At 71.3% G+C, this 56984-nt stretch carries 53 protein-coding genes; 24 read left to right on the top strand and 29 right to left on the bottom strand.

Annotated elements, in window-relative coordinates:
* The first annotated feature begins 73 nt into the window (after window positions 1–73).
* A complete protein-coding gene (gene disA, locus ACZ6C1_RS34700) occupies window positions 74–1198 on the top strand; it encodes a DNA integrity scanning diadenylate cyclase DisA (protein ID WP_073757015.1) in 1125 nt (374 codons plus the stop codon).
* A 17-nt stretch (window positions 1199–1215) separates the two neighbouring features.
* On the opposite strand, the gene ACZ6C1_RS34695 is transcribed toward disA, so the two are convergent.
* Window positions 1216–2070 (bottom strand): hypothetical protein, encoded by an 855-nt coding sequence (locus tag ACZ6C1_RS34695; protein ID WP_469246790.1) that lies wholly within the window; start codon window positions 2068–2070, stop codon window positions 1216–1218.
* A 136-nt stretch (window positions 2071–2206) separates the two neighbouring features.
* On the opposite strand from ACZ6C1_RS34695, the gene ACZ6C1_RS34690 reads away from it, so the two are divergent.
* The 6 genes from ACZ6C1_RS34690 (at window position 2207) to cseC (ending at window position 7344) form a co-directional block, all read left to right on the top strand.
* A complete protein-coding gene (locus ACZ6C1_RS34690) occupies window positions 2207–2860 on the top strand; it encodes a phosphatase PAP2 family protein (protein ID WP_469246788.1) in 654 nt (217 codons plus the stop codon).
* Between the two features lie 25 nt (window positions 2861–2885).
* Window positions 2886–3809: an HhH-GPD family protein gene (locus ACZ6C1_RS34685; protein WP_469246787.1), complete on the top strand. Its 924-nt coding sequence runs from the start codon at window positions 2886–2888 to the stop codon at window positions 3807–3809.
* A 184-nt stretch (window positions 3810–3993) separates the two neighbouring features.
* Window positions 3994–4572 carry a SigE family RNA polymerase sigma factor gene (locus tag ACZ6C1_RS34680; RefSeq protein ID WP_469246785.1) on the top strand — a complete coding sequence of 193 codons (579 nt, stop codon included), beginning with the start codon at window positions 3994–3996 and terminating at the stop codon, window positions 4570–4572.
* Complete coding sequence (locus ACZ6C1_RS34675) at window positions 4560–5267, top strand: hypothetical protein (protein WP_469246783.1); 708 nt, start codon at window positions 4560–4562, stop codon at window positions 5265–5267. Before ACZ6C1_RS34680 ends, ACZ6C1_RS34675 begins: the two co-directional genes overlap by 13 nt.
* Before the next feature lie 44 nt (window positions 5268–5311).
* The gene (gene cseB, locus ACZ6C1_RS34670; RefSeq protein WP_469246782.1) at window positions 5312–6025 is read left to right on the top strand and encodes a two-component system response regulator CseB; all 714 of its coding nucleotides are present in this window, start codon (window positions 5312–5314) and stop codon (window positions 6023–6025) included.
* On the top strand, window positions 6022–7344 hold the full coding sequence (gene cseC, locus ACZ6C1_RS34665; RefSeq protein WP_469246780.1) for a two-component system sensor histidine kinase CseC: 1323 nt from the start codon (window positions 6022–6024) through the stop codon (window positions 7342–7344). Before cseB ends, cseC begins: the two co-directional genes overlap by 4 nt.
* 85 nt (window positions 7345–7429) lie before the next feature.
* On the opposite strand, the gene ACZ6C1_RS34660 is transcribed toward cseC, so the two are convergent.
* On the bottom strand, window positions 7430–9010 hold the full coding sequence (locus ACZ6C1_RS34660; protein ID WP_469246778.1) for an MDR family MFS transporter: 1581 nt from the start codon (window positions 9008–9010) through the stop codon (window positions 7430–7432).
* 103 nt (window positions 9011–9113) lie between these two features.
* Here ACZ6C1_RS34660 and ACZ6C1_RS34655 point away from each other — a divergent pair, with 103 nt between their 5' ends.
* Window positions 9114–9680 carry a TetR/AcrR family transcriptional regulator gene (locus ACZ6C1_RS34655; protein ID WP_469246776.1) on the top strand — a complete coding sequence of 189 codons (567 nt, stop codon included), beginning with the start codon at window positions 9114–9116 and terminating at the stop codon, window positions 9678–9680.
* 3 nt (window positions 9681–9683) lie between these two features.
* Here ACZ6C1_RS34655 and ACZ6C1_RS34650 read toward each other — a convergent pair whose 3' ends face one another.
* Window positions 9684–10424, bottom strand: a complete 741-nt coding sequence (locus ACZ6C1_RS34650) for a M23 family metallopeptidase (protein WP_469246774.1) — start codon at window positions 10422–10424, stop codon at window positions 9684–9686.
* A gap of 471 nt (window positions 10425–10895) precedes the next feature.
* Here ACZ6C1_RS34650 and ACZ6C1_RS34645 point away from each other — a divergent pair, with 471 nt between their 5' ends.
* From ACZ6C1_RS34645 to ACZ6C1_RS34635, 3 genes are read left to right on the top strand one after another with little or no spacing between them, the layout of a single operon-like run.
* On the top strand, window positions 10896–13730 hold the full coding sequence (locus ACZ6C1_RS34645; protein WP_469246772.1) for an NACHT domain-containing protein: 2835 nt from the start codon (window positions 10896–10898) through the stop codon (window positions 13728–13730).
* A 41-nt stretch (window positions 13731–13771) separates the two neighbouring features.
* The gene (locus ACZ6C1_RS34640) at window positions 13772–14116 is read left to right on the top strand and encodes a trypco2 family protein (protein ID WP_469246771.1); all 345 of its coding nucleotides are present in this window, start codon (window positions 13772–13774) and stop codon (window positions 14114–14116) included.
* Window positions 14113–17007, top strand: coding sequence for an NACHT domain-containing protein (locus ACZ6C1_RS34635; protein ID WP_469246769.1), 2895 nt, complete (start codon window positions 14113–14115; stop codon window positions 17005–17007). Before ACZ6C1_RS34640 ends, ACZ6C1_RS34635 begins: the two co-directional genes overlap by 4 nt.
* Window positions 17008–17094: 87 nt before the next feature.
* On the opposite strand, the gene ACZ6C1_RS34630 is transcribed toward ACZ6C1_RS34635, so the two are convergent.
* The gene (locus ACZ6C1_RS34630; RefSeq protein WP_084898041.1) at window positions 17095–19620 is read right to left on the bottom strand and encodes an ATP-dependent Clp protease ATP-binding subunit; all 2526 of its coding nucleotides are present in this window, start codon (window positions 19618–19620) and stop codon (window positions 17095–17097) included.
* A gap of 429 nt (window positions 19621–20049) precedes the next feature.
* On the opposite strand from ACZ6C1_RS34630, the gene ACZ6C1_RS34625 reads away from it, so the two are divergent.
* The gene (locus ACZ6C1_RS34625) at window positions 20050–20625 is read left to right on the top strand and encodes an SCO3374 family protein (protein WP_469246743.1); all 576 of its coding nucleotides are present in this window, start codon (window positions 20050–20052) and stop codon (window positions 20623–20625) included.
* On the opposite strand, the gene ACZ6C1_RS34620 is transcribed toward ACZ6C1_RS34625, so the two are convergent.
* The 11 genes from ACZ6C1_RS34620 to ACZ6C1_RS34570 form a co-directional block, all read right to left on the bottom strand.
* Complete coding sequence (locus ACZ6C1_RS34620) at window positions 20604–20939, bottom strand: histone-like nucleoid-structuring protein Lsr2 (protein ID WP_073757004.1); 336 nt, start codon at window positions 20937–20939, stop codon at window positions 20604–20606. The genes ACZ6C1_RS34625 and ACZ6C1_RS34620 overlap by 22 nt on opposite strands.
* A gap of 148 nt (window positions 20940–21087) precedes the next feature.
* Window positions 21088–21642: an amino-acid N-acetyltransferase gene (locus ACZ6C1_RS34615; protein WP_469246742.1), complete on the bottom strand. Its 555-nt coding sequence runs from the start codon at window positions 21640–21642 to the stop codon at window positions 21088–21090.
* Window positions 21643–21651: 9 nt separating this feature from the next.
* Entirely contained in the window at window positions 21652–22095 is a 444-nt protein-coding gene (locus tag ACZ6C1_RS34610) for a BlaI/MecI/CopY family transcriptional regulator (RefSeq protein WP_469246741.1), read from the bottom strand.
* A gap of 109 nt (window positions 22096–22204) precedes the next feature.
* A complete protein-coding gene (locus ACZ6C1_RS34605; protein WP_469246740.1) occupies window positions 22205–22384 on the bottom strand; it encodes a hypothetical protein in 180 nt (59 codons plus the stop codon).
* Between the two features lie 13 nt (window positions 22385–22397).
* Window positions 22398–22967: a hypothetical protein gene (locus ACZ6C1_RS34600; protein WP_469246818.1), complete on the bottom strand. Its 570-nt coding sequence runs from the start codon at window positions 22965–22967 to the stop codon at window positions 22398–22400.
* Window positions 22968–23217: 250 nt separating this feature from the next.
* Window positions 23218–24024: a type III pantothenate kinase gene (locus ACZ6C1_RS34595; protein WP_469246739.1), complete on the bottom strand. Its 807-nt coding sequence runs from the start codon at window positions 24022–24024 to the stop codon at window positions 23218–23220.
* Window positions 24024–25046, bottom strand: a complete 1023-nt coding sequence (nadC, locus tag ACZ6C1_RS34590; protein WP_469246737.1) for a carboxylating nicotinate-nucleotide diphosphorylase — start codon at window positions 25044–25046, stop codon at window positions 24024–24026. The genes ACZ6C1_RS34595 and nadC overlap by 1 nt, the downstream gene beginning before the upstream one ends.
* Before the next feature lie 2 nt (window positions 25047–25048).
* Window positions 25049–26743 (bottom strand): L-aspartate oxidase, encoded by a 1695-nt coding sequence (locus ACZ6C1_RS34585; RefSeq protein WP_469246736.1) that lies wholly within the window; start codon window positions 26741–26743, stop codon window positions 25049–25051.
* Complete coding sequence (gene panC / locus ACZ6C1_RS34580) at window positions 26740–27753, bottom strand: pantoate--beta-alanine ligase (protein ID WP_469246735.1); 1014 nt, start codon at window positions 27751–27753, stop codon at window positions 26740–26742. The genes ACZ6C1_RS34585 and panC overlap by 4 nt, the downstream gene beginning before the upstream one ends.
* Complete coding sequence (locus tag ACZ6C1_RS34575) at window positions 27750–28706, bottom strand: Rossmann-like and DUF2520 domain-containing protein (RefSeq protein WP_469246722.1); 957 nt, start codon at window positions 28704–28706, stop codon at window positions 27750–27752. Before ACZ6C1_RS34575 ends, panC begins: the two co-directional genes overlap by 4 nt.
* Before the next feature lie 82 nt (window positions 28707–28788).
* Window positions 28789–28956: a hypothetical protein gene (locus tag ACZ6C1_RS34570; protein WP_469246720.1), complete on the bottom strand. Its 168-nt coding sequence runs from the start codon at window positions 28954–28956 to the stop codon at window positions 28789–28791.
* A 105-nt stretch (window positions 28957–29061) separates the two neighbouring features.
* Here ACZ6C1_RS34570 and ACZ6C1_RS34565 point away from each other — a divergent pair, with 105 nt between their 5' ends.
* Window positions 29062–30168: a DUF5937 family protein gene (locus tag ACZ6C1_RS34565; RefSeq protein ID WP_469246816.1), complete on the top strand. Its 1107-nt coding sequence runs from the start codon at window positions 29062–29064 to the stop codon at window positions 30166–30168.
* A 23-nt stretch (window positions 30169–30191) separates the two neighbouring features.
* Here ACZ6C1_RS34565 and ACZ6C1_RS34560 read toward each other — a convergent pair whose 3' ends face one another.
* Together ACZ6C1_RS34560 and ACZ6C1_RS34555 are read right to left on the bottom strand one after the other, a co-directional pair.
* Window positions 30192–30866 carry a response regulator gene (locus tag ACZ6C1_RS34560; RefSeq protein ID WP_469246656.1) on the bottom strand — a complete coding sequence of 225 codons (675 nt, stop codon included), beginning with the start codon at window positions 30864–30866 and terminating at the stop codon, window positions 30192–30194.
* Between the two features lie 21 nt (window positions 30867–30887).
* Entirely contained in the window at window positions 30888–32090 is a 1203-nt protein-coding gene (locus ACZ6C1_RS34555) for a sensor histidine kinase (protein WP_469246655.1), read from the bottom strand.
* A gap of 96 nt (window positions 32091–32186) precedes the next feature.
* Here ACZ6C1_RS34555 and ACZ6C1_RS34550 point away from each other — a divergent pair, with 96 nt between their 5' ends.
* Entirely contained in the window at window positions 32187–33227 is a 1041-nt protein-coding gene (locus tag ACZ6C1_RS34550; RefSeq protein ID WP_469246654.1) for an SAM-dependent methyltransferase, read from the top strand.
* A complete protein-coding gene (locus tag ACZ6C1_RS34545) occupies window positions 33224–34366 on the top strand; it encodes an NADH-quinone oxidoreductase subunit D (protein ID WP_469246651.1) in 1143 nt (380 codons plus the stop codon). Before ACZ6C1_RS34550 ends, ACZ6C1_RS34545 begins: the two co-directional genes overlap by 4 nt.
* A gap of 51 nt (window positions 34367–34417) precedes the next feature.
* On the opposite strand, the gene ACZ6C1_RS34540 is transcribed toward ACZ6C1_RS34545, so the two are convergent.
* From ACZ6C1_RS34540 to ACZ6C1_RS34525, 4 genes are all read right to left on the bottom strand, one after another.
* Window positions 34418–35449 (bottom strand): hypothetical protein, encoded by a 1032-nt coding sequence (locus ACZ6C1_RS34540; RefSeq protein WP_469246649.1) that lies wholly within the window; start codon window positions 35447–35449, stop codon window positions 34418–34420.
* Between the two features lie 107 nt (window positions 35450–35556).
* The gene (locus ACZ6C1_RS34535) at window positions 35557–36537 is read right to left on the bottom strand and encodes an ABC transporter substrate-binding protein (protein ID WP_469246647.1); all 981 of its coding nucleotides are present in this window, start codon (window positions 36535–36537) and stop codon (window positions 35557–35559) included.
* Window positions 36538–36580: 43 nt separating this feature from the next.
* Entirely contained in the window at window positions 36581–37258 is a 678-nt protein-coding gene (locus tag ACZ6C1_RS34530) for an ABC transporter permease (protein WP_469246645.1), read from the bottom strand.
* Window positions 37259–37261: 3 nt separating this feature from the next.
* Entirely contained in the window at window positions 37262–37975 is a 714-nt protein-coding gene (locus ACZ6C1_RS34525; protein ID WP_469246814.1) for an ABC transporter permease, read from the bottom strand.
* Between the two features lie 170 nt (window positions 37976–38145).
* On the opposite strand from ACZ6C1_RS34525, the gene ACZ6C1_RS34520 reads away from it, so the two are divergent.
* Entirely contained in the window at window positions 38146–39288 is a 1143-nt protein-coding gene (locus tag ACZ6C1_RS34520; RefSeq protein WP_469246643.1) for an ABC transporter ATP-binding protein, read from the top strand.
* Here ACZ6C1_RS34520 and ACZ6C1_RS34515 read toward each other — a convergent pair whose 3' ends face one another.
* A complete protein-coding gene (locus ACZ6C1_RS34515; RefSeq protein WP_469246640.1) occupies window positions 39289–40401 on the bottom strand; it encodes an alpha/beta hydrolase in 1113 nt (370 codons plus the stop codon). It abuts the gene before it with no gap.
* 153 nt (window positions 40402–40554) lie between these two features.
* On the opposite strand from ACZ6C1_RS34515, the gene ACZ6C1_RS34510 reads away from it, so the two are divergent.
* From ACZ6C1_RS34510 to ACZ6C1_RS34485, 6 genes are all read left to right on the top strand, one after another.
* Complete coding sequence (locus tag ACZ6C1_RS34510) at window positions 40555–42387, top strand: phosphatidylglycerol lysyltransferase domain-containing protein (RefSeq protein ID WP_469246638.1); 1833 nt, start codon at window positions 40555–40557, stop codon at window positions 42385–42387.
* A gap of 236 nt (window positions 42388–42623) precedes the next feature.
* Window positions 42624–43484 carry a dihydropteroate synthase gene (folP, locus tag ACZ6C1_RS34505; RefSeq protein ID WP_469246636.1) on the top strand — a complete coding sequence of 287 codons (861 nt, stop codon included), beginning with the start codon at window positions 42624–42626 and terminating at the stop codon, window positions 43482–43484.
* Window positions 43481–43945, top strand: coding sequence for a nuclear transport factor 2 family protein (locus tag ACZ6C1_RS34500; protein ID WP_469246633.1), 465 nt, complete (start codon window positions 43481–43483; stop codon window positions 43943–43945). The genes folP and ACZ6C1_RS34500 overlap by 4 nt, the downstream gene beginning before the upstream one ends.
* Window positions 43946–44078: 133 nt before the next feature.
* The gene (gene folB, locus ACZ6C1_RS34495) at window positions 44079–44438 is read left to right on the top strand and encodes a dihydroneopterin aldolase (RefSeq protein WP_351823581.1); all 360 of its coding nucleotides are present in this window, start codon (window positions 44079–44081) and stop codon (window positions 44436–44438) included.
* The gene (gene folK / locus ACZ6C1_RS34490) at window positions 44435–45034 is read left to right on the top strand and encodes a 2-amino-4-hydroxy-6-hydroxymethyldihydropteridine diphosphokinase (RefSeq protein ID WP_469246630.1); all 600 of its coding nucleotides are present in this window, start codon (window positions 44435–44437) and stop codon (window positions 45032–45034) included. The genes folB and folK overlap by 4 nt, the downstream gene beginning before the upstream one ends.
* A 58-nt stretch (window positions 45035–45092) precedes the next feature.
* Window positions 45093–45569 carry a DUF3180 domain-containing protein gene (locus tag ACZ6C1_RS34485; RefSeq protein ID WP_469246628.1) on the top strand — a complete coding sequence of 159 codons (477 nt, stop codon included), beginning with the start codon at window positions 45093–45095 and terminating at the stop codon, window positions 45567–45569.
* Window positions 45570–45605: 36 nt separating this feature from the next.
* Here the strand turns inward: ACZ6C1_RS34485 and ACZ6C1_RS34480 are convergent, their stop codons facing one another.
* The 7 genes from ACZ6C1_RS34480 to dacB form a co-directional block, all read right to left on the bottom strand.
* A complete protein-coding gene (locus tag ACZ6C1_RS34480) occupies window positions 45606–46616 on the bottom strand; it encodes an aldo/keto reductase (protein WP_469246625.1) in 1011 nt (336 codons plus the stop codon).
* Window positions 46617–46693: 77 nt separating this feature from the next.
* Window positions 46694–47299, bottom strand: a complete 606-nt coding sequence (gene folE, locus ACZ6C1_RS34475; protein ID WP_469246622.1) for a GTP cyclohydrolase I FolE — start codon at window positions 47297–47299, stop codon at window positions 46694–46696.
* A gap of 128 nt (window positions 47300–47427) precedes the next feature.
* The gene (ftsH, locus tag ACZ6C1_RS34470) at window positions 47428–49476 is read right to left on the bottom strand and encodes an ATP-dependent zinc metalloprotease FtsH (protein ID WP_469246621.1); all 2049 of its coding nucleotides are present in this window, start codon (window positions 49474–49476) and stop codon (window positions 47428–47430) included.
* Between the two features lie 170 nt (window positions 49477–49646).
* On the bottom strand, window positions 49647–50186 hold the full coding sequence (gene hpt, locus ACZ6C1_RS34465; protein WP_064067358.1) for a hypoxanthine phosphoribosyltransferase: 540 nt from the start codon (window positions 50184–50186) through the stop codon (window positions 49647–49649).
* 41 nt (window positions 50187–50227) lie between these two features.
* Window positions 50228–51274, bottom strand: coding sequence for a tRNA lysidine(34) synthetase TilS (gene tilS / locus ACZ6C1_RS34460; protein WP_469246620.1), 1047 nt, complete (start codon window positions 51272–51274; stop codon window positions 50228–50230).
* Between the two features lie 201 nt (window positions 51275–51475).
* Complete coding sequence (locus ACZ6C1_RS34455) at window positions 51476–52603, bottom strand: zinc-dependent metalloprotease (RefSeq protein WP_469246619.1); 1128 nt, start codon at window positions 52601–52603, stop codon at window positions 51476–51478.
* A gap of 55 nt (window positions 52604–52658) precedes the next feature.
* A complete protein-coding gene (gene dacB / locus ACZ6C1_RS34450; RefSeq protein ID WP_469246618.1) occupies window positions 52659–54089 on the bottom strand; it encodes a D-alanyl-D-alanine carboxypeptidase/D-alanyl-D-alanine endopeptidase in 1431 nt (476 codons plus the stop codon).
* Between the two features lie 156 nt (window positions 54090–54245).
* Between dacB and ACZ6C1_RS34445 the strand changes: the two genes are divergently transcribed.
* Together ACZ6C1_RS34445 and ACZ6C1_RS34440 are read left to right on the top strand one after the other, a co-directional pair.
* On the top strand, window positions 54246–54740 hold the full coding sequence (locus ACZ6C1_RS34445; protein WP_064067354.1) for an inorganic diphosphatase: 495 nt from the start codon (window positions 54246–54248) through the stop codon (window positions 54738–54740).
* Window positions 54741–54967: 227 nt separating this feature from the next.
* On the top strand, window positions 54968–56629 hold the full coding sequence (locus tag ACZ6C1_RS34440; RefSeq protein ID WP_469246812.1) for a threonine/serine exporter family protein: 1662 nt from the start codon (window positions 54968–54970) through the stop codon (window positions 56627–56629).
* The last annotated feature ends 355 nt before the right edge of the window (window positions 56630–56984 follow it).

Below are 56984 nucleotides of genomic sequence, written 5' to 3'. Positions count from 1 at the left end.
CGGGGACCGGCGGCGAGCGGGGTCGCTAGACTTTGCCCAGGTCTCGCCCATCCGTACGAGCCGGAGGAGTGCAGTGGCAGCCAAGGACGGGGCAGCAGCTCCCGGAAAGTCCGGCGCGGGCTCCGGCAACGAGGCGCTCATGCGCGCCTCGCTCAGCGCCGTCGCCCCGGGTACGTCCCTGCGCGACGGACTGGAGCGCATCCTCCGCGGGAACACCGGTGGTCTCATCGTCCTCGGCATGGACAAGACCGTCGAGTCGATGTGCACCGGCGGGTTCGTGCTGGACGTGGAGTTCACCGCCACCCGGCTGCGCGAGCTGTGCAAGCTCGACGGCGCGCTCATCCTCGACAAGGACATCACCAAGATCCTCCGGGCCGGCGTCCAGCTCGTCCCGGACGCGTCCATCCCCACGGAGGAGACCGGCACCCGCCACCGCACCGCCGACCGGGTCAGCAAGCAGTGCGGCTTCCCCGTCGTCTCCGTGTCGCAGTCGATGCGTCTGATCGCCCTCTACGTCGACGGCGAGCGCCGCGTTCTCGAAGAGTCGGCGGCGATCCTGTCCCGCGCCAACCAGGCCCTCGCCACTCTGGAGCGGTACAAGCTCCGCCTCGACGAGGTCGCCGGCACGCTGTCGGCGCTGGAGATCGAGGACCTGGTGACCGTCCGGGACGTCACCGCCGTCGCCCAGCGGCTGGAGATGGTGCGCCGGATCGCGACCGAGATCGCCGAGTACGTCGTCGAGCTCGGCACCGACGGACGGCTGCTCGCCCTCCAGCTCGACGAGCTGATCGCGGGCGTCGAGCCGGAGCGGGAGCTCGTGGTCCGCGACTACGTACCCGAGCCGACCGCCAAGCGGTCCCGCACGGTCGCCGAGGCCCTCACCGAGCTGGACGCGCTGAGCCACGCCGAGCTGCTGGAGCTGCCGATCGTGGCCCGGGCCCTGGGTTACACCGGGTCGCCGGAGGCCCTCGACTCGGCGGTGTCGCCGCGCGGCTACCGGCTGCTGGCGAAGGTGCCGCGGCTTCCCGGCGCCATCATCGAGCGGCTCGTGGAGCACTTCGGCGGCCTGCAGAAGCTGCTCGCGGCGAGCGTCGACGACCTCCAGACCGTCGACGGGGTCGGCGAGGCGCGTGCCCGCAGCGTCCGCGAGGGCCTGTCGCGGCTCGCCGAGTCGTCGATCCTCGAGCGGTACGTCTGAGGCGTGAGCCCGGGACGTCAGTCCTTGCTGAGCGTGAACGACGCCGGCATCACCTTCACGCCCGGCACCGCCGCCTCGACCAGGTAGGTGCCCGGACCGGCGGCCGGCGCTGACGGCGTCGCGCAGCGCGGGGCGCTGGCGCGGCGGTCCCACTCGACGGTGTGCGTGACGCTGCCGCCCGCCGGGACGCGCAGCAGGAGGGTGCCGGAGCCGCGCGGGCAGTCCTTCGACGACCAGACCTGGTCGGCCTCGGCGTTCTTGATGGTCAGCACGGCGGTCTTCGGCCCGAGGTCGGCCTTGCAGGTGGTGGTGGAGGTGTTGCGGGCGACCAGCTGGAACCGGGGCTTCTCGCCGGGCGCGTAACTCACCTCGACGCTGCGCAGCGTCAACCGCAGTGATCCGGGGGCGCAGTCGGGGAGCGGGGAGTTCGCCGGGACCTGCTGGGTGGAGCCGATGCCGCCCGTACCCGTACCGGCGTCGCCACCACTGCCCGCGCCGGAGCCGGACCCCGTACCGTCCGCGCCGGAGCCGACACCGGCGTCCGTGCCTGTACCGGTTCCGCCGTCCCCGGCGCCCGGTGACGACGTGTCACCGTTCTTCCCGCCGTCGTCGCCCTCACCGGGTGCCGACTCGTCGCGTCCGCCCGGCTGTTCGCTGATCGCCGCTCCCGGGCGGGACGGTCCGGGGGTGATGGAGGTCGCGGGAGCGGCCCCGTTGGCGCCTTCGCCGCCCTTCTTCCCGTCGTCGCCACCGGAACTGACGAACCATGCGATCAGCAGCGCGATGAGCGCGACCAGGCTCGCCGCGACTGCCCTCCGTCGCCAGTAGATGGAGGAGGGAAGCGGCCCGACCGGATTGCGCAGAGATCCCACGGCCCAAACTGTACGAGAGATCGGCGCCAACTCCCGCCCCACCCGCCGCCTGTGCACCAAGTTTTGCCGATGATCACACTCGAACGACCGGGCTCGGGTCGGAGTGGGCTCCGGGCGCCAGGTACCGTCCGTAACCATGAGCCAGGACCTCTATCGCGACATCACCGACCTCGCCCACGACAGCCCGGGCTGGTTGCAGCTCGTCGCCGAGCTGTGGACGGAGGCCGGCCTGCTGCTGTTCGGCGTGCTGTTCCTCGTCGGCTGGTGGCGGGCCCGCCCCGCCGACTCCCGCGCCATGGCGCTCGCGGTCCTCGCGCCGCTGGGCACGGCGTTCGGGTACGTGGTCAGCGAGCTGCTGAAGTCGGTGGTGGACGAGGAGCGCCCGTGCCGCGCGGTCGCCGGGGCCGCGGCCTCCATCGTGGAGTGCCCGCCGCACGGCGACTGGTCCTTCCCCAGCAACCATTCGGCCATCGCGGGTGCCGCCGCCGTCGCCCTGGCCCTGGCGTGGCGCGGGATCGTCTGGCTGACCGTGCCGATGGCGCTGCTCATGGCCTTCTCGCGGGTCTTCGTCGGCGTCCACTACCCGCATGACGTGGCGGCCGGCCTGGTGCTGGGCGCGCTGGCCGCGGTCCTGTTCGTCACGCTGCTGACCGGGCCGGTCCGGGCGCTGACCGACACGATGCGGATGAGCAGGTCAGCCGCCGCGGGCTGGCTGGCCGGGGCCGGGCCCGCCGTCCCGGACCACGCGGTGTCCCGGCGGCGCAGGGAGCCGATGCACCGTCGCGTGTGAGGAACGTGCCAGGATCGGGGGTGCCATGACTGCGATCCCCTCCACCCCCGAGACCAGGCCCGGCTCCGGGCCCGACGCCACCGGACTGCACGCGCCCGTGCTCGCCTGGTTCGAGCAGAACGCCCGCGACCTCCCCTGGCGCCGCCCCGAGGCGGGCGCCTGGGGAGTGATGGTCAGCGAGTTCATGCTGCAGCAGACACCGGTCAGCCGGGTGCTCCCGGTGTACGAGCAGTGGCTGGCCCGTTGGCCCCGCCCCGCGGACCTGGCCGCGGACGCCCCCGGTGAGGCCGTGCGCGCCTGGGGCCGGCTCGGTTACCCGCGCCGGGCTCTGCGGCTCCACGGTGCGGCGGTCGCGATAACGGAACGGCACGGTGGTGACGTACCGAGCGATCATGCGAAGTTGCTCGCCCTGCCGGGTATCGGCGAGTACACGGCCGCGGCGGTGGCGTCGTTCGCGTACGGGCAGCGCCACGCGGTGCTGGACACGAACGTGCGGCGGGTGTTCGCCCGGTCGGTGACGGGTGCTCAGTACCCGCCGAACGCCACCACCGCCGCCGAACGGAAGCTGGCGCGGGCGCTGTTGCCGGACGACGAGCGGACGGCGGCCCGCTGGGCGGCGGCGTCCATGGAGCTGGGCGCCCTGGTGTGCACCGCGCGCAACGAGGACTGTGCGCGGTGCCCGATCGCCCCGCAGTGCGCCTGGCGGCTGGCGGGCAAGCCCGCACACGACGGCCCGGCGCGGCGCGGCCAGACGTACGCGGGTACGGACCGCCAGGTACGCGGCCGGCTGCTGGCCGTCCTCCGTGATGCAGTGGACCCGGTGGAGCAGGCCGCGCTGGACGCGGTCTGGCACGACCCGGTACAGCGGGCCCGCGCCTTGGACGGCCTGGTCGCGGACGGCTTGGTCGAGCCGCTGGACGGCGGCCGGTACCGGCTTCCGACGGGGTGAGCCCCGGGGGCGGGGCTTCCGCGGGCCCGCCCTCCTCCCCTGTGTAACACCATCGCTGTTACACAACCGATGGCCAGCCGTGCGTCCGCCGACGGTCTGTGCGGACAACCCCGTGACAACCGCTCCGTAGCGTCTGTGGACGTAAGCAACACACGGGGATCACGGGGATCGGAGGCGGTTCGGGATGTCGCACGGCGAGGTGCTCGAATTCGAGGAGTACGTACGCACACGGCAGGACGCTCTGCTGCGCAGCGCCCGGCGCCTCGTCCCCGATCCGGTCGACGCGCAGGATCTGCTGCAGACCGCGCTGGCCCGTACGTACGGCCGCTGGGACGGCATAGCCGACAAGACCCTCGCCGACGCGTATCTCCGCCGGGTGATGATCAATACGCGGACGGAGTGGTGGCGCGCCCGCAAGCTGGAGGAGGTGCCCACCGAGCAGCTTCCCGACGCGTCCGTCGACGACGCCACGGAGCAGCACGCCGACCGGGCCCTGCTGATGGACATCCTGAAGGTGCTGGCGCCCAAGCAGCGCAGCGTCGTGGTGCTGCGGCACTGGGAGCAGATGAGCACCGAGGAGACGGCCGCCGCGCTGGGCATGTCGACCGGTACGGTGAAGTCCACGCTTCACCGGGCGCTCGCCCGCCTCCGTCAGGAGCTGGAGAGCCGGGACATCGACGCCCGCGCCCTGGAGCGTGACGACCGTGCGGAGCGCGCGGCCGGACGTGGCCACGAACGGGGGCGGGAGCGGTGCGCGGCCTGAGCGCCAGAGACAGCGGCGGCAACGCGAGCGGCACCGGCGGGATCCGGGCGGCGGGTACCACGGCGATGGCGGTGGCCGCCGCCATCGGCCTGCTCACGGTCGGTTGCTCCACCGGTGGCACGGGCACCCGCGACGAGGGAGCGGCCCGGGCCGACCAGGGCACGCCGTCGAGCGCGCCTGCCCCCGCGTCGTCGTCCTCGCCCGTGAAGAAGGTGAACGCGGTCCGGCTGATCATGAACGATCCGAAGGTCAGCGACCGGGTCAAGGAAGACCTCAAGCCGTGCGTGGAGGACGCCTACCCGGTGGACACCTCGTACGGGACCCTCACCGACTCCGGCACGCCGGACGTCGTGGTGAACGTGCTGACGTGCGGGGACGCCGTGGGCGTGGGGACGTACGTGTACCGTCTCGGCGCCGCGAAGGACGATGCCAAGGGCACGGCGTACGAGAATGTGTTCTCCCTGGAGGAACCGGCCGTCTACTCGGCTATCGACCGGGGGGACCTGGTCGTGACCAAGCAGGTGTACGCGGAGGGCGACCCGGTGTCGTACCCCTCCGGCGAGGACGTCATCACCTACCGGTGGACGGGGAACAAGTTCACCGAGCACGACCGGGTGCACAACGAGTACAGCAAGACGGTCGGCGACGGAGGCATCGACGGCCCCGGCGAGCCGACGCCGGCACCCAAGAACTGACGTCGGCGACCCAAGTACTGACGGAGCACGGAGAGAAGACGGCGATGGCCGAGACCCATGTCCTGTTCGTGGAGGACGACGACGTCATCCGTGAGGCCACGCAGCTCGCCCTGGAGCGCGACGGTTTCGCGGTGACCGCGATGCCGGACGGGCTGTCCGGTCTGGAGTCCTTCCGGCAGCGGCAGCCGGACATCGCCCTGCTGGACGTGATGCTGCCGGGCATGGACGGGGTGAGCCTGTGCCGGCGCATCCGCGACGAGTCGACCGTTCCGGTGATCATGCTCTCGGCCCGTGCCGACTCGATCGACGTGGTGCTGGGCCTGGAGGCCGGCGCCGACGACTACGTCACCAAGCCGTTCGACGGCGCGGTGCTGGTCGCCCGGATCCGTGCCGTGCTGCGCCGCTTCGGGCACGCGGGCGGTCCGGCGGGCGGGTCCGGCGGTGACGGGGACCGGCCCGGGCAGGACCAGGGCGGGGTGCTGGTCTTCGGTGACCTGGAGGTCGACACCGACGGCATGGAGGTGCGCAGGGGCGGCGCCCCGGTGGCCCTGACGCCGACGGAGATGCGGCTGCTGCTGGAGTTCTCGTCGGCGCCGGGCACGGTCCTGTCGCGCGACAAGCTGCTGGAGCGGGTCTGGGACTACGGCTGGGGCGGTGACACGCGTGTCGTGGACGTCCATGTCCAGCGGCTGCGCACCAAGATCGGCCAGGACCGGATCGAGACGGTCCGCGGCTTCGGCTACAAGCTCAAGGGATGAAGACGCCCGCACTGCGCACCGGTGTGCGGTGGAAGATCTCGATCGCCATCGCCGCCGTGGGCGCCCTGGTCGCGGTGGCGCTCAGCCTCGTCGTCCACAACGCGGCCCGGGTCTCGATGCTCGGCAACGCGCGCGACGTACAGATGGAGCGGCTGATGTTCGCGCAGCGGATGTACGAGTCGGCGAAGCCGAAGGGGGACCCCAAGTTCGGGGCGAAGCTCAACGATCCGGCGCTGCCGCCGGAGCTGGACGAGCTGATGCGGGAGCGGCGGCGCGGGACGTACGTGCAGGAGCACGAGGACGGTCCGCCGGACGTGTGGGCCGCCGTGCCGCTGGGCAGCGGGGACGTGCTGTCGCTGCACAGCCCGTTCGCCAGCCGCAGCACCACGATCATGAAGGATCTGGACGAGGCGCTGATGGTCGGTTCGGTGTCGGTGGTGTTCGGCGGGTGCGCGCTGGGTGTGCTGATCGGCGGCCAGCTCTCGCGCCGGCTGCGCAAGGCGGCCACCGCGGCCGGGAAGGTCGCCCAGGGCAATACGGAGGTCCGGGTCCGGGACGCCATCGGCGGTGTCGTACGCGATGAGACGGACGAGCTCGCGCGGGCGGTGGACGCCCTGACGGACGCGCTGAACGAACGGATCGAGGCCGAGCGGCGGGTGACCGCGGACATCGCGCACGAGCTGCGGACGCCGGTGACCGGGCTGCTCACGGCGGCCGAGCTGCTGCCGCCGGGCCGGCCGACGGAGCTGGTGCGGGACCGGGCGCAGGCGATGCGCACGCTGGTGGAGGACGTGCTGGAGGTGGCCCGGCTGGACAGTGCCTCGGAGCGGGCCGAGCTCCAGGAGATCGCGCTCGGTGAGTTCGTCGAGCGCCGGGTGGTGGCGCTGTACCCGGACGCGGTGGTGCGGGTGGTGCACGAGTCGTGGGTGAACACCGATCCGCGTCGGCTGGAGCGGATCCTGGGCAACCTGCTGGCCAATGCCGCCAAGCACGGCGAAGGGCCGATCGAGGTCACGGTCGAGGGCCGGGTGGTACGGGTACGGGATCACGGGCCGGGCTTCCCGGAGGCGCTGCTGCGCGAGGGCCCGAGCCGGTTCCGCACGGGCGCCAGCGACCGGGCCGGTCACGGTCACGGCCTGGGGCTGACGATCGCCGCGGGCCAGGCCCGGGTCCTGGGCGCCCGGCTCACCTTCCGCAACGCGGCGCCCATCGGCACCGCGCCGGGGGCGGGGGGCGCGATCGCGGTGCTGTGGCTGCCGGAGCACGCCCCGACGGCGACGGGCAGCTTCCCGATACTGCAGCTCCCCGGCACGCCGTAACCCCCGGGCTCCACCGGCCCGGGGGCCGTCCTGCACCGCGTACCGGCACGCGGGCATCGCGTACCCGCACGCTCGGGACGAGCGGTCAGGCCGCCGTGTCCGCGAGCTGCTGCTCCGCGCGGTCCGCCTTCGGCGGCTCGTCCTTCGGTCCCGCGCCCTTCAGCGGGACCTCCTTGACGAAGAAGGCCGCCACGAAGCCGAGGACGGCGACCGCCGCGCCCACCAGGAACGCGATGTGGATGCCGGAGGACACGGCGAACTGGTACGCCTCACGCAGCGGTTCCGGCAGCTTCGCCAGCCTCGCCGCGTCGAGCTGCGCCGACTGCTGCGTGGCCGCGCCCACGCCCCGGGCCGCCATCTCGTCCTGCACCCGGCCGGTGAACAGGGCGCCCATGATGGCGACGCCGAAGGACGAGCCGAGCGTACGGAACAAGGTGGTGGAGGACGAAGCGACGCCCATGTCCTTCATCTCGACGCTGTTCTGCGCGACGAGCATGGTGATCTGCATCAGGAAGCCCATGCCGGCGCCGAGGACCGCCATGTAGACGCCCGAGGTGAACCGGGACGTGCCGGTGTCCATCTGGGCGAGCAGGAAGAGCCCGATGACCATCAGGGCGCCACCGGCGATGGGGAAGATCTTGTACTTGCCGGTGTTGGTGGTGACGCGTCCGGCGATCAGCGAGACGACCATCATCGACAGCAGCATCGGCAGGAGCAGCAGGCCCGAGTTGGTGGCGGACGCGCCCTGCACGGACTGCTGGTACAGCGGCAGGAAGAGTATGGCGCCGAACATCACGAAGCCGGTGAGGAAGCCGATCACCGACATGAGGGTGAAGTTGCGGCTGCGGAAGATGTGCAGCGGCATGATCGGTTCGGCCGCGCGGGTCTCGACGAGGAGGAACCCGGCGAGCGTGGCGACGCCGAGGGCGCTCAGGCCCACGATGACCGGGGAGCCCCAGGCGTACTCCGTACCTCCCCACGTGGTGACCAGCACGATCGCGGTGATGCCGACGGTGAGGAGTGCGGCGCCGAGGTAGTCGATGCGGGGCCGGCGGTCGCGGTCCCGTTTCGGCAGGTGCAGAACGGCGGTGACCATGGCGAGGGCGACCGCGCCGAGGGGGAGGTTGATGTAGAAGGACCAGCGCCAGCCCCAGTGGTCGGTGATGGTGCCGCCGACCAGCGGTCCGCCGATCATGGCGAGGGCCATGACGCCGGCCATCATGCCCTGGTACTTGCCGCGCTCGCGCGGCGGTATCAAGTCGCCGATGATCGCCATGACGCCGACCATCAGGCCGCCCGCGCCCAGTCCCTGCACGGCCCGGAACCCGATCAGCTGCCCCATGTCCTGGGCCATGCCGCTGAGCGCGGAGCCGATGAGGAAGACGACGATCGAGGTGAGGAAGGTGCTCTTGCGGCCGTAGAGGTCGCCGAGCTTGCCCCAGATCGGGGTGGAGGCGGCGGTGGCCAGGGTGTACGCGGTGACGACCCAGGAGAGGTGGGCGAGGCCGCCCAGCTCACCGACGATCGTCGGCATCGCCGTACCGATGATCATGTTGTCCAGCATGGCCAGCAACATCGCGATCATGAGCGCCAACAGCACGACGCGTACGCTGCGCGGCGCTCTGGGCTCCGTGGCCGTCGCTGCTTTCTCCAAGGGCTCCGACATGATCCCCACTCCCGTTACTTACTTGCCGCCCGGCTAGTTACTACACTGGGGACGGTAGACCCGTCACTAGCCGGGCGTCAAGTAAGTTTCGTGGGAGCGGACCATGGCCAGAGGCAACACCCGTCAGCGCATCCAGGACGTGGCCCTCGAACTCTTCGCCGAGCAGGGCTACGAGAAGACCTCACTCCGGGAGATCGCCGAGCGCCTGGAGGTCACCAAGGCAGCGCTGTACTACCACTTCAAGACCAAGGAAGACATCGTCATCAGCCTCTTCCGGGATCTGACGCGGCCGATCGACGAACTGATCACCTGGGCCGAGGGGCAGCCGCGCACGCTGGAGACCAAGCAGGAGATCCTGCGCCGGTACCACGCGGCGGTCATGGGCGCGGCCCCCCTCTTCCGCTTCATGCAGGAGAACCAGGCGACCGTGCGCGACCTGAGCATCGGCGAGACCTTCAAGAGGCGCATCCTCGCCCTGACCCGGCTGGTCGTGGAGCCGGACTTCAGCATGGCGGACCGGATGCGGTGCATCAGCGCGCTGTTCACCATGCACGCCGGGATGTTCTTCATGCAGCACGTCGACGGCGACCCCGAGGAGAAGCGTGAAGCCGTCCTCGAGGTCGCCGTCGAACTGGTGACCAGGGCCCACCAGGGGCCGGAGCTCGGGTGAGCGTCAGATGACGACACCCTCGGCACGCAGGAACTTCGCCGGGTTGAGCGCGGAACCGTAGTTCGGGGTCGTACGGATCTCGAAGTGCAGGTGCGGGCCGGAGGAGTTACCGGTGTTGCCGGACCGGGCGATGGTCTCGCCGGTCTTCACGGTCTCGCCGATGTGGACGTTGATCTTCGACAGGTGCGCGTACTGGGTGTACGTGCCGTTGCCGTGCTTGATCACGATGGCGTTGCCGTACGCGGAGCCGTCGCCGCCGCCGTTCGGGCCGGCCTTCACGACGACGCCGGTGTGGGCGGCCTTGACCACGGTGCCGACCGGCACGGCGAAGTCCTGGCCGGAGTGCTTGTGGGACCACATGGCGCCGCCCTGGTTGAAGCTGGCGGTCAGGGTGTAGCGGCTGACCGGCTTGACCCAGGACGTGGCCTTCTTGGCGGCGGCCTTCTTCTTCGCGAGGGCGGCCTTCTTGGCGGCGTTGGCCGCGGCGGCCTTCTTCGCGAGGGCTGCCTTCTTCGCGGCGGCGGCCTTGGCGGCCTTCGCCTGCTGGGCGGCCTTGGCGAGCGCCGCCTGGGCGTCGGCCTGCGCGGCGACGGCGGCGGCGGGGCCCGAGAGGGGGGCCGTCTGGGTGGTCTTGCTGTCGGCGGCGACGGCGGCACCGCCTCCGAACACCATCGACGCTCCCATGCCGACGGCGGCGAGGGCGACGACGGCGTTACGGGTGGGGTGCTTGACGCGCTTCGACATACGGGGAAGTCCTCCGGACAAGAACGGACCCGACGCGGTTGGCGCGCCGGGCGGCTGGCTCATCCTTGGTAACCCGGCGACCCATCTCGCCTCAAACCGCCCATCTACGGCATCTGGTCGTAGACGGTCCGGTGTGACCTGCACTCTTGACGCGCCGCTCCAGCGCAGGGAAAGAGCCCGAAATATCCTTAGAAAGGAAGGTTTATCCCACTGACGGGCCCCGCCACCTCCCGCTTTCCGCCCTACCCACTCCCCCCTCCAGGGGCTTACCTCCCTGGAACCCGCCTCGGAGGGCCCGAAACCGCCTCTCTTGCCCGGCCGTATGCACTATTCCACCTAGTACCGCCCAAATCGCCTGTGCGCCTTGTCACGGCCAACGGCCCGGAACTCCCCCTTTCCACCGACCGGGGACCCGGAACCGGGCTAGCCTCGACGGGTCGACGATCACGCCGTTGCTCCGGGGGGACGCACGTGGACCCAGCACTCATCGGCACCCGCCTCGCGTCGAGCGCGATCACGCCCCTGATCAAGAAACTCCTCGTCCAGGACGGCCCCGGCGCCGGGCTCGTCGACAAGCCGGTGCGCCTGTCGGCATACGTTTCCTTCGCCGGAGAAAAGAAGCTGGTGAAGGAGGGAGACGTCCGGAAGATCGCGGCTGAGCTGGTCGGTCGGGCGTTACGAGCGGGCGAGCGCCCCATACCCGCCTCCGAGGAGCAGGCGGTCGTGGACGCTCTCACCAGGACCTTGTGCAGCCTCGGCGACCTCAGCCTCACGGACGCTCAGGCGGTTGGACTCGGCCCGGAAGCACTCGCCCGAGAACTACGCAGGGCTTCCGACTCCCCTCAACGTCACCTGTCCTCCGACGCCACCCACTTCTACGAGCGCCTGCTCGACTCAGCCTGCCTGCACATCCTGCACTTCCTGACCACGCGCTCCACGTTCGTGGCCCGCACCCTCGTCGAACAGACCCGTGCTCAGACCGAACTGGTCAAGAAGATCGACGAGCTGATCGCCCGGACCCCACGCCCTGATGCCCGCGACGTCCCCTTCGAGCGTCGCTACCGCGACTACCTGGTCGAAAAGCACGGGCACCTGACTATCTACGGCGTCGATCTGCTGAACCAGGTCGACGCGTGGCCACTGGATGTGGCATACCTCAGTCTGGCAGCGACGGCGCACACCGCCGACCCCTCTCCCGAATCCCGCCCGGCCCACGGCCTCCGCTCGGCGGACCAGGCGCTGGCCACATGGGATCGCGTCCTGCTGCGCGGTGACGCCGGATCCGGCAAGACCACGCTGGTCCAATGGCTCGCCGTCACCGCCGCTCGGCAGAGCCCGGGAAACAGGTCACCCCACCTCCACGACGTCATCCCCTTCGTCCTCCCGCTGCGCAGCCTGACGCGCCATGGCGAACGGCTGCCCGGACCGGACCAGTTCCTGTCCGTCGTCGGATGCCCGCTCGCGGGCCGCCAGCCCGACGGATGGGCCGACCGGGTCCTGAGCGGCGGACGCGCCATGGTCCTGGTCGACGGCTTGGACGAGGTGCCCTCGGCCGAACGCGACGAAACTCGGCTGTGGCTCCGTGACCTGCTCGCCGTGTATGACACCAGTCGCTGGTTGGTGACGTCGCGTCCCAGTGCGATTCGGGAGGACTGGCTGAGCAGGGAGGGGTTCACCGAACTGTCCCTCTCCCCCATGAGCCACAGCGAGGTGAAGACTTTCATTCACCGCTGGCACAGCGCCGCCGATGCCACCGAAGAACTGCGCGACACGCTGCTCATGGCCGTTCGCACGCGGCCCGACCTGGGCCGCCTCGCCGTGAATCCGCTCATGTGCGGGCTGATCTGTGCCCTGCACCGGGAGCGGCGCGGCTTTCTTCCCAGGGGCCGCAAGGCCCTGTACGACGCTGCCCTGTCGTTGCTTCTCGAACGCCGTGACCGCGAGCGGAGCCTGAGGAGCCCCACGGGGGTGGTCTTGGGAGAGGACTCGCAGATACAGCTCTTGCAACGCCTTGCCCACTGGCTTACCCGCAACGGCAGGACGGCGATGGACCGTTCCCACGCCGAGTCTCTGCTTTCGACAGCCATGAGAGCCGTTCCGGAAGCGGCGGACGCCGGCCGGCCGACCGATGTCTTCAACCACCTCATCCAGCGGAGCGGGCTACTGCGGGAGCCCGCTCCCGGGACCGTCGACTTCGTGCACCGAACCTTCCAGGACTACCTGGCGGCCCGCGCCATGGTGGAGGAGTGGGACATCGGCCTACTCGTCAACAACGCTGCGGACGACCAGTGGGAGGACGTACTGCGGATGGCGGTCGCCCACGCCCGTCCCCGTGAGCGCGCCGAGATCCTGCAGGCCCTACTCACCCGAGCGGACCAGACCCAGGACAGCCGCACCCGGACCCGGCTGACAGTGGTCGCCGCCGCCGCACTCGAACAAGCTACGGAGATCGATCCAGCGCTGCGAGAGCGTGTCACACAGCGCGTCTCCGCGCTGGTTCCTCCGGGGTCACGCGCGGAGGCACTGGAATTGGCCGCCGCGGGCCCCTTGATCCTCGATCTTCTCCCGGGCCCGGAGGCGCTTCCCGATGACGAACACGCCCTCGCCATTACCATCGTCGCCTCCCGGGTCGGCACAGAGGCTGCCATTCCAGTGCTCGCACGGTATCGGAAGCACCCTTCGCAGGCGGTGCGCGGCCAACTCGCCTGGACATGGCACCGTTTCGACACGGAGTCGTACGGTGCCGACGTCGTCTCCGAGCTGCCCTACGAGGACCTCTACCTGGTAGCGAAGTCCACCGCCGAACTCAACGCGATCCGCGGCATGGGCGGCAGGCCCTGGATGCAGGTGGAGGGAGACTTCTCGGAAGAGGAGCTGTGCGAGAACCTGGATCCGCAGCGGCTGACGCGGCTCGATCTACGCGGCAACAGGAAGCTGGCCGGTGTGTCGTTCCTCCACCGCTTCACACGCCTGCAGCACCTCTGTCTCAGTGACTGCCCGGCCGTGGATACCCTGGCGCCCCTTGCCTCACTGTCCCGTCTGGAACACCTCGGCATTGACGCCGGACTGGCCAGAAGGGCGGCAGCCCAGGATGCGCACCGGCACCTCCCACTACTCGAGGTGTACGGCGTCGACCACACCATCCAGATGGAGAGCCTGCCTGCGGCCTTCCCCGGACTGGCCCACCTCGACCTGTTCGGCTCCCCCGGAGCGGACGAGGACCGCTTGCTCGGCTACGCACGACAACTGTTTCCGGATGCGTGCGTCAACGTCGTCCCCCACGGGAACGGTGCCCGGTTCCGCTGAACGCCCGTCGTCGGGCACTCCTGCTCGGTACGGTCCGGGCCATGACCGACATTGACGCTGACATCGAACTTGCCGACGCCATCCAGTCGGTGCGCGACCAGTTGATCGACGCCGCCACTCGTTCCACCGGCCGGCCCTTGGCCTTCGAGGTGGGCGACATCGAGATGGAGTTCGCCATCGAACTCCGCCGGGAGGTCAAGGGCGGAACCAAGGTCAAGGCCTGGGTCGCCGAAGCCGGCGCCGACGGGACACGTACGACGGGGCGGACGCACCGCGTGTCCTTCATCCTCAAGCCACAGGACGCCGTGACCGGCGCGTCGTGGAAGGTCGGCAGCGGGGACTCCGTGGACGTCTCCGACTTCGGTGCGGCACGGGAGTCGCGTTGACCGCACGGGGAGCGGTGGCCGTCCTCTCGGCGAAGCAGCAGGGCAGCGGGGTGTTACTCACCCAGGACACCGTGCTCACCTGTGCCCATGTCCTCGCCGGCAGCCGCAGCGTCCGGGTCGCGGTGCCAGGCCGCACCGGCCTGGTCGTCGGCACCGCGCTATGGTCGGACGACCGCCTCGACGCCGCCCTGCTGCACCTCGCCAACCGGACCGACGCCGCACCCCTACGTGCACGGCTGAGCGCGCTGGACACCCAGCGCCCTGTGCCGCACTGCGAGATCGTCGGGTTCCCGCGCATCCAGCGATACGACGCGGGCCGCAGGCCCGACCTGGACCAGTACAGCGGGACCGTCCTGCCCATGGCGGGGCTCATCCAGCGCACCCTGGTGTTCGAGTTCGACCGCCCGCCCGCCGCAGAGCCGCCTGCCGGGCCATCTGCCCTCGCCGGTCTGTCAGGCGCCCCCGTATTCGTAGGTGACGGCCTCATCGGCATCGTGAAAGAAGTGCCGCAGGGCCGCAATCATCACCGCGTCGAGTGTGTGCCCCTCCGGTCGATCGCCGAGAACGGCCGCTTCCGCGAGGCATTCACCGTCGTCACTCGCCTGCGGGTCCCCGATCACCTGACCAAAGTCACCGGGGCGCATCCTGAGGACGTGGCCTACGCGGAGGAATATGCCGAGGCCATCTCCGCCGCCTACCGGCGTACCAGGATCTTCGGCTTGGACGATCTCGGCAATCGAGCCTCGCAGTGGGACCTGGACACGGCGTATTTGTCGTTGGAGGCTGCCTCGCGGGGTCCGGACACGGCCGCCCCTGTACCGCACCGCATCGACGACCTGCTCGCTTCCCGGCCGCGAGTCCTGCTGCGGGGCGATGCGGGCGCCGGCAAGACAACCCTCGTGTGGTGGCTAGCGGCCCACGCGGCGGCCGGAACGCTCGGTCCACAGCTCGCCGAGCTGAACGGGCTCGTGCCGTTCGTGGTCCCCCTGCGCACCCTTCGCGCCCATGGCGGGATGCTTCCCTCGCCGCTCGGCCTTCCCAAAGCCGCCCGTCTGATGATCGATGAGCCCCCGGCCGGCTGGGCCGGGCGGGTCCTCAAGAACGGTCGCGCGCTACTGCTCGTGGACGGACTCGACGAGGTACCCCAGGAAGACCGAGAGGCTGCCCACACGTGGCTCTCCAACCTGCTCGCCCGTTTCCCCGAGACGCGTTGCCTGGCCACCGTACGCCCGCTCGCGGTCGAACCGGCATGGCTGAGATCGGAGGGGTTCGAGGAACTCACCCTGCTGCCCATGCGGGACGAGGACATCCAGGCCTTCGTCACCGCCTGGCACGCTGCGGCCCGCCTCGACCAGGACGATGACGAGAACCTGAACGACCTGGAACGCGACCTCGCCCAGCAATTCGAGCAGAACCCGACCCTGAGCGACCTGGCCCGCACGCCTCTGCTCTGTGCCGTCATTTGCGCCCTGCACCGGCTGCGCCAGGGCTTCCTGCCCGAAACACGGTGGGCCCTGTACGAGTCAGCCCTGCAGATGCTTCTCGGCGACCGAGACAAGCGACGCAAGATCGGCGCTCCCGAGGGCATCACGATGTCGGTGGAGGAACACCAGCAGCTCCTCCAACGGATCGCCGCGTGGCTGGTGCGCAATGGCCAGACGGAGTTCACCCGTCACCAGGCCCTTCACCAACTCCAGCGCGTCCTGCCCGGCATGCCCGGCGTCCGCGGCCAGGGCTCTCCCGACGACGTAATGAACCACGTGCTCAACCGCAGCGGCCTCCTCCTGGAGAGGGCCGTCGGAACCTTCCAGTTCGCCCACCGCACCTTCCAGGACTTCCTGGCAGCGAAGGAATTCGTCGAGGACGACAACCTGAAGGAGATGCTCCAGCACACCCACGACCAGGAGTGGCACGACGTCCTCCTGCTCGCAGCCGGCCACTGCTCCCGCCGCCAGCTGCCGGAGCTGGTCAACGGCCTACTGAAGGCGGGCGGAACCACCAAGCGCGACCGGCAGGTCACCCTGTACGTTCTTGCAGGCCTGTGCGCCCAGCACGCGGCGTGGCTGGACCATGGCACCGACGAACGGGTTCGCGCTGCGATCAAGTCGGTCCTGCCGGGGTCGGGCTATCGGCAACAGCACACATTGGCCCGGCTGGGCCCGTACGTACTGCCCCTCTTGCCGATGCCCGACGGGTCACCCATGAGCCAAGCCGCCCAAGTTGTCGACCTGATCCACCGGGTCGGCGGCTCGGAGGCCTTGCCCTACGCTCGGCGCTTCGCGCAGGCCGGTGACCCGCAGGTCGCCTTCTGGCTTGCCCGTGACTGGGACCGCTACCCGATCGAGGCGTACGCCCGCCAGGTCCTCAGCCTGATCGACCTGCGGCACGAGCCCCTTCTCGTGACGACCCGCGAGCAATTGGCCCACTTGCGTCTGGTCCCTCACGCACAGCAGCTGGTGTTCTACGGTGACTTCACGGCCGATGAGATGGAAGGAGCCTTGTCCGGGTGGAAGTGCCACGTCATCGGCATCCGGAACAACCACGCGCTGACCGATCTCGACTTCCTGGGCCGCTGCGCCACCGATGTGCGACACCTGCTCATCGGCGGCTGCCCGGCGCTGGAGCGCCTGTCTATCCCGCCCGAGCTGGGTGATCTGCGCCGGATCAGTCTGGAATACGTACCCCTCCTTGCGGTCGCCACGGAATCCATGGCCCAGCTCCCCCGGCTCCAGCAGCTCGACCTGGATCATCCGATCGTGCAGCAGGACGGGCGCTTGGACCTGAGGCCGCTGCTCTCCTTGACGGGGCTGCGCGTCGAAGTTTCCCGTCTCGCAAAGCGCCGGATCACCGGTGGCCAGGCACTCGGCGACCGGCTGACGATCCGGCCGTGATGGTCGGGTGCGGAAAAACGAGGGCTGCCCCGGCCCGTACGTTTCCGTACGGGCCGGGGCAGCCCTTCAGTCAGCGGGCGTTACCGCTTACGCGTCCTTCGAGAGGTTCGGACCGGCGCCGCCGGCGGCCTGCTCGATCGGGGGGACGTCCGGCAGGGCGGACTTCTCCTCGCCGCGGAAGGTGAACTTCTTCTCCTCACCCTCGCCCTCGGTGTCCACGACCACGATGTGACCGGGGCGCAGCTCGCCGAAGAGGATCTTCTCCGAGAGGATGTCCTCGATCTCGCGCTGGATCGTCCGGCGCAGCGGCCGGGCGCCCATCACCGGGTCGTAGCCGTGCTTGGCGAGGAGCTCCTTCGCGGAACCGCTGAGCTCGATGCCCATGTCGCGGTCCTTCAGGCGCTCGTCCACCTTGGCGATCATCAGGTCGACGATCTGGATGATGTCTTCCTGGCTGAGCTGGTGGAAGACGACCGTGTCGTCGACGCGGTTGAGGAACTCGGGCCGGAAGTGCTGCTTCAGCTCTTCGTTGACCTTCGCCTTCATCCGGTCGTAACCGGTCTTGACGTCGCCCTGGGCGGCGAAGCCCAGGTTGAAGCCCTTCGAGATGTCCCGGGTCCCGAGGTTGGTCGTCATGATGATGACCGTGTTCTTGAAGTCCACGACCCGGCCCTGGGAGTCGGTCAGGCGACCGTCCTCCAGGATCTGGAGAAGGGAATTGAAGATATCGGGGTGGGCCTTCTCGACCTCGTCGAAGAGGACGACGGAGAACGGCTTCCGGCGGACCTTCTCGGTGAGCTGGCCGCCCTCCTCGTAACCCACGTATCCGGGCGGGGAACCGAAGAGACGGGAAACCGTGTGCTTCTCGCTGAACTCCGACATGTCGAGGGAGATCATCGCGTCCTCGTCACCGAAGAGGAATTCGGCGAGCGTCTTGGACAGCTCGGTCTTACCGACACCGGACGGGCCGGCGAAGATGAACGAGCCACCCGGGCGCTTCGGGTCCTTCAGGCCGGCACGCGTACGGCGAATCGCCTGCGACAGGGCCTTGATGGCGTCCTTCTGCCCGATGACGCGCTTGTGGAGCTCGTCCTCCATGCGCAGGAGGCGGGAGGACTCCTCCTCCGTGAGCTTGAAGACCGGAATGCCGGTGGCGGTCGCGAGGACCTCGGCGATCAGCTCGCCGTCGACCTCCGCGACGACGTCCATGTCGCCGGCCTTCCACTCCTTCTCCCGCTTGGCCTTCGCCGCCAGCAGCTGCTTCTCCTTGTCACGGAGAGACGCCGCCTTCTCGAAGTCCTGGGAGTCGATCGCGGACTCCTTGTCCCGGCGGACGGCCGCGATCTTCTCGTCGAACTCGCGGAGGTCCGGCGGCGCGGTCATCCGGCGGATGCGCATCCGGGAACCGGCCTCGTCGATCAGGTCGATCGCCTTGTCCGGCAGGAAGCGGTCCGAGATGTACCGGTCGGCCAGGGTGGCGGCCTGGACCAGTGCCTCGTCCGTGATGGAGACCCGGTGGTGGGCCTCGTAACGGTCGCGCAGGCCCTTGAGGATCTCGATGGTGTGCGGCAGCGACGGCTCCGCGACCTGGATGGGCTGGAAGCGGCGCTCCAGGGCCGCGTCCTTCTCCAGGTACTTGCGGTACTCGTCGAGCGTGGTGGCGCCGATGGTCTGCAGCTCACCACGGGCCAGCATCGGCTTCAGGATGGACGCGGCGTCGATCGCGCCCTCGGCGGCGCCCGCACCCACCAGGGTGTGGAGCTCGTCGATGAACAGGATGATGTCGCCGCGGGTGCGGATCTCCTTGAGGACCTTCTTCAGGCGCTCCTCGAAGTCACCGCGGTACCGGGAGCCGGCGACGAGGGCGCCGAGGTCCAGGGTGTAGAGGTGCTTGTCCTTGAGGGTCTCGGGCACTTCGCCCTTGACGATGGCCTGCGCCAGGCCCTCGACGACCGCCGTCTTGCCGACGCCGGGCTCGCCGATGAGGACCGGGTTGTTCTTGGTCCGGCGGGACAGCACCTGCATGACCCGCTCGATCTCCTTCTCGCGCCCGATGACCGGGTCGAGCTTGGACTCACGAGCGGCCTGGGTGAGGTTCCGGCCGAACTGGTCGAGGACCAGGGACGTCGAGGGCGTGCCCTCGGCAGGACCACCGGCGGTGGCGGCTTCCTTGCCCTGGTAGCCGGAGAGCAGCTGGATGACCTGCTGCCGCACCCGGTTGAGATCGGCACCCAGCTTCACGAGGACCTGGGCGGCGACGCCCTCGCCCTCGCGGATCAGGCCGAGCAGGATGTGCTCGGTGCCGATGTAGTTGTGGCCGAGCTGAAGGGCCTCGCGGAGCGACAGCTCCAGGACCTTCTTGGCACGGGGCGTGAAGGGGATGTGCCCGGACGGGGCCTGCTGGCCCTGGCCGATGATCTCCTCCACCTGCTGGCGGACCGCCTCGAGCGAAATCCCGAGGCTCTCCAGGGCCTTAGCGGCGACACCCTCACCCTCGTGGATAAGGCCCAGGAGGATGTGCTCGGTGCCGATGTAGTTGTGGTTGAGCATCCGGGCTTCTTCCTGAGCCAGGACGACAACCCGCCGCGCGCGGTCGGTGAACCTCTCGAACATCGTTAATCGCTCCTCAGAGCGGTCAGGCAGTAAGGGGTCGGTCCCCTCCCTGTCCTTCCGCAGCTTAGTCCCGCAAGCGGGGACCGCTCATTCCAACTGCCGACACCCGTCTCTGGCCTCCTGACCCGAACGCCGACAAATGCTCCAACCCAATGGTCCGAGACGATGTTCCCGCAGGCCAGGCACTTACCCTCACTGGCAGTACGCCGATGGCGAACGTGAGACGCCAGATCCTGCGTGTCGCCCCTCCTCACTAGGAATGTCTTACCCGTAAGCACTGACACTCCATGCGGCACACCCCGGTTCCCTCAGCTACGGGCGAACAGCCTTGCGTTCCGCCACACCGTCGGGCGGTCCCCCGTCGGACACGGAGAGTGCCGAAGGGAAAACGGTGCGTAACTTCGGACGCCGGTCCCGAGTTCCCCGGGCATGGCCCTCCCCGTTTCGCTCCCCGCACCCCGTTCACCGTTCAACCGTGACGGTGTGGCGTGGTGGTACGAGCACGAGCTCGGCTGGGCCACCGCGTCGGGGGGCGCCGGGGGTCCGGTGGAGTTGCTCACGGGACTGCGCTTCGACGTCCTGGAACTGCCGGCCGCCGCCGGGTTCGCCGTGCTGCGGCGGGTGGGAGGCCGGTGGCCCGTGGCCCTCGCGGGCCCCAGGATGCGGCTGCTGGTGGCCGCGGGCGCCGCCGACGAGCTGCCGGGACTGCTCGACTGGCTGGAGTGGGGCGGGATCGCCCTCGATCTGGTCGCCCTGGGCGCCGGCGACCGGACGACCGCTCCGATTCCCCCAGGATGGAGCGGGTCCGGCTCACACGGCGCCGCCTCGTGGCTGCGCCCCCCCGAACCCGGGCGCGAAGTGGAGCCGACGCTGCCGGCCATGTCGGCCGTCGGGGGCGTCACCGGTGCCCCCTGCCTTGTACGACTCGTGGACGCGGCGGCATCGGAATGTCACCGGGTCCGTTTGCTGGGTGCGGACCGCACTCAGCGGTTGGCGTCCTCGTAAGCCTGCTTGATATCGGCGGGCACGCGGCCGCGGTCGTTCACGTTGTAACCGTTCTCCTTGGCCCATGCGCGAATCTTCGCGGTGTCGGGGCTGCCACCCGCGGCCGCCCGGCCCTTGCCACGGCCGGCCGAAGCGCGGCCACCGGTACGACGGCCGCTCTTGGTGTACGGCTCGAGCAGGCCACGAAGCTTGTCGGCATTCGCGGTGGTGAGGTCGATCTCGTACGTCTTGCCGTCCAGAGCGAACGTCACCGTCTCGTCCGCCTCGCCACCGTCGAGGTCGTCGACAAGAAGGACCTGAACCTTCTGTGCCACCGGATTTCCTTTCATCGAAAATGCAGTACGCGGAAAGGAAACCGCTTTTCCCCGGAAAACACAAACCCCTGGGAGAGGTTCAGATCCCCGAGAGCCCAGGAAACATGCGCGATTCGGACATAGGGTGCCGGGATCCGGGATCGGCAGATCACAGGTGCAGAAGCATCCGACTGTTGCCCAAGGTGTTCGGCTTCACTCGTTCGAGACCGAGGAACTCGGCGACGCCCTCGTCATAGGAACGCAGGAGCTCGGTGTAGACATCTCCGTCGACCGGGGTCTCACCGATCTCGACGAAGCCGTGCCTCGCGAAGAAGTCGACTTCGAAGGTCAGGCAGAAAACCCTGCGGACGCCGAGCCAGCGGGCGGTGTGCAGCAACTTGTCGAGCACTTGATGACCGACTCCGGCGCCCGTGAAGTCGGGATCGACCGCGAGAGTGCGCACTTCGGCGAGGTCTTCCCACATCACGTGCAGTGCTCCGCAGCCGACGACACTGCCGTCCTCGTCGCGTTCCGCGACCCAGAACTCCTGGATGTCCTCGTAAAGCGTCACCGGTGCTTTGTCGAGGAGGATGCCTTCGGTGACGTACGGGTCGACGAGTCGGCGGATCGCCTGCACATCACTGGTCCGGGCCCGGCGCACGGTCACGGCTTTCGCCGGGCCGGGGGGCGGGAGCTCGGAGGACGGGGAGGGGGAGGACGACATGTCTGGACGCTATCGCCCGGTCTCCGCCTCGCCATCGGCGGCCCGGCCTCCCTGTGGTTCTTCCGCCGGTTCTTCGCCGCCCTGTTCGGGGGTGTCCCGTTGCACGACGCGGACCGCGTCGCTGAGTGCCTCTCGCTGCTCCGGCGACATCATCCCGAAGAAGGCCACGAGTGCGGCGGCGGGGTTGTCGCTCTTCGACCAGGCTTCGTTCATCAGTGCGGCCGAGTAGGCGGCCCGGGTGGAGACCGCCGTATATCGATAGGCGCGGCCCGAGACCTCCCGGCGCACCCAGCCCTTCTGATGGAGATTGTCCATTACGGTCATGACGGTGGTGTAGGCGATGGACCGCTCCTGCTGGAGATCCTCCAGGACTTCCCGGACCGTGACGGGCCGGTTCCATTGCCAGACGCGCGTCATGACGGCGTCTTCGAGCTCTCCCAATTGACGGGGCACATCTTCACCATAGTGGGAGATGTCGGAATAACTGGCTATTGACGGAGCAAAAAGGGCGTACGACGGGTAGGTCGTACGCCCTCGGCGCGGATGCCGCCGTACCGGCCGGTCAGGACTGCGCGGCGCCGTCCGCCTGGCGGGTGGCCTCGGCGCGGGCGAGCGCCGCGTCCACGGCCGCGTCCTCCTTGGCCTTGTTGGGGCCGCCCTGGCTCTTGACGATGGTCACGACGAGGCCGATGAAGAAGGCGGCCATCACCACGGGGGGCAGGAGCGCGGATACGTATTCCATGGCTCCAGGGTAGCTAGCCGACGGCCCGCTCCTCGGGTGGGGGCGCGGCGGGGCGCCGGCGGGGCGGGAAGACCTCGGACGGTTTGGGCACCGGCCGCTCGGACGGTGGTGGCGGGGAGGGCGGTGCGGGTCTGGGCTTCGGTTCGTTCGACCCGCCGTCGCGGCCGCCGGGCAGGGCGAGCAGCCGGGTGCGCGGGGCGGGCGTGACGTGCCGTCCGGCCAGCCGGGCCCGTACGGAGTGCTCGGCGAGCGTCCGGCAACGCTCCAGGAGGGCCGCGCCGACCGGCGTACCGCTGAGGGTGCGCAGTGCGGCGAGGTCCTCGGGTCCGGGGTCGTAGCCGGCGGCCAGGGCGTCCTGGAGCAGTTCCAGGTACCCGGCCGCCGAGCCGGGCAGGGCGTCGCGGTAGCGGGCGAGGTCGGCGAGGAGGAAGGCCCGCATCCGGCCGGCCTCGCGGACCGCCTCGTCCACGGAGCCGGCGAGTCGCAGGCAGTCCTGCACGTCTTCGTCGTCGAGGGGCGTGGGGTGGAGGGCATGGGCGAGGGCGCGTCGGAGCACACGCAGCTCGTCTGCGCCGAACGCCAGGCCGCCGCGGGATCCGTATGGCGTGGGCATGGCCCGACGATACGTGCTAATCGGACAAAATTCGCTTACCGGGCAATTGCCGGGCGCGTTGTCCTCACCCGGGGACGGTGCCCCCACAGCCCCCGGTGCGCACCGGGAAAGGGCACCGTCCCGGCCGTTGTGCCCACCCGTCGCGCCCGGCGGGACGTATTGCCGACGACGGACGGCGGGGCGCCCCCGCAACGGACGGCGGGCGGCGGGCGGCATCGCGCTACATGCGCGAGACGTTGCGTTCGTAGACCAGGCGGAGGCCGATCAGGGTCAGCCACGGCTCATGCTCGTCGATCTCCTTGGCCTCGCCCAGGACCATCGGCGCCAAGCCGCCCGTGGCGATGACCGTGACGTCGGAGGGGTCACCGTCACGGCCCACGAGTTCGCGTTTCATACGGCTGACGATGCCGTCGACCTGGCCGGCGAAGCCGTACACGATGCCCGCCTGCATGGCCTCGACCGTGTTCTTGCCGATCACGCTGCGCGGGCGGGCAAGTTCGATCTTGCGGAGCTGGGCGCCCCTGACGCCGAGCGCCTCCACGGAGATCTCGATACCCGGGGCGATCACCCCGCCGATGTACTCGCCGCGCACGCTGATCGGGTCGAACGTCGTCGCCGTACCGAAGTCGACGACGATCGCCGGGCCGCCGTACAGCTCGTTCGCCGCCACCGCGTTCACGATGCGGTCGGCGCCGACCTCCTTGGGGTTGTCGGTCAGGATCGGCACGCCGGTCTTGATGCCCGGCTCGACGAGCACGGCCGGGACGTCGCCGTAGTACCGACGCGTGACCTCGCGCAGCTCGTGGAGCACGGACGGGACGGTCGAGCAGATCGCGATGCCCTCGATGCCGTCGCCCAGCTCGTCGCCGAGCAGCGGGTGCATGCCCATCAGGCCCTGGAGGAGCACGGCGAGCTCGTCGGCGGTGCGGCGGGCGTCGGTGGAGATGCGCCAGTGCTCGACGATCTCCGCGCCGTCGAACAGGCCCAGGACGGTGTGGGTGTTGCCCGCGTCGATCGTGAGCAGCATCAGCCCTGGTCCGCCTCTCGCAGGTCGAGGCCGATGTCGAGGATCGGGGAGGAGTGGGTCAGCGCGCCGACCGCCAGGTAGTCGACGCCCGTCGCGGCGTACGCGGCGGCGTTCTCCAGGGTGAGGCGGCCCGACGACTCCAGCACGGCCCGGCCCGCGACGAGCGTGACGGCCTCGTCGGTCTCCGCCGGGGTGAAGTTGTCCAGCAGGATCAGGTCGGCGCCCGCGTCCAGGACCTCCCGGACCTGGTGGAGGGTGTCCACCTCGACCTCGATCGGTACGTCGGGGAAGGCCTCCCGCACCGCCTTGAAGGCCTGCGCGACACCGCCCGCCGCGACCACGTGGTTGTCCTTGACGAGGGCCGCGTCGGACAGCGACATCCGGTGGTTGACGCCGCCGCCGCAGCGGACCGCGTACTTCTCCAGGGCGCGCAGCCCCGGCGTGGTCTTGCGGGTGTCGCGGACCTGCGCCTTGTACCCCTCCAGGGCGTCCGCCCACGCGCGCGTGGCGGTGGCGATGCCGGACAGGCGGCACATGATGTTCAGCGCGCTGCGCTCGCCGGTGAGCAGGTCGCGGGTGCGGGTGGTGACCGACAGCAGCTTCTGGCCCGCCTCGACGCGGTCGCCGTCCGCCACGTGCCGCTCGACCGCGAACTCCTCCGTGCAGACGACCGACAGGATCGCCTCGGCGACGTGGATGCCGGCGACGACGCCCGCCTCCCTGGCCGTGAAGTCACCGGTCGCGACCGCGTCCTCGGGGATGGTCGCGACGCTCGTCACGTCCTCACCACCGTCCAGGTCCTCCTCGATGGCGCGGTACGCCACGTCCTCGACGAGGACGGGGTCGAGGCCGGCGTTCACGAGGAGCGCGGCGAGCGCCGGGTCGAGCCCGCACTCGTACACCTCGTCGTCGCCACCGCAGCCGCACCCGTCACCGCAGCCGCCGACGGCCTGGTCGGCCGGGGCGCTGATGTTGATCAGGGGTACGTCCACGGGCTGCGGGCGTTCTTCGGGCGTGCTCACGGTTACGGCTCCCTGGGGGCGTCGGCGTCGGTCGGGGGGAAGTCTTGGGTGTCGGTGGGCCGGACGTCCAGGCTCCGGTCGGGGCCGAGGCGGACCACCAGGTGGCGGCGCCAGGCGGTGTCGTCGCGGTCGGGGCGGTCCTCGCGCCAGTGGCAGCCGCGGGTCTCCTCGCGGCGGCGCGCGGCGGCGACGAGGACGCGGGCCACGCACAGCAGGTTGGTGGTCTCCCAGGAGTCCACGCCGGGCTCGGCGGCCTTGTGCCCGTCCGGCCCGTCGTTCAGCGCCTCGGCGTGGACGGCGTCCAGGGCGTCCGCGGCCTCCGCGAGGCTGGCGGCGGAACGCAGCACCCCGGCGCCCGTCGTCATGACGTGCTGGATGCGGCTGCGGGCGTCGGGGTCCAGGAGCGGGAGGACACGGGGCGCGGGGTGCGGCACGGGGTCGCCCGAGCGAGCAGGGGAGGCCGCGATGTCGTCGGCGATACGCTCGGCGAAGACCAGGCCCTCCAGGAGCGAGTTCGAGGCGAGCCGGTTGGCGCCGTGGACGCCCGTACAGGCGACCTCGCCGCACGCGTACAGGCCGGGCACGGTGGTGCGGCCGTGGAGGTCGGTGCGGACGCCGCCGGAGGCGTAGTGGGCCGCCGGGGCTACGGGGATGGGCTGGGTCACCGGGTCGATGCCGTGGGCGCGGCAGGCGGCGAGGATCGTCGGGAAGCGGGCCGCCCACATGTCGGGCCCGAAGTGCCGGGCGTCCAGGTACATGTGGCGGGCGCCCTGCTCGCGCATGCGGCGCATGATGCCCTTGGCGACGATGTCGCGCGGGGCGAGCTCGGCCAGCTCGTGCTGCCCGACCATGAACCGGACGCCGTCCGCGTCGACCAGGTGGGCGCCCTCGCCGCGTACCGCCTCCGACACCAGCGGCTGCTGGCCCTCGGCGTCCGGGCCGAGGAACAGGACCGTCGGGTGGAACTGGACGAACTCCAGGTCGCTGACCTCCGCGCCGGCGCGCAGCGCGAGCGCGACGCCGTCGCCGGTGGAGACCGCCGGGTTGGTGGTGGCGGAGAAGACCTGGCCCATGCCGCCGGTGGCGAGAACCACGGCCGGGGCGTGGACGGCGCCCACGCCGTCGTGCTGGCCCTCGCCCATGACGTGCAGGGTGACGCCGGCCGTGCGGCCCTCGGCGTCGGTGAGCAGGTCCAGGACCAGCGCGTTCTCGATGGTGCGTACGGCGCGGTCGCGGACCGCGTCGACCAGCGCGCGGGAGATCTCGGCGCCGGTCGCGTCACCCCCCGCGTGCGCGATGCGGCGGCGGTGGTGGCCGCCCTCGCGGGTGAGCTCGATCGTGCCGGCCTCATCGGTGTCGAAGCGGGCGCCCGTCGCGATCAGGCGGCGTACCGCGTCGGGGCCCTCGGTGACCAGGAGGCGAACGGCTTCCTCGTCGCAGAGGCCGGCGCCCGCGACGAGCGTGTCGTCGAGGTGCTGCTCGGGGGTGTCGCCCTCACCGAGCGCCGCCGCGATGCCGCCCTGCGCCCAGCGGGTGGAGCCGTCGTCGAGGCGGGCCTTGGTGACGACGACCGTACGCAGCCCGGCGGCCGCGGTGCGCAGGGCGGCGGTCAGGCCCGCGACGCCGGAGCCGACCACGACGACATCGGCGTCGATCGACCAGCCGGGGGCGGGGGCCTGGAGGCGTATGCCGGTCATGCGGGGGCTCCGAAGGTGAGGGGGAGGTTGTCGATCAGCCGCGTGGTGCCGACCTTCGCGGCGACGGCGAGGATCGCCTCGCCGGTGTGGTCGTCGGGGACGTCGGTGAAGTCGGCGGGGTCCACCAGGGCCAGGTAGTCCAGGCGCAGCGGCGGGTCGGCCTTCGCCGCCTCGTCGAGTACCGCGCCGGCGGCGGCCCGAACCGCGTGGGCGCCGCCGCCGGGTGCCGCCGCGGCCACCGCGTGGGCGTCGGCGGCCGCGCGGGCCTCGCCGAGCCGGGACAGGGCCTCGGCGCGGCTCTCGGAGGCGGGCAGCGTCTCGGCGCGGGCCAGCAGCGCCGTCTGCGCGGCGAGCCGGTCGCGGGCGGCGAACAGCGCGGCGGACAGGGCGAGGGCGGTGCGGCGCTCGCGCGGCGAGAGGTAGCGGTTGCGGCTGGACAGGGCCAGGCCGTCGGGCTCGCGGACGGTCGGTACGCCGACGATCTCGACGGGGAAGTTCAGGTCCTGGACCATGCGGCGGATCAGGGCGAGCTGCTGGGCGTCCTTCTGGCCGAAGAACGCCGCGTCGGGGCGGGTCAGGTGCAGCAGCTTGGCGACGACGGTGAGCATGCCGTCGAAGTGGCCGGGGCGGGACGCGCCCTCCAGCCGCTCGCCCATGGGGCCGGCGGTGATCCGCACCTGGGGCTGTCCGCCCGGGTAGACCTCGTCGACGGACGGGGCGAACACGGCGTTCGCGCCGGCCTGCTCGGCGGTCTTGAGGTCGGCCTCCAGGGTGCGGGGGTACCGGTCGAGGTCCTCGCCCGCGCCGAACTGGAGCGGGTTCACGAAGACCGTGACCAGGACGTATCCCGCCCTGCCGACGTGCTTGCGCGCGGCGCGGACCAGGGTGGCGTGGCCCTCGTGGAGGGCGCCCATGGTCATGACGACGGCGGTCCGGCCCCGGGGCGCGCGGTGTTCGAGGACGTGTTCCAGGCCGTCGCGCGTCGGGATCAGTTCGAAGTCGGGGCTCATCGGCCGCTGTCTCCTTCTGCTCCTGCGGAGCCGTCAGTTCCGGTGGAGCCGTCGGCTCCCGCGGAGCCGTCCGCGAGGACGCCGAGCAGGTCCTCGGCGAGCTCGGGCTTGAGGACGCCATGGGCGAGGGCGCGGTCCGCGGTGGTGCGGGCCATGGCGAGGTATCCGGCGACGGTGGCGGGCGCGTGCTTGCGCAGCTCCGCGACGTGCGCGGCGACCGTGCCCGCGTCACCGCGCGCGACGGGGCCGGTGAGGGCGGCGTCACCGGAGCGCAGGGCGTTGTCCAGGGCGGCGCCGAGGAGCGGGCCGAGCATCCGGTCCGGTGCGCCGACACCGGCCTGGCGGAGCAACTCCATGGACTGGGCCACGAGCGTGACGAGGTGGTTCGCGCCCAGCGCAAGGGCCGCGTGGTAGAGCGGGCGGGCCGCTTCCTCGATCCACTCGGGCTCGCCGCCCATCTCGACGACCAGGGCCTCGGCGGCCAGGCGCAGCTCGTCGGGGGCGGTGACGCCGAACGAGCAGCCCGCGAGGCGCTGGACGTCGACGGCGGTGCCGGTGAACGTCATGGCGGGGTGCAGGGCGAGCGGGAGGGCGCCGGCGCGGCGGGCCGGGTCGAGCACGGCGGTGCCGTACCGCCCGGAGGTGTGGACGAGGAGCTGGCCCCGGCGTACGGCGCCGGTGTCGGCCAGGCCCTGGACCAGGCCGGGCAGCGCGTCGTCGGGGACGGTGAGCAGGACCAGGTCGGCGCGCTCCAGGACCTGGGCGGGCGGGACGAGCGGCACGTCGGGCAGCAGCTCGGCGGCGCGCCGCCGGGAGGCGTCGGACACGCCCGAGACGGCGACCGGGCGGTGCCCGGCGAGCTGCAGCGCAGCGGCGAGGGCGGGTCCCACCCGGCCGGCGCCGACGACGCCGACGGCGAGCCGGGCGGGGCGGGTCTGTGATGATGCGTTCACGCGTCGACGGCCTTCCGTTCCAGTCCGCGGGGGGTACCGGACGATTTCTCGTCATGCTACGCCAGCGTTACGCGGGGCTATGTCACTGTCCACAGCCTGTGGACCGCTCCCGGTCGCGGGGACGGCTCGGGCGGTGGTCGCGGGCCGCGCGGAGGGCGGCCACGTCGTCCCGGCCGGGGAGCGGCGGGGGCTCCTCGCCGTGCCGGACGGCCCGGTAGGCGTCGATCATGTGCTGCTGGAGGGCGTTCATGCACGCCACCCTCCGCCCGCCCGCCCCGTACCGCCCCGTCGATTGACGAGCCCCGTCAAATGGCGCGAGGCCCACCGCCGGACCCCTCACCATGGGGACGTGAGCGTGATCATCGACATCACGGGCCTGCCGCCCGAGCGCATCGTCTTCGAGCCGTCGCCCCTCGCCGAGCTGGGCGTGGCGCTGCACGCGCTGGCCGAACCCGGCCACCATCCGGGTCTCCACGGCTGGGCGACCGCGACCGCCGCCGCGCTCAAGCCGGACCTGGCCGACCGTCTCCACGAGGCGAACTTCCTCTGGACGACCAGCTTCTCGGACATCCTCCTTCCGTACGCCGGTATCCGCGGCGGTGACGGCCGCACCGGCGCGACGCTCGCCGAGGAACTGGACATGCTGGACCGGCTGGACGAGGACCGGTTCGTCACCGCCGCGCTGGAGTTCACCTGCTCCGAGCAGTACCCGACCGGTGGCCCCCTCCGTCCCGAGCGGGCCCTGGAGCTGGCCGCCAACCGCGGCCCCAAGCAGCTCGAGTTCACCCGCCGGATGCTCGCCGACCCCGCCGGCGTACGCGCCTGGCTGCGGAGGCTCTTCGAGGACTGCGACCGGGCGTTCTTCGCGGACACCTGGCGCCGGGTCGCGCCCGGCCTCGCCGCCGACGCCCGGCACAAGACGGAGCTCCTGCGCCGCAAGGGCCTGTCCGAGACGCTGCGCGCGGTGTCGCCCGCCGTGACGACGACGTTCTCGGAGGACGGCGACCGGCAGCGCATCGAGGTGGACAAGCTGGCGAACGGCCGGACCACCGCCGTCGACCCCTCGGTCGGCGCGGGCGTGACGTTCGTACCGTCCAGTTTCGGCTGGCCCCACCTGATGGTGCTGCACGCCCCGGGCTGGCGGCCCCTCGTGCACTACCCCGTGGGCGCCCCGGAGCTGCCGAGCCCCGCCTCCGTGGAGCTGCTCCAGCTCCGCATGGACGCCCTGGCCCACCCCATGCGGATGCGGATGTGCCGACAGCTCGCGCGCGCCGCGTACACGACGGGTGAGCTGGCCGAGACGTACGGCATCACCCCGCCGGAGGTCTCCCGCCACCTGGCCGTGCTGAAGAAGGCCTCGCTCGTGACGACCCGGCGCCGCGGCCGGTACGTCCTGCACCAGTTGGACGTGGCCGCGGTGGCCCGGATCGGCAGCGACTTCCTGGAGACGGTGCTGCGCTGAGGCCAGGGGCGGGGCGGCCGCGCTCAGAACCCGCCGCCCCCGGCCCGTACCAGGCCCGTCTCGTACGCCAGGACGACCACCTGGACGCGGTCCCGCAGCGCGAGCTTGGTGAGGATGCGGCCCACATGGGTCTTGACCGTCGCCTCGGACAACACCAGCCGGGCCGCGATCTCGCCGTTCGACAGGCCCTGGGCGACCAGCATCATGACCTCGCGCTCCCGCTCGGTCAGCTTCTCCAGCGTCTTGTCGCGCGGCTCCTTGCCGGTGGCCGGGAGCATCGGGGAGAAGCGGTCCAGGAGGCGCCGGGTGGTGGACGGCGCGACGACCGCGTCGCCGCTGTGCACGGAGCGGATGGCGCTGAGCAGTTCACCGGGCGGTACGTCCTTCAGCATGAAGCCGCTGGCACCCGCCTTCAGCCCCGAGAACGCGTACTCGTCGAGGTCGAAGGTGGTGAGGATGAGGACCTTGGGGGCGTTCGGGGAGCCGCAGATGCGGCGGGTCGCCTCGACGCCGTCGAGCCTCGGCATCCGTACGTCCATCAGGACCACGTCCACGGCGGTGGAGCGGAGGATGTCGATGGCCTCGGCCCCGTCGCCCGCCTCCGCGACGACCTCCATGTCCGGCTGGGCGGCGAGCACCATGCGGAAGCCGGTGCGCAGCAGCACCTGGTCGTCGACGAGCATCACACGGATGGACATGCGGCAGTCCTTAGGAAGGGGTCAGTGGGCGGGCTTGAGAGGGAGCAGGGCGCTGATCCGGAACCCGCCGCCCGGCCGCGGCCCGGCGTCGAGGGTGCCGCCGACCATACCGACGCGCTCACGCATGCCGATCAGGCCGTGGCCCCTGCCGTCGGCGCCCCCGTCCTCGTACAGCTCGTGGGCCGCGCCGCGACCGTCGTCCTCGACCAGCAGGCCGAGTCCGTCGTCGAAGTACACCAGCCGCACGCTCGCCCCGGCGTCCGGGCCGCCGTGCTTGCGGGTGTTGGTCAGCGCCTCCTGGACGATGCGGTACGCGGTGAGCTCGACGCCGCTCGGCAGCGGGCGGGCGGTGCCCTCGACCCGGAAGTCGACGGTCAGGCCGGCGGCGCGGACCTGCTCGACCAGCTCCTCGATCTGCTGGACGTCGGGCTGCGGCACGTAGTCCTCGGAGTCCTGCGGCTCGCCGGTGCGGAGGATGCCGAGCAGCCGGCGCATTTCGGCGAGGGCCTGGCGGCCGGTGGTCGAGATGGTGTCGAGGGCTTGTCTGGCCTGGTCGGGCGAGCTGTCGAGAACGTAGGCGGCGCCGTCGGCCTGGACGACCATGACGGAGACGTTGTGGGCGACGACGTCGTGCAGTTCGCGGGCGATACGGGCGCGCTCGGCGGCGACGGCGACCTTGGCCTGGGCCTCGCGCTCGCGTTCCAGCCGGGAGGCGCGCTCCTCAAGCTGGGCGAAGTAGGCCCGGCGGGTGCGCATGGAGTCGCCGAGCACCCAGGCGAGCACGAACGGCACGGCCATCACGACGGTGAAGAAGATCTTGCCGGCGGTGGAGACGTTCTCCTCGGGCCAGCGCAGCTGGGAGAGCGGCGCCGCGCACACCCCTCCGACGAGCGCGAGGCGGGAGGCCCACCGCGGGCCGTCGCTCTGCGCCGCGACGGTGTAGATGACGACGAGCATCGCGAAGTCGGCCGGGTTGATCTCGATGTCCAGGGCGAGCTGCGCGACGCCGAGGGCGGCGATGAGCACCAGCATCTTCTCGGGCGCGCGGCGGCGCAGCGCGAGGGCGAGGCAGAGCAGCAGGACGATCCCGGCGGCCACTGGGCGGGGTTCGGCACCCTCCGGGGCCTGGGCCACCCACAGCAAGGAGAACCCGAGGAGCATCACAGCCCAGAAACTGTCGACGCCCGTGGGGTGTCTGCGGATGAAGTCGTAGAGGCGCTGCACGTAACCCAGCGTAGGGAAGACCGATAGGTGCATGGGTCAACCGGAGGTTCGATCCACGGGGCGGAGGCGTACTCCGCAAGGTGGAGACTGGTGCCCGTGAATGATGAGACGTGTCAACGCGGTCCGTGGCGTGGCTGGCGGGAGGCCACGGAGGCGGCTCTGTACGGGCCCGGCGGCTTCTACCTCCGCCCCGAGGGCCCGGCGGGGCACTTCCGCACCTCCGTACACGCCTCGCCGCTGTTCGCGGGGGCGGTGGCCCGGCTGCTCGGCCGGGTCGCGAAGGAGCTGGGCGGGCCCGACGAGATCGCGCTGGTCGACATGGGAGCGGGCCGCGGCGAGCTGGTGTCGGCGGTGCTGGCGGCGGCCCCGGCGGATCTTCGGGTACGGGCGTACGCCGTCGAACGCGCCGCCCGGCCCGAGGGGCTCGACCCGCGCGTCACGTGGTCGGCCGAGCCGCCGTCCGGTGTGCGTGGCCTGCTGTTCGCGAACGAGTGGCTGGACAACGTGCCGGTGGACGTGGCGCAGCTGGACGGGTCGGGCACGCCCCGGTACGTCGAGGTGGCGCCCGACGGCACGGAGCGGCCGGGCGCCCCCGTGGAGGGCGCGGACGCCGCGTGGCTGGCCCGCTGGTGGCCGCTGCGGGAGGCGGGCGAGCGCGCCGAGATCGGCCGGCCGCGCGACGAGGCCTGGGCCCGCGCGGTGGGCACCCTGTCGGCGGGTCTGGCGGTGGCGGTCGACTACGCCCACACGGCCGCCGCACGGCCCCCGTTCGGCACCCTCACGGGATTCCGCGCGGGGCGCGAGGTCCCCCCGGTGCCGGACGGGACGTGCGACGTCACGGCGCACGTGGCTCTCGACGCGTGCGCGGAGGCGGGGGCGGACGCCTGCGCGGAGGCGGGCGCGAAGGTGGGCCGCGTCCCGTGCGCCCCGGAGCTGCTCACCCAGCGGGAGGCGCTCGGGCGGCTCGGGGTGAGCGGGGGGCGCCCGCCCCTCGACATGGCCCGCACCGACCCCGCCGGTTACGTACGGGCGCTCGCCCGTGCCGGGGAGGCCGCCGAGCTGACCGCACGGGGCGGGCTCGGGGACTTCACCTGGCTGCTCCAGAGCGTGCCCGGGGAGGGATACTGTCCGGCATGACGGAGACCACGGTCGGCATCGGCGGTGCCGCGGAAAGCACCGACATGGTGCTGAACATCGGACCCCAGCACCCCTCCACGCACGGCGTGCTGCGCCTCCGGCTCGTCCTGGACGGCGAGGTGATCCGGCACGCCGAGCCGGTCGTCGGCTATATGCACCGGGGCGCGGAGAAGCTCTTCGAGGCACGCGACTACCGCCAGATCATCATGCTGGCCAACCGCCACGACTGGCTGTCGGCGTTCTCCAACGAGCTGGGTGTCGTCATGGCCGTCGAGCGGATGCTCGGCATGGAGGTGCCGGAGCGGGCCGTGTGGACCCGCACCCTGCTCGCCGAGCTGAACCGGGTCCTGAACCACCTGATGTTCCTCGGCTCGTACCCCCTCGAACTGGGCGGTATCACACCGATCTTCCACGCCTTCCGGGAGCGGGAGGACCTCCAGCACGTCATGGAGGAGGTCTCCGGCGGCCGGATGCACTACATGTTCAACCGGGTCGGCGGCCTCAAGGAGGACCTGCCGGCGGGCTGGCTCGGCCGGGCCCGCGCCGCGGTGGCCGAGGTCCGCTCCCGTATGGACGTCTACGACCGGCTCGTCCTCGGCAACGAGATCTTCCGGGGCCGCACCCGCGGCGTGGGCGTCCTGTCGCCGGAGATCGTCCACGCGTACGGGGTCAGCGGCCCGATCGCCCGCGCCTCGGGCGTCGACTTCGACCTGCGCCGCGACGAGCCGTACCTGGCGTACGGGGAGCTCCAGGACACCCTGGAGGTCGTCACCCGTACCGACGGCGACTGCCTGGCCCGGTTCGAGTGCCTGCTGGGGCAGACCCACAACTCGCTGGACCTCGCTGACGCGTGCCTGGACCGGATCGCCGGACTGCCGCCCGGTCCGATCAACCAGCGGCTGCCGAAGGTCCTCAAGGCGCCCGAGGGCCACACGTACGCCTGGACCGAGAACCCGCTCGGCCTCAACGGCTACTACCTGGTCTCCAAGGGCGACAAGACCCCGTACCGCCTCAAGCTCCGCTCGGCGTCCTACAACAACATCCAGGCGCTGGTGGAGCTGCTGCCCGGCACGCTGGTCGCGGACATGGTGGCGATCCTGGGGTCGTTCTTCTTCGTCGTCGGCGACATCGACAAGTAGCCGGCCGCGCCTCATTGAATCCGCGGCGCCTCCACGACACCGCGGCGCGCGTCACGACACCGCGTCGCGCCGCAGCTCCACCACGTCGAGCTGCTCGGTCTCGTCGTGGGCGGTCAGGTCGATGACCTTGCCGACCGCGCGGTCCTCCCGGCGCCGTACGGCGAGGGCCTCCTCGCCCACGACGTCGGCCAGGTCCTCGTGCTGCACGGACTCGATGCCCTGTCCGGACTCGATGCCCTGTCCGGACTCGAGGGCGGCGGGGGTCTTCGCGCCCGTGCCGAAGAAGTCGAAACCGCCCTGGAGGCGCGATGCCGGGCGGCGCTGCTCGGTGCGCGGCACGACCGCGGCGGCCGGCGGGACCCGGCGCATCGTGGACGCGCCGTGGGCGGAAGGGGCGGCGGCCGACGGGCGGTCGTGCTGCCGCTCGGCGACCGCCGCGTGCTTCCCCTGCGGCTCGTCCACCTCACGGGCCCGCTCCGCCAGGTCACGGCGCCGGGCCTCTTCGGTGGTGCGCCTGGCCTCCTGCCCGGCGGCGTTGCGCGTCAGGTTCTCCAGCGCCTTGGCGGCCTGGAGGTACGCGGACGGCGTGGGTGTCGAGCTCGCGGCGGGCAGCGCCCGGGCGGGGGCGGCGGCCTCCAGGGCGAGCTGACGGCGGCCCTCCAGGGCGCTGGCGCGCTCGGTCTCGGCGGTGGCGTACCGGCGCAGCAGCTCGGCGTGCTCGTTGCGCAGCGCGGCCAGCTCGACCCGCTTGGCGCGCAGCTTGGCGTCGAGCTTGGCGCGCAGCTCGCGGGACTCCTCCAGGTCGGTCTCCAGCTCGGCCATGCGCTCCTCGGTGCGCCACTGGTCACCGGCCCGGGCCCGGGTCAGTTCGGCGACGCGGCGGCCGGCCGCGCGGTCCCAACTGCGCATCAAAACCGCGCCGGTGACCGCCGCGGCGGCCGCGGCGGCCGCCAGGAGGCGTGGCACCAGCGGATCGGCGAAGAGCCAGGCGCCACCGGCGCACAGAACGGCCGCGCCGGCTACCGCGGAAGGAGGCAGAAGCCTGTGCAGGGGTGGGGAATGGCGGTGGCGTCCACGTGGCATGGCCTGAAATTTACCGTGCGTAGGCGCCGTATGGGGTGTCGGACCGGCAATGTTTCGGCCCTGTGATGCGAATCGGCTCCGCACCGGGCCGACACCCCTGGCGGCACTTACTTCTTGATCAGTCCCTTGGACTCCAGGTAAGCCTTCGCCACGTCCGACGGCTTTGCCCGCTCGGCGTCGACCTTCCTGTTCAACTCCACCAGATCCTCCGTCGTGAGCACCCCGGTGATCTTGTTGAGAGCCGCGGCTATCTCCGCCGAACCGGCGTCCTTCGCATTGACGACCGGCAGCACGTTGTCGGCGTTCTGGAGCTTCTTGTCGTCCTCCAGCAGCACCAGCCCGAAGTTGTCCAGGGTCGCGTCCGTCGTGGTGGTCAGGACGAGCTGGTCGATGCCGTCCTTCACGGCCTGTTTGGCCTGCGGCGTGCCCACGCCCTTGGGATCGATGCCCGTCACATCGATGCCGTACGTCTTCTTCAGTCCGGGCGCGCAGAAGGGCCGTATCTCGCACTCGTCCCCGGCCGCGATCTTGACCTTCAGCTTCGACGCACCGAGATCGGAAAGCGTCCTGAGCTTGTTCTTCTCGGCGAATTCCCTGGTCACCGCGAAGGCGTTCTGATCGACCGCGTCACCGGCCGGGAGGACCTTCAGACCGCGTGGCCCGGCGAGCTTCTCCAACGCCGTCACGGTGGCGGCGACATCGCTGGACGCGACCGGCTTCTCCTCGACCGCCTTCGGACCGTTCACCTTCGCGTTCAGGAATTCCGCAAGCGTAGCCGCGTATTCCGGTACGACGTCGATCTCGCCCTTCTCCAGGGACGGTTCATAGAGCTCGCGGTTCTCCACGGTCTTGATGGACGTGGAGTAGCCGGCGTCCTTCAGCACCTGCGCGTACAGCTCCGCCAGCACGTTGGCCTCGGTGAAGCCCGCCGACCCGACGACCAGCGCCCCCTTGTCGCCGCCGCCGGTCGACGAGGTGTCCGAGCCGCCCCGCTCCTCCAGGCTCTGGCCGCCGCCGCACGCGGCCAGCCCGCCGGTGAGCGCCACCACGCCCAGTACCGCACCCGTCATGCGGAAATTCCTGCTCATCACGTTCTCCGTCCGGTCCAGCTCTGTCGCCGTCAGCTTCGGTTCAGTGCGCGCGCCGGGTGGCCCGCATGGGGTCGCACAGCCGGCCCACCACCACCAGCAGGCCCTCGGCCAGCAGGGCGAGCGCGCCGACCACCAGCGCCCCGGCGACCACCTGCGCGGTGTCGTTCGTGTTGAACCCGGCGGTGATGATCCGGCCCAGCCCGCCCTCGCCCGCCATCGCGGCGAGCGTCGCGGTGGCGATCACCTGCACGGTCGCCGACCGCAGCCCCGTCATCACCATCGGGTACGCGAGGGGCAGTTCCACCCGGCGGAACACCTGGCCGCCGGACATCCCCATTCCCCGCGCCGCCTCGACCACCGCACGGTCCACCTCGCACATGCCCACGTACGCGTTGGTGAGCAGCGGCGGCACGGCGAACAGCACGAGCGCGATGATCGTCGGCAGGTCGCCGTGCCGGCCCAGCGGAGTGAGCGTCAGCAGCACCAGCACCGCCAGCGTGGGCACCGCACGCCCCACGTTGGAGATGTTGACGGCCAGCGCGCCGCCCCGGCCGATGTGCCCGAGCCACAGCGCGAGCGGCAGCGCGATCAGGCACGAGACCACAAGGCACACACCGCTGAACCAGAGGTGCTCGGCCAGCCGGTGCCACACCCCGCTCTCGCCCTGCCAGTTGGCCCCGGTCGTCAGCCAGACCCAGGCGTCGGACACCGCGCCCATCCCTCACCCCGCCTTGCGTATGCGTATGCGAGTCCGTACGCCCGGCACGCGAGCCGGCCGGCTCCAGGGGGTGAGCCGCCGCTGGAGCCAGAGCAGCAGCAGGTCGGCCGTGACCGCGAGCAGCACGCACAGCACCGAGGCGGTCAGCACCTGCGCCTTGAAGAAGCTCTTCAGTCCCGTCGTGATGAGGGTGCCGAGACCGCCGTAGTCCACCAGCGCGCCGACCGTCGTGAGCGCGACCGTCGACACCGTCGCCATCCGCACGCCCGCCATCACCGCCGGCAGCGCCAGGGGCAGTTCGACCTCCCACAGCAGCCGCCCCGGCCCGTACCCCATCCCGCGCGCCGCCTCCCGGGCGTCCTCGGGCACCGAGGCGAGTCCGGCCAGGATGTTCCGCACGAGAATGGTCAGCGAGTACAGCACGAGGCCGGTCACTACCAGCGCGGCCGACAGGCCGAAGAACGGCAGCAGCAGCGAGAACATCGCCAGCGACGGAACGGCGTACAGCACGGTCGTCAGTCCCAGGACCGGCGCCGCGAACCGCGGCCGGGCACGCACCAGCAGCGCCAGCGGGAAGGCCACGGCCAGCCCGATCAGCACCGACACGGCCGTGATCCACACGTGCTCGACGGTGGCCTCGGTCAACTCCTGGGCGCGGGAGCGGACGTACTCGCCGCAGATCCAGTCGTTGGCAGCCAGGCATCCGGCAGCGCTCACCACCGCACTCACCCGCCCCCTCCCCGACCCGCGTCCGCCCGATCCGGTGTTCGATCAGACAACGACCCTAACCCCCGCCACCGACAATCACCGCCCGACACCACAGCCTGGCAACACGGCCTTCACACACGGGGCGTCGACGGCGGGCGGCATGCGGCCACAATGGGGCCATGATCCGATTCGAGCACGTCACGAAGCGGTACGCGGACGGCACGACCGCCGTCGACGACCTGTCGTTCGAGGTGGCCGAGGGCGAACTGGTCACGCTCGTCGGACCGTCCGGCTGCGGCAAGACCACCACGATGAAGATGGTCAACCGGCTGATCGAACCGACCGAGGGCCGGATATACGTCGACGGCCAGGACGTGGCGGACATCGACCCCGTCCAGCTGCGCCGCCGGATCGGCTACGTCATCCAGCAGGTCGGCCTCTTCCCCCACAAGACGGTCCTGGAGAACACCGCGACCGTCCCCCACCTGCTCGGCGTCAAACGCGCCACGGCACGCGCCCGCGCCGCCGAACTCCTCGACCTCGTGGGCCTCGACCCGTCCCTCTACGGCAACCGCTACCCCGAGCAGCTCTCCGGCGGCCAGCGTCAGCGCGTCGGTGTCGCCCGCGCGCTGGCCGCCGACCCACCCGTGCTGCTGATGGACGAGCCGTTCGGCGCCGTCGACCCGGTCGTACGCGAACACCTCCAGAGCGAGTTCCTCAAGCTCCAGTCGGAGGTGCGCAAAACGGTCCTGTTCGTCACGCACGACATCGAGGAGGCGGTCCGGCTGGGCGACCGCATCGCTGTCTACGGGCAGGGCAGGATCGAGCAGTTCGACGCTCCGGCCACCGTGCTGGGCGCTCCCGCGACCCCGTACGTCGCCGACTTCGTCGGCGCCGACCGCGGCCTCAAGCGGCTGTCCGTCACGCCCATCGAGGTGAGCGACCTCGAACAGCCGCCGATCGTCCACCTGGAGGACCCGCTGCCCCGCGAACTCGGCGCCCGCTGGGCGGTCGTCCTGGACCGTGAGGACAACCTGCACGGCTGGATCTCGGCGGAGAGCGCCGGCCGCGGCGGCGGGACCGTGGGCGACCACGCCCGGCGCATGGAGGCCTGGCTGCCCGTCGGCGCCTCGCTCAAGCAGGCCTTCGCGACCATGCTCCAGCACGACGCGGGCTGGGTCGCCGTCATCGACCGTGAGGAGCGGGGACGTTTCCTCGGCGTCCTGACCCCGGCCCGGCTGCACGAGGCGCTGCGCCGCTCGATCGACGCGGACGCCCAGGACATTCCCCGTACCGAGGCCGATGTCCGGACGGTCGGCTGATCAGACCGCGCTGAGCCGGCCGCTCATCCACACCAGCGCCGGCGGGATCTCGCGGGTCCAGGTGTTGAAGTTGTGCCCGCCGCTGTCGAGGGTGATCGACGAGACACGCGCGGGGGACTTCACCTTCTTGATGAAGGAGAGGGTCCCCTTGAGGTTCCCCTCGCCCTTGCGCGAGGTGGTGACGAGGAACGACGACCGCCCCTGCGGCAGGTTGTCCAGGCTCCAGAGCAGGTCGGCGTGGTTGCGCAGGCGCTGGTCGCCCTTGAACAGGTCGCCGGTCGTCATGTCCTCGGCGGCCTTGTAGTACGCGGACAGGCCCGCGCCGGCCGCGTACCGCTCGGGATGGTGCATGGCGACCTTCAGGGCGCAGTAGCCGCCGGTCGAGTTGCCGATGAAGCCCCAGTTCCGCGGGGCGGTGCCGACGCGGTACGTCTCGGAGACCGCCTTGGGCAGGTCCTCGGCGAAGAAGGTCTCGGTCTGCGGGCCGCCCGGGACGTCCACGCACTCGGTGTCGCGCGGCGGGGCCACGGTGGGCCGCATCATCACCAGGATCATCGGCTGCATCTTCTTGTCCTTGGCCTGCTCATAGGCCGTACGCGGGTACTTCAGCCCCTTGAGCAGGTTCTCGGCGGTGCCCGGGTAGCCGGTGAGCACGACGGCCGCGGGGAAGGTCTTCCTGGCGTACGCGGGCTGGAAGTACTCCGGCGGCAGGTAGACGTACGCGGGGCTGTCGATCTTCGACTTCTCCCCCGCGATGACGACCTTCTGGACCTGCCCGCCGACCGCCGGGCGGCCCCCGGGCACCCCCTCGATCTTCTGCTTGCCGACGACCTTGATGTCCTTGCCGCCCGCAGAGTGGTCGACGACCACCCCCAGCTCCTGCTCCTGTCCGAACAGGTCCGCCCAGGAGCCGTAGAAGAGGAAGTAGTTGTTGGCCGCGAGCCCGACGGACGCGAACAGCGTGAGCTGGGTCGCCAGCAGCAGGCCTATCCGGCCGAGCACCGCCCGCCAGCCGCCGCGCGCCAGCCGTGGCCACAGCCAGACCGTGAGGGCGAACAGCACCACGGCCAGCAGGGAGGCCAGCGCCAGGACTTTGTTGCTGGTGAGACCCATGAGTCGTTCTAGCCTTCTTCGTCGAGATTTTCCGGGGTGGGAATGAACCCGCCCCCCACGAGCCCCGTCCTAGAGAGCGCAAATCGTCCGGGCCGAACCGAATCCGTTCCGGCCGATGGGACACAACGAAACTTTGCGGAGCCTTGGGAAGCGATGTCTGTCACGGTAGATGGGGATAAGTCGGGATCGGTTCCGAGCCGGATACGCCGTGTCCTGCGCGGGCCACGCGCCGAGAAGGTGCCCGCCCTGGTCGGCACGGCATGCACGTTCATCGGTCTGATCGACATCGCCGCGGGCGTCTTCCCGCGCTTCCGCGCCAGCCGCATGCACGCCATCGCGGAGGTGCTGCCCGGCACCCTGGGCCCGCTCTCGGCGGCCCTCTCCCTCGGCGTCGGCGTGCTGCTGCTGCTCCTCGCCCACGGGCTCAAGCGCCACAAGCGCCGCGCCTGGAGGGCCGCCGTGATCCTCCTGCCGGTGGGGGCCGTGGCGCAGTTCGTCTACCGCCACTCCGTCATCGGGGTGCTCTTCTCGCTGCTGCTCCTGGCGCTGCTGCTGCGCCACCGCGGCGAGTTCGCCGCGCTGCCGGACCCGCGCAGCCGCTGGAAGGCGCTGGCCAACTTCGTCCTCATGGGCGCCGGATCCATCGCGCTCGGACTCGTCATCGTCAGCGCCCACCCCGGGAAGGTCATCGGCAGCCCGAGCCTGAGCGACCGCCTGGAACACGTGCTGTACGGCCTGTTCGGCATGGAGGGCCCGGTCGCCTACCGCGGCGGCGTCGACTGGACCGTCGGCTACTCGCTCGGTGCCCTCGGCCTGCTGACCGCCATCACCACGATCTACCTGGCCTTCCGCCCCGAACACCCGGTCGCCCGGCTGACCGAGGACGACGAGGCCCGGCTGCGCGCCCTGCTGGACAAGCACGGCAGCCGCGACTCGCTCGGCCACTTCGCGCTCCGCCGCGACAAGGGCGTCGTCTTCTCCCCCAGCGGCAAGGCCGCCGTCTGCTACCGCGTCGTCTCCGGCGTGATGCTCGCCAGCGGCGACCCGATCGGCGACGTCGAGGCCTGGCCCGGCGCCATCGAGCGGTTCATGGACGAGGCCAAGGCCCACTCCTGGACACCCGCCGTCATGGGCTGCTCCGAGACCGGCGGCGAGGTGTGGACCCGCGAGACCGGCCTGGACGCGCTGGAGCTCGGCGACGAGGCGGTGGTGGACGTCGCGGATTTCTCCCTGACCGGGCGCGCCATGCGCAACGTGCGCCAGATGGTCAAGCGCATCGAGCGCAATGGGTACACGACCCGGGTCCGGCGCGCCCGTGACCTCTCGGACGGCGAGCTGGAGCGGATCCGGCGCGCCGCGGCCGACTGGCGGGGCACCGACACCGAGCGGGGCTTCTCCATGGCGCTGGGCCGGATCGGCGACCCGGCCGACGGTGACGCGGTGATCGCCACCGCCCACAAGGAGGACCCGGATTCCCCGTACGGCGACCTGAAGGCGATCATCCACTTCGTGCCGTGGGGTACGGACGGGATGTCGCTGGAGCTGATGCGCCGCGACCGCTCCGCCGACCCCGGCATGAACGAACTGCTGATCGTCGCCGCACTCCAGGCCTCCCCCAAGCTGGGCATCGAGCGGGTCTCGCTGAACTTCGCGATGTTCCGCTCCGCCCTGGCACGCGGCGAGAAGCTCGGCGCCGGCCCGGTCCTCAGGGTCTGGCGCGGCCTGCTGGTGTTCCTCTCCCGCTGGTTCCAGATCGAGTCGCTGTACAAGTTCAACGCCAAGTTCCAGCCCCGCTGGGAGCCCCGCTTCGTCGTCTACCGCAACGCCCGCGACCTGCCGCGCATCGGCTTCGCCGCGATGCAGGCGGAGGGCTTCGTGAACGTGGAGCTCCCCCGCCCGTTCCGCCGCCGCAAGGCGACCGCCCCGGGCCGCCCGTGCGCGCACATCACCCCGGCCCGCGGCGAGCACGAGGTCCGCGCCGCCTGATCGGACGGCCTGATCGCGACCCCTCAGGGGGTGTCCTGTGGGTCTTGCGGGCTCGCGTGCCCTGGCACGCGCATCTGCGGCGTTGTCGTCAGTCACCGACTCCCCCACGGTCTCGGCTTCGCCCGACCAGGGGGGACCCCCACCGCGTCGACTCCCTCCTCCGCCTCGCGTCCGCACCCGCCAGACCCCGCTCCCTGATCCGGCCCGACCCACAAGACACCCCCTAGGCTGGACGCATGAGTACCTTGCGCGGACGGGGCACGGCCCGCGGCCTGCCCACGTTCGACCGCTGCGCGGTCATGGGGGTCGTCAATGTGACGCCCGACTCCTTCTCCGACGGTGGCCGCTGGTTCGACACCACGGCCGCCGTCAAGCACGGCCTGGACCTGGTCGCCCAGGGTGCCGACCTGGTGGACGTCGGCGGCGAGTCGACCCGCCCCGGCGCCACCCGGGTGGACGAGGACGAGGAACTGCGCCGGGTCGTCCCCGTCGTACGCGGCCTGTCGGCCGAAGGGGTCGCCGTCTCGGTCGACACCATGCGCGCCTCCGTCGCCCGCCGGGCGGTCGAGGCCGGCGCCGTCCTGGTCAACGACGTGAGCGGCGGCCTCGCCGACCCCGAGATGGTCCCCTCCGTCGCCGCCGCCGAGGTGCCGTTCGTCGTGATGCACTGGCGCGGCTTCAGCAAGGACATGAACAGCCTGGCCGTCTACGACGACGTGGTCGCCGAGGTCGTCGCGGAGCTCCGCGCCCGCATCGAGGCGGTCGTCGAGGGCGGCGTCGACCCGGAGCGGATCGTCGTCGACCCGGGCCTGGGCTTCGCCAAGGCGGCCCCGCACGACCTGGCCCTGGTGGCGCACCTGGCCGACCTGCGGGCGCTGGGCCGCCCCCTGCTCGTCGCCGCCTCCCGCAAGCGGTTCCTGGGCCACGTCCTGGCCGGGGAGGGCGCCGCCCCGCCGCCGGCCCGGGAGCGGGACGCGGCCACCGCGGCGGTCTCCGCGATCGCCGCCCACGAGGGCGCCTGGGCCGTCCGGGTCCACGAGGTGCGCGCGACGGCGGACGCGGTCCGCGTGGCCCGCGCCGTCGAGGGAGCCCGGTGAGCGACGCGGCACGCACCGACATCGAGGCGGTCGAGCTCGCCAACACCGCCTTCTACGAGGCGATGGAGCGGGGTGACTTCGAGGAGATCTCCGACCTCTGGCTGGACGACTCGCACGGCGAGATCTCCTGCGTCCACCCGGGCTGGCCGGTGCTCTCCGGGCGCGGCGAGGTGCTCCGCTCGTACGCGCTGATCATGGCGAACACCGACTACATCCAGTTCTTCCTGACGGATGTGCGGGTCTCCCTGGCCGGTGACACCGCCCTGGTGACCTGCACGGAGAACATCCTCAGTGGTGGCCCCGCCGAGGACGGCGCCGACCTGGGGCCGCTCGTCGGGCAGCTGGTCGTCGCCACGAATGTGTTCCGCCGCACACCGGACGGCTGGCGGATCTGGGCGCACCACGGTTCACCCGTTCTGGCCGAAACCGGCGAGGAAGAGGCCGACGAGAACCCCTCGTGAGTGGGTAGGCGGCCCCATGAGGGAGCCCGTGGGCAGGCCCTGTCAGTGCTCGCAGGTAGATTCGACTGGTGGCATCGCGCCGTCCGCACCCGGCCGCGTGCCCGCCAGACCAACGACAGCAGGAGTGATTCGCGTGGATCGTGTCGCGCTGCGCGGCCTCAAGGCCCGCGGGCACCATGGCGTCTTCCCCCGGGAGCGCGAGGAGGGCCAGACGTTCATCGTGGACCTGGTGCTCGGCCTCGACACCCGCCCCGCGGCGGCCGACGACGACCTGGCGAAGACCGTGCACTACGGCGTCGTGGCGGAAGAGGTCGTGGACGTGGTGCAGGGGGAGCCGGTCGACCTGATCGAGACGCTCGCCGAGCGCATCGCCCAGCGGTGCCTCAAGCACGACGGCGTCCAGGAGGTGGAGGTGGTGGTCCACAAGCCGGACGCCCCGATCACCGTGCCCTTCGACGACGTGACCATCACCATCACCCGGAGCCGCGCATGAACAAGACGCACAGCGACCCGACGGTACAGCCGGTGCCCGCCTCCGTGACGGAGCAGGTCGACGCCGCCGACATCACCCTGTCCAACCCCAAACGGGCCGTGATCTCCCTCGGCTCCAACTTGGGAAACCGTCTGGAGACCCTCCAGGGCGCCATCGACGCGCTGGAGGACACCCCCGGCGTGCGGGTGAAGGCCGTCTCCCCCGTGTACGAGACGGAGCCCTGGGGCGTCGACCCCGGCTCCCAGCCGTCGTACTTCAACGCCGTCGTGGTCCTGAAGACCACGCTGCCCCCCGCGTCCCTCCTGGAGCGGGCGCACGCGGTGGAGGAGGCCTTCCACCGCGTCCGTGACGAGCGGTGGGGCGCGCGGACGATCGACGTCGACATCGTGGCGTACGCGGACGTCGTCTCCGACGACCCGGTCCTCACCCTTCCGCACCCCCGCGCCCACGAGCGGGCCTTCGTCCTGGCACCGTGGCACGACCTGGAGCCCGAGGCACAGCTCCCGGGAGTCGGAGCGGTCGCCGAGCTGCTCGGCGGCATCGGCCGCGAGGGTGTCCTGCCGCGCGGGGACCTGGAACTGCGCCTGCCCGAGTAGCGTTGAGTGATCGGCAAGCAGTGCGAGCGCTGCACGGCGACGAGATGAAGGGCCCCCGGTGAAACAACTGCGGCTCAAGGTACTGGCCGGACTGTTCGCCGTCGCCGGCATCCTCTCCTGGGGCGGCGCCCGGCTGTGGGAGTCGTTCGGCACCCTGCCGAGCGTGCCCCTGGCCGCGCCGATCGTCCTCGCGGTGATCGCGGTGGTCCTGACGGCGACCGCGCTCTCACTGCGCTCCCGGCTGCGCGCCCAGCGCGAGCGCCGCCCCGACGCCAAGGGCGTGGAGCCCCTGATGGCCGCCCGCGCGGTCGTCTTCGGCCAGGCGAGCGCCCTGGTCGCGGCCCTGGTGAGCGGCATGTACGGCGGTATCGGGGTCTTCCTGCTGGGCTCGCTCGACATCCCGGCCCGCCGCGACCAGGCGATCTACGCCGGCTTCTCGGTGCTGGCGGGGATCGGGGTGATCGCCGCGGCGATCTTCCTGGAGCGGGTGTGCAAGCTCCCGGAGGACGACGACGAGACCCCGACCCACGCGTAGCCGTATCCGCGAGCCGTGACCGACCCCGCGGGGCCGTTACAGCAGCGTGCCGCCCGAGACCTCCGTTTCGGCCAGGACGGCCGAGAGGCGGTCGCGGACGTCCTGGGACAGCCGTACGTGCGCGGCGGCGAGGTTCTCCTGGATGTGGGCCGGGGTGCGGCTGCCCGGGATGGGGACGACGTGCTCGTCCTGGTCCAGCAGCCAGGCCAGGGAAAGCTGCGCCGGGGTGATGCCCAGCTCCTCGGCGATCCCGCGCACGGGCGCGAAGCGGTCGTTGTTGGCCCGGTGGTTCGCGGCGTCGAACCGGGGCATGTGCTGCCGGAAGTCGCCGTCCTCCACCTTGTCGACCTTGCCGGTCAGGAATCCGGCGCCCAGGGGCGACCAGGCGACGACGCCCGCTCCCAGCTCGCGCGCCGTGGCCAGCAGCTCCTCGTCGACGTGCCGCCACATGGACCACTCGGTCTGCACGGCCGCGACCGGGTGCACGGCGTGCGCCGCCCGCAGCTGGGCCGCGGTGACGTTGGAGAGGCCGAGGTGCCGGACCAGGCCCGCCTCGATCAGCTCGGCGACCGCCCCGACGGTGTCCTCCAGCGGGACCTGGGGGTCGGGGAAGTGCGGGTAGTACAGGTCTATCCGGTCGGTGCCCAGCTCCCGCAGGCTGGCCTCGGCGTACCCGCGCACATGCTTCGGGTCCGCGTTGACGGCCAGCTCACCGAAGGCGTACCCGACCGGGAACGGGTGCGGCTCGACGCCCTCCGGGAGCCGGAAACCGAACTTGGTGGCGATGACCACCTCGTCCCGCCGTCCCCGCAGCGCCCGGCCGATGAGCCGCTCATTGTGACCGTCGGCGCCATAACCGTCCGACGTGTCGACGAGCGTCGCTCCGGCGTCCACCGCCGCGAGCAGCGCCCGCTCGGCACGCGCGTCGTCGATCTCTCCGTACACCCCGGGCGACAGCACCATCGCGCCGAAGCCGAGGGCGGACACCTCCAGCCCGCCCAGTCGGCGGGTGGGCAGCGAACCTAATGGCTTGCTCGTGATCGTCATGGGGAGAGTCTTCACGGCGGGCCGACGCCCGTCCACCACCTGTCCGGCATAAAAGACGGGCGGACAAAGGGAGTTGGTCAGTCCGCCATGATGAGGCTCATCGCCTCCGCACGGGTCGCCGGGTCCCTCAGCTGGCCGCGCACCGCCGAGGTGATCGTCTTGGCGCCGGGCTTACGGATACCGCGCATGGACATGCACATGTGCTCGCACTCGATGACCACGATGACGCCCCGCGGCTCCAGGATCTTCATCAGGGAGTCGGCGACCTGCGTGGTGAGTCGTTCCTGCACCTGGGGGCGTCGCGCGTACACGTCCACGAGCCGCGCCAGCTTCGACAGACCGGTGATCTTGCCGGTCGTCGAGGGGATGTACCCGACGTGAGCCACACCGCGGAACGGGACCAGGTGGTGCTCGCAGGTGCTGAACACCTCGATGTCCTTCACCAGGACCATCTCGTCGTGCCCCAGGTCGAACGTCGTCGTCAGAACGTCCTCGGGCTCCTGCCACAGGCCCGCGAATATTTCCTTGTACGCCCGGGCCACCCGCGCCGGCGTCTCCCGCAGGCCCTCGCGGTCCGGGTCCTCACCGACCGCGAGGAGGAGTTCGCGTACGGCGCTCTCGGCTCGCTTCTCGTCGAACTCGCCGATCGTTCCCTCGACGTCCAACGTCACCGGGTCGGTCATCTGTGCCTCGTTCCGTGTTGCCTGGGTACGCGCCCAACCGCGTACGCGAAAGCCGCGCCCCCCAGGCTAGAACCTGAAGGGCGCGGCTTTCATTCCGGGCCGGTGCGACCGGCCTGTGACCGGCCGGATCAGCTCTCCGGGCGCTCCTCCGGGACCGCGTCCGTCGCCGGGGCGGACGGTGCGGCCGGAGTGGCCTTGGTGATGTCCGTCGGCGTGGCGCCGTTGGCCCCCGTGGCGCCGTTGGTCAGCGCCAGCTCCTTCGGGGAGAGGACCGGCGGCCGCGTCGACGGCGTACGCCGCGAGGAGCCGGTCCACGCCGGGCGGGCCGGGCGCTTGACGATCGGGGCGAAGATCTCGGCGATCTCCTCCTTGTTGAGCGTCTCCTTCTCCAGCAGCTGGAGGACCAGGTTGTCGAGGACGTCGCGGTTCTCGACGAGGATCTCCCAGGCCTCGTTGTGCGCGGTCTCGATGAGCTTCTTGACCTCTTCGTCGACGAGCGCCGCGACCTCTTCCGAGTAGTCGCGCTGGTGCGCCATCTCACGGCCCAGGAAGGGCTCGGTGTTGTCGCCGCCGAACTTGATCGCGCCGAGCCGCTCGGTCATGCCGTACTGCGTGACCATGGCCCGCGCGGTCGCGGTCGCCTTCTCGATGTCGTTGGCCGCACCCGTGGTCGGGTCGTGGAAGACCAGCTCCTCGGCCGCGCGCCCGCCCAGCATGTAGGCCAGCTGGTCGAGCATCTCGTTGCGCGTGGTGGAGTACTTGTCCTCGTCGGGCAGGACCATGGTGTAGCCCAGGGCCCGGCCGCGGGACAGGATGGTGATCTTGTGGACCGGGTCGGAGTTCGGGGACGCCGCCGCGACCAGGGCGTGGCCGCCCTCGTGGTACGCGGTGATCTTCTTCTCCTTGTCCGACATGATCCGGGTCCGCTTCTGCGGGCCCGCGACCACCCGGTCGATCGCCTCGTCCAGCATCTGGTTGTCGATGAGCTTCTTGTCGCTGCGCGCGGTGAGCAGCGCGGCTTCGTTCAGCACGTTCGACAGGTCGGCGCCGGTGAAGCCGGGCGTACGACGCGCCACGGCGGACAGGTCGACGTCCGGGGCGACCGGCTTGCCCTTCTGGTGGACCTTGAGGATCTCCAGACGGCCCTGCATGTCCGGGCGGTCCACGGCGATCTGGCGGTCGAAGCGGCCCGGGCGCAGCAGCGCCGGGTCGAGGATGTCCGGCCGGTTGGTGGCGGCGATCAGGATGACGCCGCCCTTGACGTCGAAACCGTCCATCTCGACGAGCAGCTGGTTCAGGGTCTGCTCGCGCTCGTCGTGGCCACCGCCGAGACCCGCGCCACGGTGCCGGCCGACGGCGTCGATCTCGTCGACGAAGACGATCGCCGGGGCGTTCGCCTTGGCCTGCTCGAAGAGGTCACGGACACGGGAGGCACCCACACCGACGAACATCTCGACGAAGTCGGAACCGGAGATCGAGTAGAACGGCACGCCCGCCTCGCCCGCGACGGCGCGTGCGAGCAGCGTCTTACCGGTGCCGGGCGGGCCGTACAGCAGCACACCCTTGGGGATCTTGGCGCCGACGGCCTGGAACTTCGCCGGCTCCTGGAGGAACTCCTTGATCTCGTGGAGCTCCTCGACGGCCTCGTCGGACCCCGCCACATCGGCGAAGGTCGTCTTCGGGGTGTCCTTGGTGATCAGCTTGGCCTTGGACTTCCCGAAGTTCATCACCCGGGAGCCGCCGCCCTGCATCTGATTCATCAGGAACAGGAAGACAACGACGATCAGCACGAAGGGCAGCAGCGAGAGCAGCACCGACACGATGGCGCTCTGCTTCGTCGGCGAGACCGTGTAGCCCTTGTCGATGTCGCCGGCTTCGTACTTCTTCTGGAGCGTGGCGGCGAGGTCGGATCCCTGCGTGCCGATGTAGCTCGCCTGGATCTTGTCGCTGCCCTTGACCTTCTGGCCGTCCTTGAGATCGACCTTGATCATCTGTTCGTCGCCGGTGGTCAGCTTGACCTGGTCGACCTGGTTCTTGTCGATCGCCTGGACGACCTCGCCGGTGTCCACCGTCTTGTAGCCACCGGACGAGCCGACGACCTGCATCAACACGACCACGGCGAGGACGGCCAGCACGATCCACATGACCGGCCCACGGAAGTATCGCTTCACGTCCATCCATACGGAGCGATGACGCCCCGTCCCTCCTGCCCGTAGGTAAATGCTGCTATGAGAAAAGACTGTTCTTCGGACGGTACCCCAGCATTGTCACCCGCGACCGCCTTCCCATGCTCCAACGGCGGGAGGGCGGTCTGGGTTCCCGGGGCCCGGCGGGTGTCCGGGGCGGTTCAGCCGCCGTAGACGTGCGGGGCGAGCGTCCCGACGAACGGCAGGTTGCGGTACTTCTCCGCGTAGTCCAGGCCGTAGCCGACGACGAACTCGTTGGGGATGTCGAAGCCGATCCACTTGACGTCGATCGCGACCTTCGCCGCCTCCGGCTTGCGCAGCAGGGTGCAGACCTCCAGGGAGGCCGGCTCGCGCGAACCGAGGTTGGACAGCAGCCACGACAGCGTCAGGCCGGAGTCGATGATGTCCTCGACGATCAGGACGTGCTTGCCCTTGATGTCGGTGTCCAGGTCCTTGAGGATCCGGACGACACCGGAGGACTGGGTGCCCGCGCCGTACGAAGAAACGGCCATCCAGTCCATCGTGACGGGGGTGGACAGCGCGCGTGCGAGGTCCGCCATCACCATGACGGCGCCCTTGAGGACACCCACGATGAGCAGGTCCTTGCCCGCGTACTCAGCGTCGATCTTCGCGGCGAGCTCCGCCAGCTTCGCGTCGATCTCTTCCTTGGTGATGAGCACCGACTTGAGGTCGGTGCCCATGTCTTTCTCGTTCACCCGGGTCACTTTCGTTGCAGCCTGCGTCAGCCTTGCCGAATGACCAGTCTGCCACCCTGGCGGCGTGCCACGACGCGGCCGGGCAGATTGATGGCTCCCTGACCCCGCCAGCCGGTGATCAGGCGGTCCAGTTCCTCGACGTGCCGGGCGAACAGGGAGCCCGCGGGGGCGCCCTCGGCGATGGCCGCGCGGCGCAGTACGCGGCGGCGGACGGCGGGGGGCAGGGCGTAGAGCTTGGCGCACTCCAGCAGACCCGCCTCGTCCCGAACGGTCGGGTCGACGTCGGCGGCCCAGGCGTCCAGGGCGTCGGCGTCGTCGCGGCACAGCTGGGCCGTCCGGGCGAGGGCTTCCACGACGCCCTTGCCGAGGGACTTCTCCAGGGCGGGCAGGCCCTCGTGGCGCAACCGGGACCGGGTGTAGGCGGGGTCCGCGTTCATCGGGTCGTCCCAGACGGGCAGGGACTGGACCATGCAGGCCTTGCGGGCGGTCTGCCGGTCGAGCTGGAGGAACGGGCGGCGATAGCGGTCGCCGGTGCCGGAGACGGCGGCCATGCCGGACAGGGATCGGATGCCGGAGCCGCGGGCGAGGCCGAGGAGCACCGTCTCGGCCTGGTCGTCGCGGGTGTGGCCGAGCAGCACGGCGACGGCGCCGAGGCGCTCGGCGGCCTCGTCCAGCGCGGCGTACCGGGCGTCGCGGGCGGCGGCCTCGGGCCCGCCGTCGCGGCCGACGGTCACGGCGACGGCCTCCACCGGGTCGAGGTTCATCGCGGTGAGGCGGGCCGCGACCTCGGCGGCGCGGAGGTCGGAGCCGGCCTGGAGGCCGTGGTCGACGGTGATGGCGCCGGCGCGGACGGCGAGCTTGCGGGCCTCGAAGGCGAGGGCGGAGGCGAGCGCCATCGAGTCGGCGCCACCGGAACAGGCCACGAGGACGAGCGGGGGCGGCGGGGGCCCGTCGGCGTGCGGGTCTTCGGTTGTCCCGGCAGGGGGGTGCGCGGGGGCGTGCTCGGTGAGGACGTCGTGGAGTACGCGGCGGACCGCCAGGCGTATCGCCGCGACCGCAGGATGGGGACCCATGTCCGGTGCCCTTCGTGTGAAGTTGGGGGGGTGCCTCGGTCGGAGTCTTAACGGCCGGAGCGGGGGGTTCGGTCACTCAGAGTGCGTCGATGGTGACAGAACTCGGCCGTTACCCGAGCATCGCACGCCTACCCACTGCCCACGGTCCCTCGGATGGGTGATTGGGGAGGCGTTCTTCTGCCGTCGGCCGGATCGAGCTCCTCATTCTGCTTTACGGTGCACCCTCGCGACCCAGTCCGCCGGTTTGGCGATCTCCGCCTTGGTGGGCAGGGTGTTCGGAGACGTCCACACCCGGTTGAATCCGGACATGCCGACCTCGTCGACCACCGCGCGTACGAACCGCTCCCCGTCCCGGTACTGGCGCAGCTTGGCGTCCAGGCCCAGCAGCTTGCGGAGCGCCTGGTCCAGGCGGGAGGCACCCTTCGCCCTGCGCTGCTGGAACTTCTCCCGGATCTCCGCGACCGACGGCACGACCTGCGGGCCGACGCCGTCCATCACGTAGTCGGCGTGCCCTTCGAGCAGCGACATGACGGCGGTGAGACGGCCCAGGATCTCCCGCTGCTCGGGCGTCTGGACCAGCTCGACCAGGGAGCGGCCGCCTTCCTCCTCCTCGCCCTCGGGGCGGGCGCCGGTCAGGGCCTGGGCGGCCTCGCGCAGCCGCTCCAGGACGGTCATGGGGTCCATGTCGGTCGCACTGAGGAATGACTGGATCTCGCCCTGGAGGTGGTCGCGCAGCCACGGCACGGCCGTGAACTGGGTGCGGTGGGTCTCCTCGTGGAGGCTGACCCAGAGGCGGAAGTCGTGCGGGGCGACGTCCAGCTCCCGCTCGACGTGCACGATGTTCGGGGCCACCAGCAGCAGCCGTCCGCCGCCGTTCTCGCCGGCGGGGAGCTCGCGGGTGGCGGGGGCGAACGTCTCGTACTGCCCGAGGACCCTGGAGGCCAGGAACGACAGCAGCATGCCCAGCTCCACGCCGGTGACCTTGCCGCCGACCGCGCCCAGCACCGCACCGCCCGTACTGCCGGAGCGGCGCTCCTGCATCTTCTCCAGCAGCGGCTTGAGCAGTTCGCGGAAGCCGGCGACGTTCGCCCTGATCCAGCCGGCCCGGTCGACGACCAGGACAGGGGTGTCCTCGGGTTCGTGCCCCTCGGGGATCATCCGGGTGAAGGCCCGGACGTGTTCCTCGGACGCCTTGGCGTGCCGCCGCAGCTCGGCGACGACCGCCCGGGCCTCGTCGCGGGTCACCTCGGGCCCGGGGCGTACCAGTCGGGTCGCGGTCGCGACCGCGAGGTTCCAGTCGACCATCTCGGCACCACCGATGCTCGTCATGCGTCAACCGTACGTGCTCGGCGCCGGATCGGGTCAGGGTGCGGCGCCGACCGGCTCAGCGGGCCAGAGCGGCGGCGAGGCCGTCGAGGGCGGGCTGGGCGGCGTACGGCGACGGGGTCCGGCCGGCCAGGAAGGCGAAGGCCAGGAGCCGGCCGTCCGCCGTGACCACCGTGCCGGCCAGGGCGTTGACGCCGGTCAGCGTGCCGGTCTTGGCCCGTACGAGTCCCGCGCCCGCCGCCCCCGGGGAGCCGTCGGCGTACCGGTCCGCCAGGGTGCCGCTGAAGCCGCCGACGGGCAGACCGGTGAGGACGGGGCGCAGTTGGGGGCGTGCGGGGTCGGCCGCACGCGCGAGCAGGGCGGTCAGCAGCGCGGCGGAGACCCGGTCGGCGCGGTTCAGGCCGCTGCCGTCGGCGAACCTGGCACCCGCGAGCGGCACGCCCAGTTCCCGCAGTTGCCCGGCGACGGCACGGGCGGCGCCGTCGAAGCTCGCGGGGTGGCCGGTGGCGATCGCGGTCTGGCGGGCGAGCGCCTCGGCGAGGTCGTTGTCGCTGTGGGTCAGGGCACGCTCGACGAGGGCCGAGAGGGGCTCGGACCAGGTCTTTGCGAGCGGGACGGCCTTCTTGGGCGCACGCGCGCGTGCGGGGGGTTTTCCGGTCGTGATGCCGTGCTCGCCGAGCAGGCCGGCGAAGGCACGGGCGGTGTCGCCCGCGGGGTCGGCGGAGCGCGGGGCGGGGCCGTTCGCGGGGCCCCCGAGCCGCCCCTCGTCGGTCATCAGGGCGGTGACGGGGGCGATGTTGTCGTTGACGCCGATCGGGTGGCGCTCGGGGCCGGTGTAGCGGGAGGTGTCGTAGGCCAGCTGGACGGCGGTGACACCACGGGAGCGCAGGGCGCGGGCGGTGTCGGCGGCCAGGGCGCGCAACCGGGCCCGGTCGAGGGTGGGGTCGCCGCCGCCGATGAGCGTGACGCGCTTGGCGTCGGGGCCGGCGACGGTCGTGGTGGGGATGCGGTGGTCGGGGCCGAGGGCGGTGAGGGCGGCGGCCGAGGTGGCGATCTTGATGGTGGAGGCGGGGGTCATCGGGGTGCCGGCGCCGCTCCCGTAGAGCTGCTTGCCGGTCGTGACGTCGACGACGGACGCCGTGCGCAGCGGGCCGAGCCCCGGGGCGGCGAGGAGCGGGTCGAGGGTGGCCGCGAGGGGGGCGGGCGGCGGGGCGGCGGGTTTGGGGGCGGTCTCGACCCGCTGGGCGGTCAGCGCGGTCAGGACGCCGGGGGCGCTGGGGGCGGGTGCCGGCGGCTTGGGGGCCGGGCGCTCGGGGCCCGCCGCGTCGTGATCTGCGCCACCTGTGCCGGCCCGGGCGGCGGCCCGGGCGCGCTCGGCCGTACGCTGACCCGAGTCCCAGGGCCCGGCCAGGGTCACCGCCCCGGCAGCCAGGACGAGGCCGAGCACGGCGGAACCCGCGGTGAGCCGCACCACCTTCGGCTCCAGCACGGCTGACCAGCCCCTTTCGCGAGCACACAGTTGCGTGAGGGACACTTAACCACTGAGCTGTGCGGTGAGCACGGCACCCCCGGTGAGCACGGCGGTCCGGTCCTGCTGGGGGAGCAGTTACACCCGACGTTTGTGTTGATCTTGGAGGAGCCACCCGTGGAGTTCGACGTCACCATCGAGATCCCGAAGGGGTCGCGGAACAAGTACGAGGTGGACCACGAGACCGGTCGTATCCGACTGGACCGCCACCTCTTCACGTCGACCGTCTACCCGGCCGACTACGGCTTCGTCGAGGGCACCCTGGGCGAGGACGGCGACCCGCTGGACGCGCTGGTCATCCTGGACGAGCCGACCTTCCCGGGTGTGCTGGTCAAGTGCCGCGCCATCGGCATGTTCCGGATGACGGACGAGGCGGGCGGCGACGACAAGCTGCTGTGCGTCCCGGCCTCGGACCCGCGCATGGAGCACCTGCGCGACATCCACCACGTGTCGGAGTTCGACCGCCTGGAGATCCAGCACTTCTTCGAGGTCTACAAGGACCTGGAGCCCGGCAAGTCCGTCGAGGGCGCCAACTGGGTCGGCCGCGCCGAGGCCGAGGCCGAGATCGAGGCCTCCGTCAAGCGCCTGGAGGCGCAGGGCGGCGCTCACTGAGCCCCCTTTTCGCGTAGGACGGGCGGTGCACCCTCGCGGGTGCGCCGCCCGTTCGCGGTTTCGCTCCGCCGTCGGCCCGCCCCGGCGGGCCGCCCGGGGATTCGTCCCGGCGCCACGCACCGACATCGCCCCACACGCCGCGCCCGGCCTGGTGCCTCACGGGGATGCCGCACACCCATACTGGGCAGGCGGGTCGGATGGGTCGGATGGGAGTGAGGACGAGCACAGTGGTGCCGGAGACGGACGGTCCTGCGGGAGGTCCTGAGGACCGTAAGCCTCAGTCGGACGAGGCACACAGCGCGTTCGCGCCGCCGCCGGGCGTGGAGCAGCCGTCCGGTGTCGAGGAGGACCAGCAGACGACGTCGGAGTTCGCCCTTCCCCGAGGGCTGGTGCCCGAGGCGCCCGCCGAACCGGAGGGGTCGGCGTTCGCGCCGCCCTCGACGTACTCGGCGAAGGAGTCCCCGGCCGCCTTCACGCCCGCCGAGGGGTTCCCGGCGATACGGCTGTCCAAGGACGCCCCGTGGCAGGACCGGATGCGCACCATGCTGCGGATGCCGGTGAGCGAGCGGCCGGTGCCCGAGCCGGTCCAGAAACAGGGCGACACGGGGCCCGCCGTGCCACGCGTGCTGGACCTGACGCTGCGTATCGGCGAGCTGCTGCTGGCGGGCGGTGAGGGCGCGGAGGACGTCGAGGCGGCGATGTTCGCGATCTGCCGCTCGTACGGGCTCGACCGCTGTGAGCCCACGGTGACCTTCACCCTGCTGTCGATCACGTACCAGCCGTCGCTGGTGGACGATCCCGTCACGGCGAACCGGACCGTACGGCGGCGCGGCACCGACTACAACCGGCTGTCCGCCGTCTACACGCTCGTCGCCGACATCAACGCCGACGACTACGAGGTCTCCCTGGAGGAGGCGTACCGGCGCCTCGCGGAGATCCGCCGCAACCGCCACCCGTACCCGGGATGGGTGCTCACCGTGGCGGCGGGCGGCCTGGCGGGGGCCGCGTCGATGCTGCTGGGCGGCGACATGGCCGTCTTCCTGATCGCGGCGGCGGGCGCCATGCTCGGCGACCGGCTGGCGTGGCTCTGCGCGGGGCGCGGGCTGCCGGAGTTCTACCAGTTCGCGGTGGCCGCGGTACCGCCGGCCGCGCTGGGCGTGGTGGTCAGCCTGCTGCACGCCGGGCTCCAGCCCAACGCGGTGATCACCGGTGGGCTGTTCGCGCTGATCCCGGGGCGGGCCCTGGTGGCCGCGGTGCAGGACGGTCTGACCGGCTTCTACATCACCGCGTCGGCACGACTGCTGGAAGTCGGGTACTTCTTCGTCGCGATCGTGGTGGGTGTGCTGTCCGTGCTGTACGGCGGCGTGCAGCTGGGCGCCAAGCTCAACCCGGAGGGCGTGCTGAACGCGGTCGAGCGGCCGGTGATCCAGATCCTGGCGGCCGTGCTGCTGTCGGTGACGTTCGCGATCCTGCTCCAGCAGGAACGTTCCACAGTGCTGTTCGTCGCGCTGAACGGCGCGGCGGCGTGGGTGATCTACGCGTCGATAGCGGTGACGGCGGGCGGCTCCACGGTGATGGCGACGGCGGTGGCGGCGGGGCTGGTGGGCCTGTTCGGGCAGCTGATGGCCCGCTACGAGCACACGTCCTCACTGCCGTACGTGACGGCGGCGATCGGGCCGCTGCTGCCCGGTAGCGCCACCTACCTGGGGGTGCTGAACATCGCCCAGAACAACATGGACGCCGGCTTCACGTCCCTGGCACGGGCGGCCGCGCTGGCGCTGGCCATCGCGATCGGCGTGAACCTCGGTGGCGAGATGGCCCGGCTGTTCATCCGGGCGCCCGGCTCCGCGGCACTCCGCCGCGCGGCGAAGCGCACGCGGGGTTTCTGACCGCGCGGCAGGGTGTCCAGGTCGGTTGGCGCGGTGGCCATCTGGTGCGCCGCCCGCCGGCGCGGTGCGGTGCCCGCGGGTGAGGTGCGGCGCCTGCGGGCGGGGTGCGGCGCGGTGCCCGCCGACGCGGTGCGGTGCCTGCGGGTGCGGTGCGGTGCCTGCCGGTGGGTGGGGGGTGCGGCCCCTCCGGGCTCACCTCCTCGAGGCCGGCGGCCTTGGGTGCGCCGAGTCAGGAGCCGTTCTGACGCCGCCAGCCTCTGCGGGGGCGACCCTGCACGGCCACACCCCGGTCGTACGCCGGGTGCGGGCCGGTGGTTCTTGTAAGACGGCGAGGAGGGGCCGTGCAGGGTCGCCC

This window comes from Streptomyces sp. NPDC041796, assembly GCF_055590785.1.
The sequence above is the reverse complement of the archived record's forward strand: the minus strand, read 5'-3'. Positions and strand labels throughout refer to the sequence as shown.

Bases quoted from the DNA above. Each gene is read 5' to 3' on its own strand.
- ACZ6C1_RS34690 (WP_469246788.1), top strand. From the start codon at position 2,207: ATGAGCCAGGACCTCTATCGCGACATCACCGACCTCGCCCACGACAGC.
- ACZ6C1_RS34685 (WP_469246787.1), top strand. From the start codon at position 2,886: ATGACTGCGATCCCCTCCACCCCCGAGACCAGGCCCGGCTCCGGGCCC.
- ACZ6C1_RS34680 (WP_469246785.1), top strand. From the start codon at position 3,994: ATGTCGCACGGCGAGGTGCTCGAATTCGAGGAGTACGTACGCACACGG.
- cseB (WP_469246782.1), top strand. From the start codon at position 5,312: ATGGCCGAGACCCATGTCCTGTTCGTGGAGGACGACGACGTCATCCGT.
- cseC (WP_469246780.1), top strand. From the start codon at position 6,022: ATGAAGACGCCCGCACTGCGCACCGGTGTGCGGTGGAAGATCTCGATC.
- ACZ6C1_RS34660 (WP_469246778.1), bottom strand. From the start codon at position 9,010: ATGTCGGAGCCCTTGGAGAAAGCAGCGACGGCCACGGAGCCCAGAGCG.
- ACZ6C1_RS34655 (WP_469246776.1), top strand. From the start codon at position 9,114: ATGGCCAGAGGCAACACCCGTCAGCGCATCCAGGACGTGGCCCTCGAA.
- ACZ6C1_RS34650 (WP_469246774.1), bottom strand. From the start codon at position 10,424: ATGTCGAAGCGCGTCAAGCACCCCACCCGTAACGCCGTCGTCGCCCTC.
- ACZ6C1_RS34640 (WP_469246771.1), top strand. From the start codon at position 13,772: ATGACCGACATTGACGCTGACATCGAACTTGCCGACGCCATCCAGTCG.
- ACZ6C1_RS34630 (WP_084898041.1), bottom strand. From the start codon at position 19,620: ATGTTCGAGAGGTTCACCGACCGCGCGCGGCGGGTTGTCGTCCTGGCT.
- ACZ6C1_RS34625 (WP_469246743.1), top strand. From the start codon at position 20,050: ATGGCCCTCCCCGTTTCGCTCCCCGCACCCCGTTCACCGTTCAACCGT.
- ACZ6C1_RS34615 (WP_469246742.1), bottom strand. From the start codon at position 21,642: ATGTCGTCCTCCCCCTCCCCGTCCTCCGAGCTCCCGCCCCCCGGCCCG.
- ACZ6C1_RS34605 (WP_469246740.1), bottom strand. From the start codon at position 22,384: ATGGAATACGTATCCGCGCTCCTGCCCCCCGTGGTGATGGCCGCCTTC.
- ACZ6C1_RS34595 (WP_469246739.1), bottom strand. From the start codon at position 24,024: ATGCTGCTCACGATCGACGCGGGCAACACCCACACCGTCCTGGGCCTG.
- ACZ6C1_RS34585 (WP_469246736.1), bottom strand. From the start codon at position 26,743: ATGACCGGCATACGCCTCCAGGCCCCCGCCCCCGGCTGGTCGATCGAC.
- panC (WP_469246735.1), bottom strand. From the start codon at position 27,753: ATGAGCCCCGACTTCGAACTGATCCCGACGCGCGACGGCCTGGAACAC.
- ACZ6C1_RS34570 (WP_469246720.1), bottom strand. From the start codon at position 28,956: ATGAACGCCCTCCAGCAGCACATGATCGACGCCTACCGGGCCGTCCGG.
- ACZ6C1_RS34560 (WP_469246656.1), bottom strand. From the start codon at position 30,866: ATGTCCATCCGTGTGATGCTCGTCGACGACCAGGTGCTGCTGCGCACC.
- ACZ6C1_RS34545 (WP_469246651.1), top strand. From the start codon at position 33,224: ATGACGGAGACCACGGTCGGCATCGGCGGTGCCGCGGAAAGCACCGAC.
- ACZ6C1_RS34540 (WP_469246649.1), bottom strand. From the start codon at position 35,449: ATGCCACGTGGACGCCACCGCCATTCCCCACCCCTGCACAGGCTTCTG.
- ACZ6C1_RS34535 (WP_469246647.1), bottom strand. From the start codon at position 36,537: ATGAGCAGGAATTTCCGCATGACGGGTGCGGTACTGGGCGTGGTGGCG.
- ACZ6C1_RS34530 (WP_469246645.1), bottom strand. From the start codon at position 37,258: ATGGGCGCGGTGTCCGACGCCTGGGTCTGGCTGACGACCGGGGCCAAC.
- ACZ6C1_RS34520 (WP_469246643.1), top strand. From the start codon at position 38,146: ATGATCCGATTCGAGCACGTCACGAAGCGGTACGCGGACGGCACGACC.
- ACZ6C1_RS34515 (WP_469246640.1), bottom strand. From the start codon at position 40,401: ATGGGTCTCACCAGCAACAAAGTCCTGGCGCTGGCCTCCCTGCTGGCC.
- ACZ6C1_RS34510 (WP_469246638.1), top strand. From the start codon at position 40,555: ATGTCTGTCACGGTAGATGGGGATAAGTCGGGATCGGTTCCGAGCCGG.
- folP (WP_469246636.1), top strand. From the start codon at position 42,624: ATGAGTACCTTGCGCGGACGGGGCACGGCCCGCGGCCTGCCCACGTTC.
- folK (WP_469246630.1), top strand. From the start codon at position 44,435: ATGAACAAGACGCACAGCGACCCGACGGTACAGCCGGTGCCCGCCTCC.
- ACZ6C1_RS34480 (WP_469246625.1), bottom strand. From the start codon at position 46,616: ATGACGATCACGAGCAAGCCATTAGGTTCGCTGCCCACCCGCCGACTG.
- folE (WP_469246622.1), bottom strand. From the start codon at position 47,299: ATGACCGACCCGGTGACGTTGGACGTCGAGGGAACGATCGGCGAGTTC.
- ftsH (WP_469246621.1), bottom strand. From the start codon at position 49,476: ATGGACGTGAAGCGATACTTCCGTGGGCCGGTCATGTGGATCGTGCTG.
- hpt (WP_064067358.1), bottom strand. From the start codon at position 50,186: ATGGGCACCGACCTCAAGTCGGTGCTCATCACCAAGGAAGAGATCGAC.
- tilS (WP_469246620.1), bottom strand. From the start codon at position 51,274: ATGGGTCCCCATCCTGCGGTCGCGGCGATACGCCTGGCGGTCCGCCGC.
- ACZ6C1_RS34455 (WP_469246619.1), bottom strand. From the start codon at position 52,603: ATGACGAGCATCGGTGGTGCCGAGATGGTCGACTGGAACCTCGCGGTC.